Below are 55,898 nucleotides of genomic sequence, written 5' to 3'. Positions count from 1 at the left end.
GATCAAGGTTGCTGCTGAGCAGGAAGCTCCTTTAGAGGTTGAGCGCGAAGAAATGGTTGAGGCTGAGGCCAGTTCCTCTGAAGATGAGCTGCTTGAGCGACTGATTGAGCTGGAAGAGCTGATGGAAGCAGATCTGGCACGGCGCCCAAACAGGCAGTCGCCTCACCTTCAGGTGAAATGGAAAGATGAAATTGCGCAGATCCACGAACAGCTTGAACTCAACGGTTAGCCTGGTTTTTTCTCTAAATCTGCGAGAGCTGCACGAAGCTGAGCCGAGTGTGTCTCTCGCAGTACGTCGAATGCCTCAGCGCCATACATCCCTTTGAGCGTGACTTGTGAGATCGCGAAGTGCTGGATTGAGCCAATGAGCTGATAGATCCAGCAGAACAGCTCGGCGTCAGAGGCTTGTGACCACCGTTTCGTCTTATGCGCCAAAGCTCCCAATGCATCGAGAAATGGCTTTAGAGGCCAGTTTTCGCTGGAGGCTTGCGCGTCCAATAGTGCGCGAAGGACCAGTTGAGTATCTGCGGGCTTTTCGAGAGATCCGGTAGAGAGTTGCAGAAAGAAGTTGTGTAGCTGTTCTTCTGGTGATGTCCCCTCCACGTTTTGAATGGAAGACAGCAAACGGTCTGAAAGAGCTTTCAGCACCTCTTCATAAAGCGCTGCCTTTGAGCCAAAGAAATGCAGTAGTGCTTGCTTAGTGACGCCAAGCTTGTGGGCAATGCCCGCAAGGCTCGCTGCGTTGTATCCCTTTTCCGCAAAAACACTGCTGGCTGTTGAGATGTAACGTGTTTTCGGGCTGTCGGTATGCTGATCCAAATCACTCTCCCTATCCACTTCATATAGCCTGAACTTGACAACTTACCAAGTGGTAAGTTTATACTTACCAACTGGTAAGTGAGGAGAGTGCCATGACGCGGGATGAGGAAATTGGCCTGATTGCAGAGCTGCTTGGGCTGGATGCTGAAAACAGCAAGTTTCTGGATGAGGATGTTACGCGATCACCAATAGAGCGTTACAGTTGCCCGGATCGGTTTGCGGATGAGATGAAAGGTTTGTTCCGCAGCAAACCAGTTGCGGCTGCACAATCCTTCGAACTTGCTGAAAATAATGCATTCCTGAGCCGAACTGTGTCGGGCCTGCCGGTTCTCTTAACGCGGGATGCTAATGGTCAAGCGTACGCGTTCCTCAATGTATGTCGTCACAGGGGTGCCAAGCTGGTGCGAGATGAAGCTGGCTGCAAGAAGCGTTTCTCCTGCCCCTATCATGCGTGGACATGGTCAAATCAGGGAGAGCTGATCGCCGTTCCTCAAGAAAGCCAAGGCTTCCCGGATCTTGATCGATCCCAACATGCTCTGAAAGAGCTGCCTGTTTATGAAGCCTATGGTTTTGTGTGGGTGATCGCCGATAGTTCTTGCTCAGACACTGGAGAAATCAAAAAATCACTCGCTCCTCTCAGTGAGGATCTGAACTGGCTTGGTTTGGCGGATTATAGGATCGCTGTTGAAGAAACCTTTGAGATTGCAGCCAATTGGAAGACGCTCATTGAAGGTGGGATCGAGGCTTATCACTTCAGGGTTGCCCACCGCAAAACCATCGGCCCCTATTTTCCGGATAACCTCTCCAGCTATCAGATGCTGGGAGACAACATGCGGTCCGTTCTGCCGCGCATCACTCTGTTTGAGCTGCGCGATCAACCGCGAGAGACATGGAATATCCGCGAGCATGCCAACATCATTTACTCAATCTTCCCGGGAACTCAATTACTTGTCCAGCAGGATCATGTGGTCTGGGTTCATTTGGAACCGCTTGCGGTGGACCGCACCCGTGTTCGGTTAGCCACGTTAGTTCCAAACTCTGCTCCACAAACAGAAGAAATGCAGAAACACTGGGTGCGCAATCAGGCGATCACGACGACAACCTTGAAGGAAGACTTTGAGTTAGGTGAAGAAATTCAGCAAGGTTTTGCCAGTGGCGCCAACGAGTATCTGACTTTTGGCCGTTTTGAAGGCGCGCTACACCGCTTCAATCAGGTGCTGGAAAATGCGATGAAAGTATGCGAAGGGACATAGAGCACAAAATATAGTGCAAGTATTGCGTGCGCGATATTTTATAGCAATCTATAGCTTTATGGCGGAAGTCAAATTCTGACATCGTAAGTTAGGTTGGTTTTAATGGTGCAACTCTCAAGTCTTAAGTCACTCTATCGTAACATGAAACGTGAACGAATAACCCGGTATAAATTTCGGTATGAACTGAATCACTTGATTTTTGAGTGTATTTTCATCATTGACGTCAAGCCATTCGAACTTGCAATGGGATGTTTAGGTCACAATTTTGTTCTCATTTTTCAAGTTGAAAATGGCTTTAAAGTCGAGCCGTTTATTAAACCTGAAAAGACCTTTTGGGCATTAATTAATGCGTTAAAAACGCACGAAAGTAGCGAGCATAAGTTTCGTGTTATTGAGTTCTTGAATGAATTGAACTCGAACATTCCAGCGCAAGTAAGAGAGAATGGACGAGTTACTGAAAGAGATATTGTGAGGCTTTATCCAGATATTGAGGAACCAGAGAGAATCTATTTTTGTGGCTGGCGAAACAACAATCTATGTGGGAGTAATGTTACTCTGAAAAATTTAGAGAAGACACGGCGCTTATTAGGTCAAGAGGCTTTTGAATTTTCGAAAGAAATGAATGAGAGTACCCGTTGGACAGATAAGCGGGAACGAGCAATCAATAACCTACAATTCTAGTAGAGGTATGTTTTGCTACAAAAAGCCCGCTGAGGTGACAGCGGGCTTCTCAAAATCAGATCTATCGAAGGATTAACCGACGAATGCGCGCTCAACCACAAAAGTAGAAGGAGACGCGTTGGAACCTTCTTCAAGGCCATGCTTTTCGAGGATCGCCTTGGTGTCGTTGATCATTTCCATGGAACCACAGATCATGCCGCGGTCAACTGCTGGATCAAGACGTGGAACGCCCAGGTCTTCAAAGAGCTTACCATTCTCGATGAGAGTGGTGATGCGCTCCTGACATGGATAAGGCTCACGGGTTGCTGCTGTGTGCAGGCGCAGTTTGCCAGCAGCAAGTTCACCAACGAGCGGGTCGTTAATCACTTCTTCAACCAGTTCCTTCGCGTAGGTGAGTTCGTTCACTTCGCGGCAGGTCTGGGTCAGGATAACTTCTTCAAACTTCTCATAGGTTTCCGGGTCACGGATCAGAGAAGCGAAAGGTGCAACGCCGGTGCCGGTTGAGAACATGTAAAGACGCTTACCTGGGATCAGGGCATCATTCACAAGAGTGCCGGTTGGCTTTTTGCGCATAAGAACAGTGTCGCCCGGCTGAATCTTCTGCAGGTGCTCAGTCAGTGGACCGTTTGGCACTTTAATGGAGAAGAACTCCAGCTCTTCGTCCCAGGAAGGACTTGCCACGGAGTAAGCGCGGAAAACCGGCTTTTCAGCGTTTGGCAGGCCGATCATGACGAACTCGCCAGAACGGAAACGGAAAGAAGCTGGGCGCGTAATGCGGAATTTGAACAGGCGGTCAGTGTAGTGCTGTACGGACACTACTTTCTCAGCAAAAACGTTTGCTGGAATAGGAAATTCGGTCTTGGCTTCCTGATCAAGCACAGGAGCTGGGGCCAACGCTGCGTCGGTCATGTGCAATCCTTAGATTGTTTTGATTAGGCCAGAGCCCGATACTTGGCCAATTGTTGCCTTCGCTTTATCCGAGCCAAGGTCCCAAAAGCAACCGTTTTATAAGTAAAATTTCAGAAATCTGCTCGTGAAAGTGACTAAGTCACCGTCCAGGCTCAAAGAACTGTCAGTTTTAAGAAGAAAGCGTGTAAGGTGAGCGGCAGGCCAATTGCAGCAATAGGTGGAAATACTCAAGTTGTCTCGCGGGATATCGATCACGTGGTTTTGCGGGCGAGTCGGAGTTACATGCATGTTTCGGGGATAAAATAGCAAGATATGTTCAGTCCCTCTGTGATGTAAGGGAGTTAACGGCGACTGACGGGGGACGTTGAGAGTGAAACCGGAGCAGAACAAAGCGGCTTATGAAAAGCGGATGCTGCGCGTTCTTGAGTACATTTACAACAATCTGGATGGGGATCTGAGTCTGGATGCTCTGGCAGATGTTGCCTGCATGTCGCGGTTTCACTGGCACCGGGTGTTTCAAAGCATGCGGGGAGAAACGCTGGCGACCTCTATTCGCCGGATCAGGCTGAACCGTGCTGCGTTGGATCTTATTCAATCAAAACAACCGATTACAGAGATTGCCGAGCAATACGGCTACCCCAGTGCGCAGAGTTTTTCCCGTGCATTTAAAGGCGAGTATGGCATGGCGCCGGGGCAGTTTCGTGAAAGCAAGTATGCCGCGCCAACGCTGGAAACGGAGAAGGAAAGCATCTTTTCCATGCATCCCGTTGAAATCAAAGAGGTTCCGGAGCGAAGCCTGCAGGCACTGTTCCACCGTGGGTCTTACTTTGAGATGGGCGTGGTGTTCAGCAAGCTTGCGGCGATGTTGTCGTCGCGGGGTGTTATCCGCAAGTGTGGGCCTATTGTCGGGATCTATTATGATGATCCCTCCCTTGTGCCGCTAGATGAGTTACGCTCCCATGTAGGGGCCGTGGTTCCGCAGAATTTTGCGAATACGGAAGGGCTTGAGCCGCTGGTTATCCCCGGTGGTCGCTGTGCGGTGTTAAAGCACAAAGGCCCATATGCTGGGCTGAGAGGCGCGTTTCATTATCTTTACGGTGTTTGGTTGCCAACCTCTGGGGAAGAGGCTGCTGACCAACCGTGCTATGAGGTTTTTCTGAACAGCCCGACGAATACAGCACCGGAAGACCTCCTTGTCGAGATCTTCCTTCCTTTGCAATAACAATGCGTTAGTTCTGCAGGATGTTGTTTTCTTCTTCCGTTTCCTGCTTCTCGTTGATGTTGCCATCCTTATTGATTTCCTTGATGCAGGCTTCCTGATCAGCGGCAGACATGTCGCCAAAACCGAAATTGGGCGGATATCCGAGCGGATCAGCACCAGCGCCGCCGGATTGGTATTTCTCAGCAATGCCAGGGCAATCGGAGACGGGGCTGATGATGTCGGGATATTCTGACTTCAGCGGGTTGGCATCCGCGTTGGCGGTTGGGTCCTCGGCGAAGTTATTAATCTGCGTAAATCCGGCGCTGGATGAAATCACAAGGAAACTCAGTGCAATAAGAGAGACTGTTGTTTTTGATTGCATGACAAATACTCCCACCAATCGGAGAAAATGAAGGCTACAACCATTAAACAGGAGACCGGCAAAGACTATGTGAGTTCTTATGTTTTAATTGCGTTTAATTGGGTAATACATCGCTTTTTTGTTGCAGCTTCCTCGCTTTACAAGTCTTTAACCCATGCGTAAGCTTTGGGCTCGCTCTGGAGGGTTTAACCTCTCACCGCGATCTTGGGGGGACATCATGTTAAAGAAGATTGGCTGGGGTGTTCTGGCTGTTGTCGTGCTGCTTGCTGCTGGCGCATTTTACTTCCGACAGGACATTGCAGAGATCCGTGCCGTGATGGCCTATGCGGATGCATTTAAACCTGAGAACATCGATCAGAAGTTCCGATCTCTCTACGTTGAGTATCCGAGCATCTCCGTTGAAGCGCCGGAGGAGACCTATCAGCTGCCGCGGCAGTATCAGGCGTCTCCGATGCCGGCGACCTTTATGTACAAAGGCGAAGCGGCTTCGACAGCGGACTACATTCTGGATTCCCATACCACCGGCCTTGCTATCATGCACAATGGTAAGCTGATCCATGAGTACTATGATCGCGGCAACTCAGCTGAAACTCATGCGATCCAGATGTCTGTTTCCAAATCCATGGCCTCGATCCTTGTGGGTGTGGCGATGGATGAAGGCTATATCGACAGCGTTGAGGATCAGGTGGTCAAGTATGTGCCGGAGCTGAAGGGTACTGCATATGATGGCGTGCGCCTGAAAGATGTGCTGGAGATGTCCTCCGGTGTGCGTTGGAATGAGAACTACGCTGATCTGAATTCCGATATCGTGCAGTCCGTCGTCGCGATCCTGCTTGGCTCGCAGGATGAGTTCACCAAGGATGTTCCGCGAGAGCTGGAGCCGGGAACGTACAACCGCTATTCTTCCATCGATACCCATGTGGTCGGCTGGGTGCTGCGCGGGGCGACAGGTAAGCCCTATCAGAAGTGGTTCAACGAAAAGCTCTGGTCGAAAATTGGAGCCGAGTCCTCCGCTGAACTCATGGTGGATCAGGCAGGCCAACCGGTGGTCTTTGGCGGGGTGAACATTCGGCTGCGTGATATGCTGCGGGTTGGCATGGTGCTGGCAAGAGGCGGTACCAACCACAAGGGTGAGCGCATTGTTTCAGAAGAGTGGATCAAGACCTCAGTAACACCGGATGAGCCGCGTCTGATGCCGGGCTATGATAATCCGCAGAGTCCTTCCCCGCTCGGCTACAAATACCAGTGGTGGCTGCCGCTCGAATCTGATCATGGTGACTTCACCGCCATCGGCATTCACGGCCAGTTTCTCTACATCAACCCTGCACGTAACGTGGTGATCGCCAAAACCTCCACCTATCCGTCCTACCAGCGGGATAAGGAGATGGTGAAGATGAAATCAATCGCCCTGTTTCAATCCATCGCACGTCATCTGACCAAGCAGGAAACAGTTGAGTTAGAGAACCAGTAAGCGCGACACTCACGACAATACGTTCTTGATACTGTCAAACAGCCAGGAAACGGCGGGGCCCATGCGGGCGTGTTTGAGCTTGATACATTCTACTGGGGGGCTCCAGAGCTTGTGCTCAAACCGCAGGTTCAGCCGGGCCAACTGGCCGGAAGCGATGGCTGTGCTCACCAGATGTTCTGGCAGATACGCCCAACCAACCCCCTGCATCACCAGTTCGCGCAGAGCGTGGAAGCTGGTTGCGTGCCAGACTTGAGTTGAGAGCTCCGGAAACTGAGCAAGCACGCTGCCTTGCGGACTACGCAGCAGAAGCTGGCGGTGAGACAGCAGTTCATTGGCACCAATCTCGGTCAACTTGGTGAGCGGATGATTGGGCACACAAACAGAAACAAAAGGCAGGTTACCGATGAAAACCTGCTCCACCCCTTTTTGCACGCTACCGCCAGAGAACATCAGCCCGATATCTGCCTGATCTTGCGCCACAATGCTGGGGATGTCCGGGCTGACTCCAGAGAGCAGATCGATCCGTGTTGCCGGAAATTTTTCGCCGAACTCAATCAGAACCTGACTGAGAGAGGGCAGCATCAATGCATCATCCAGCATGAGCCGCACGCTGGTTTCTTCGCCGGAATAGATGCTGTCGGCTGCGGTGGTCATGTTATCGACCTGCATCAGCACCGCGCGGGCGTAGGTCAGCATGCGTTCACCGTTTTCGGTGAGCTGGGGCTTGCGGGTGGTGCGATCGAAGAGTTCGAACCCCAGATCCACCTCCAGATTCACGATTCCCGTGCTTACGGCTGACTGGCCTTTGCCCAGTGTTCTCCCAGCGGCAGAGAAACTGCCGGATTCAGCGGCAGCGATGAACATTTTCAACTGCTCGATGCTTGGCAAGCTGCATCCAATCTATTGATAAAATCGGTAGTAACTAACTTTGTATCATCTGCAAATGAAATTAATCAATGGGTATGCCTCCATGAAGGGATGGAGCGCTCCTGATTTTTTGAAAGAGACTAAGCACATGAAAACTCTGTTGCAGATCAACACAAGTATGCTGGAAACAGACTCTCAATCCTCGCAGCTTTCCGACAAAATGGCAGAAAACTTACTCTCCCGTTTTGCCGGCATGCGGCACATCAAACGCGAGCTGAGCAAAGATCCGATCCCGCATCTGGAACACAGCCTTTTTCAATGCTTCTATGACCCAAACGCTGCTGTTACGCCCGCACAACAAGCGGCACTGGCGCTGTCTGATACGTTGGTTTCTGAGCTGAAAGAGGCAGACTTCATTGTGCTTGGCGCGCCAATGTACAATCTGATGATCCCGTCTACGCTCAAGTCATGGATCGACTACGTGACCCGTGCAGGGCAGACCTTTCAGTTTACGGAAACCGGGCCGGTTGGCCTGCTGGAAGGCAAAAAGTGTTATGTGGCGATAACGCAAGGAGGAAGCTTCCTTGGCACTGCCCATGATCTGGCAACGGCTTACCTCAAATCCGCTCTGGGTCTGATGGGCATCACAGATATTGAGTTCATCTATGCGCAGGGGCTGGCCATGGGGCCGCAAGCTGCTGAAGCGGGCCTGAGCAAAGCCAATCAGAAGATCGCTGAACTGGCCTAATAAGCACCGTTATCGCAAAAAAAAAGCCGGCTCTGGAGGATGAGCCGGCTTATTGTTTAATCTGTCTAACTCAGCCTTATGCAGGCTGACCAGTTGCTGCGAGCAGAACTTCACGGATGTTGACGTTCTGTGGCTGCTGGTAAACGAACAGCACAGTGTCTGCCACGTTCTGTGGGTCCAGCACGCCGCCCATTTCTTTCTTCCACTGCTCGTAACCATCAATGATTTCCTGAGAAGTGGTGTGGGACAGCAGTTCAGTCTGTACAGCACCTGGAGCGATGGTCATGACACGCACGTTGTCAGCAGCCACTTCTTCACGCAGGTTTTCGCTGATGGCGTGCACCGCGAACTTGGTGCCGCAGTATGCTGCGTGTGCTGGGAAGGTTTTGCGGCCAGCGATGGAGCTGACGTTGATGATGGAACCGCCCTTACGTGCTTTCATACCTGGTAGAACAGCGTGGATGCCGTTCAGAACGCCCTTCACGTTCAGGTCGATCATACGATCCCATTCAGAAGGATCCTGAACAGACAGATCACCCAGCAACATGCAGCCAGCGTTGTTGACGATAGCGTCTGCCGGACCAAACTTGTCTTCAGCTTCTTTAACAGCAGCGATCAGCTGATCACGATCAGTGACGTCAACGCCGCGGCACAGTGTGTTTGGAAGACCCAGAGCTTCCATCTGCTCAACGCGACGTGCCAGCAGAAGAAGAGGATGGCCAGCTGCGCTGAAAGACTTCGCAATCGCTGCACCAATGCCGGAACTTGCGCCAGTGATAATGATAAGTGGCTTTGTCATTTTGTTTTCCTGCCTAGTTAGCTTTTTCTTGAGCAAGATGGACTTGCGTTGTGTTGCGGCGATTGTACAAAAATGATCACGCTGATAAATGAGGGTAATTCAAAATGATTGTTAGGCTGAAATGAACAATATCTATTGGAATGGTCTGCGCTCGTTTCTGGCCGTGGCGGAACATGGCAGTTTTACCTTAGCTTCTGATGAAACAGGTCTTTCAAAAGCGAGTTTAAGTCAGCAGGTCAGCCAGTTGGAAGAGCACCTGGACGTTCAGCTGCTTTACCGCACCACCCGCAAACTGCGCCTGACAGAGATCGGCGAGCGCTACTACGAAATGTGCCGCGCGGGCGTGAAGCAGATTGAGGATGCTTCTGATCTGGCGTCGCAGGCGACGGACAGTCTGACTGGGCCAATCCGCATGAATGCCGTGGGCGGGTTGATTGGTGAGGAGCTCATCGCGCCGCTGGTGATTGAGTATCAGCAGGCCAATCCGGGGATTGAGGTGAAGCTGGATTTCTCCAGCATCCGCGAGGATTTGCTGGAGACGGATTTCGACCTTGTGCTGCGCATGGGAGATCTGGAGGATAGCACGCTGATCGCCCGCAAACTGCACACCATCACCACCCGCTATGTGGCCTCCCCTTCTTTCGTGGCGGCTCACTCAAAAATCCGGCATCCCTCTGATCTGAAAGGTCTGCCATTTATCTCTGGCAGTGTGCAGGAGTGGATTTTCACGCGAGGTCAGGAACGCATTGTGGTGCAGGCGGAAAAAGGCTTTCAGATCTCCAATGGTCGCGTCATGTGTCAGGCTGCTGTGGCAGGCCTTGGTATTGCGCGGCTTGCGGATGTTTACACCGATGCGCCAATCAAACGCGGAGAGCTGACGGAAATGCTCTCTGGTTGGAAGCAAACCACTCCGCTGTGGCTGGTGAGCCCGCCAACACGACACCAGCTCCACCGGGTGCGGGAGCTGATGAACTATCTCAGCTCCAACTTCAAAGCCCGGTATGAGGCGGTGTTGGGTTAACGGCGATAGGTGCCGACGAAGCCATCCGGCACGATGGCACCGGCCGGGCTGGAGTTGGGATCATTCACACCCACCGGAATGAACACGCGCTGGATGATGATCTTGTCACCATCTGGCGGCGGTGGGCCGGGCAACACAGCACCGCGCGTCGTCTTGAAGCCTTTCAGCTCGCAGATGAGGTTTTTGTTTTCAAACCCGGCAGGCACAACCATTGGGCCGGGCGTGTGCTTCACGAAAATGGATGACCGATAGCCCTGCAAATAGCAGAAGGCACCATCTGGTGTGGTGTTGACGGTGATCAGCGTGGCCCCTTGTGGTATCTCCACGGTTGGAGAGTATGCCTGCGGGATGCGCTCTTCATCAGAAACGCAAGCAGCCAGAACGGGAAGCGTGAAGGCGAGAACGCACAGGGAGAGCTTGCTTGGCAAATCAGTGTCCTCATCAGATCGGTGTGATGACCCTAACGATCCACCTTTAACGAAGACATCCATCAGATTTGCTGAGGCTATTTTGCTGATAGCCTCAGGATTGGTGAGGCGTGATGGAGAGGGGCCGAGTTATCCCAAACGCGATCCACTGAAGATTTTGCAGGCAGACCTGCGGTTTCTCCCAAATATGCCTGATAGAATGAGGCTGCTTGAGAGGGCCTATGTGAGGCCGATGCTCTTGAGATGTGTTCAGCTTAAACCTCGCAAACAGTAGGGGCTGAGCACCGTTTACACGGAAGGATTTAGGCTTTCTCAGAGAACGCCCGGCGTTCGAAATATCCGTTAGAGTGTTCAAAATGCACACGAACTTTATGAGCTGACTGAGCAAATTCTGTATTTTATATCAGTTCTCAGTACTGTATTACGGCCCGCACCTGCTTGTTGTTCGAGCCTATGTGCCTTCCCATCTGAAGAATAGTCAGAACTTTTACGGCGAAATCAGCAGTTTAGGCCTGAGTGTTCCGCTGCCTGGATTAAGTATATATTTTTTGATTATTGAAGGGTGTTCAGGAATACATATTGCTGATGTGTTGATCGTCAGGCAGTGAATTTCTTCATTTTCTCCGTTTAATTTTATTCTCGAATTGATCTTGGTTCACGCATTAATGATAGGAGTTGCGCATAAAACACTAAGGAAAATTCGACAGGTTTTGTACTCTTGCATCCATGAAATTACAAAGTATCTATGTCAGAGAGTAAGCCCTGCGGTTTGCTAAGATATTTTGAGCCCATATAACCGTTTTGCGCAGATTAACGGAACGAGAATGACAAAATTAGGTGAAGCCACGCTGAAGCTGTTGGAAAATAGCGCTGTTCGCAAAGGTCTTGCTGAACTCCGCGTGGGGATCGAAAAAGAAGCTCTGCGTGTTGGCAGAGATGGCTTTATGTCATTGCGTGACCACCCGGACGCTCTGGGCAAGACGCTAACGCACAAATTCATCACGACAGATTTCTCTGAAGCTCAGCTGGAGTTCATCACCCCTGCTGCGCACTCAGTTAAGGAAAGCCTCGAGTTCCTGAAAGAACTGCAGGCCTTTGCTGCGCGCAAGACGGAAGCAGGTGAGTACCTGTGGAACGCCTCCATGCCGCCGGAAATTACCAGCGACGAGACCATTCGCATCGCTGAGTACGGCAGCTCCAACGCCGCGCAGATCAAAACGCTTTACCGCAAGGGATTGGCGCATCGCTATGGCAAGCGGATGCAGACGATCTCCGGTATTCACTACAACTTCTCCATTTCCGATGGTTTGTGGCATGCGTTCCACGAGCAGTGTACCTCCGGCAGCAGCCTTCAGGACTTCCGCAGTGCAGGATATCTGGGTCTGATCCGTAACCTGCAGCGCCATGGCTGGCTGATGCTGTATCTGTTTGGCGCCTCCCCTGCAGTTGACAAGAGCTACCTGCCATCCGCTCACCCAACCCTTTCCATGCTGAGTGACGACACTTACTTCGGTGAATACGCCACTTCTCTGCGCATGAGCGATCTGGGTTACACCAGCGTGGTGCAGAGTGAGCTGGACATTCACTACAACTCCCTTTGCGATTACATCGAAGGCCTGCGCGGCGCATTGGCAACATCCGTGCGCCAGTACGAGCAGATCGGTGTTGCTGAAGAGGGTGACTACAAGCAGATTAACACGCACCAGCTGCAGCTTGAAAACGAGCTTTACGGCTCTGCGCGTCCGAAGCGTAACACGGAAGAAGGCGAACGCCCGATTGCTGCGCTCTGTCGCCGTGGTGTTGAGTACATCGAACTGCGGTCTCTCGACATTAACCCGTTGAACCCAATTGGTATTTGCGAGCAGCAAGCACATTTCCTCAACGCGTTCCTCACCCACATGACGCTGGCACCGTCCGCCTGTATCACCTCTGCTGAACAGCAAGCGCTGAACGATCAGCAGCGCATGGTGGCTTGGCAGGGTCGTCTGCCAAATCTGGTGCTGCCGGCTTATGGCGACGGTGGTTTGGAACTGCGCGCTGCGGGTCACAAGGTGCTCGACGAAATGCGCGTGACCGCTGAGATCATGGACGACGTTTACGGCTGCACCGGTCACACCGACGCGGTCAATGCACAGGCTGAGAAGCTGGACAATCCGGACCTGACGCCATCTGCACAGATCCTGAAAGGTGTGAAGCAGAAAGGCTCTTACACCGGCTTTATCGCCGAGCTGTCTCAGAACCAGACCGATCATCTGAAAGCCATGCCGCTGTCATCAGAGCGCATGAAGTTCCAGGAAGCCATGGTGTCCCAGTCACGTGCTGCTTATGAGCAGGTTGAGGGCCAGCCGGGCGATCACAGCTTTGATCATTTCCTGGATTCTCAGAATAAAACCGACGTTCTGCCGCCTGAGTGCCTCGACGGTCAATAAACGGGTGCCTGTGCTGCAGATTTCGCCCTACACCGCTGAAGAACACAATGAGCTTGCCGCGCTATACGCAGACGTGGCAAGCCGCACCTTTGCCTACGACCACACACGCTTCATCCATGCAGATCAGTTTCAGAGCCTGATTGAGGGCGAAGATGTCTGGGTTTTAAGGTATGACGGTGAGATCGTCGGCTTCATAGGCTATTACACGCCGGAGCACTTCCTGCATTCCCTTTATATCCGCTACACCCACCACAAACGCGGCTTTGGTCGTCAGGCCCTGCAGTTTCTGCTTGAACACTACTGCTGCGTTCATGAGCTGAAAGTGGACCGGATCAACCAGTCCGCTTTGAAGTTTTATGAAGCGATGGGATATGTGGATGTGACAGCGGAGGCGAATACACACCAGACCTGGCTGCGTTTGCGCTCACCTGCAAAGATCGCGCTGAAAGCCGCTGGAGCTATTGCGGTGGGAGACTAAGCCTCTCACCGGCAATAAATTTTGTAAATCAATGTGTTAAGATGGCATGCACAATGCTGGCAGGCGATCAATATGTGCTTTGATCGTCTGTTCAGCCAGAGCGCCATCTCCTGTCCGCACAGCAGTGATCAGCTGAGTGTGATCGTCCTGTACGCCTTCAGAGATGAAACCGGCACGGCGCATGGCTGCGCGGTAGCGGGTGCACTGGTCATGAAGCATGTGAAGGAAACGGCTTGCCCAACTGGAGCCGGCACCTTCCACCAGCGTCATATGAAACACGCGGTTGGCTTCTTCCCACTCATTCCAGAAGTCCCGCCGTGATGCCTGCCACGTACGTTCAATCTCCTGCAATGCATGGTAAGCGTCCAGCACGCGGTCACGCCATTGTGCGTCGCCCTTTTCAACGGCTGTTCTCACCGTCGCGCTTTCCAAAAGGCGGCGCTGCTCAACAATATCCTGAAACTCTTTTTGAGAAAGTTCTGGAATATAAAATCCCTTGTGCGATTGAGTGGCAACAAGTCCCTGAGAAACCAGACGGGAAAGCGCTTCTCGTACAGGTGTTGGTCCAACATCAAAAGTGCTGCACATCTCGCGAATGCGCAGCTTGCTGCCCGGCTCCAATTGGCCAGACAGGATTGCCGCCCGCAGGTGCGCGTAGGCCCTGTCTATTAGAGAGGCGGATGACGGGACGTTTTGTGCAGTGACCGATGTTACGGCTCTTTCTAAGGTATCCTCTATTTTCAAAGTTATCTGCCTTACAATTATTATCTATGCAATTTGGCGTTTCTCTTCTTAGCTATGGAAACTAGGTCTTCAGCTTTGTTATCCGGCCAAGTTAAATTGCAATATGATCTGGCCAGTTTGTTCCCTCAATTGTAAAACAATATCTGAACTATAAAAGCAATGAAATTGCGTAGGTCTGACATAACTTTCCAATAAAACGAGCTCGTTTGATGGAAAAAGATGCTAGATTATCGATTATTTTTGCAAAATTTTTTATGTGCTTTCTTATTCATGCAGCATATGAATCGGACTTACTTAGAGTTCGTTGCGTTGAAGTAGAGTTTATCCGCTATTTTAATAAAATATTCTCAACTATACTCTGCTGGTTTTCTTCCCGCCATATAAACGGGAGAAACTATTAGCCGCAACTCCGCTCAAATCTCACAATTGCTTGCTCAATCTGCCTTGTAAAAGGTGATAGATTGCTCGGTTTACCACTCCAGCTGCACTAACTTATCCCCCCTGCTGTGAGCGGTGTTATATCTCGTGTTCAGATTAAGAGAATCAACGGGAGGCAGACCGAGTCGGAGTGATCTGAGGGGCGAATATGTTTCTTCAGAAATAGAATGGTTGTTTCGTCGATTTTATGCACGCATCGTTTTGACGTCTCTGCATAAGTCCATCCTATTGAAATTGCTAATGAAATTACCGGTAATCCGGTGGATGGTCACAGGAGTTAACGGGAGTTAACCAAAAAGGGATTGAACTGAACTACAGGTCAGTTACCCTTTCGACGCAAACACGGGCCATATGGGCGCACTTTCCGTTTGTAGATGACTAGAACCGTTTGAGGGCTAAACGAAGTGGAATACGGCAACAACACTCTTTTGCGCGAGGAAACTCCGTCTGAGAAGATCTCCCGTTATTCTCAGCTCCTTTCTGGCCAGCTGCACCGCTTAAGGCAAGAACTTTATCCGCCTGAAGCACACAAAGCTCTGCGCGCCTTTTCTTCCGTCGACGTTGCACGTCTCATCGGGGTTTCTGAAAGCACAATCCGCCAGTTGGATCTGGATGGAGAAGGCCCTACTCCAACCCGCCTTGCCAATGGCCGTCGCAGTTATACGCTGGAGCAGATTAACGCGATCCGCGAAGTGCTGGCTGCGCGCAAAAAAGGCGATGAAGCGGTCAATATCCTGCCGCACCGCCGTGAAGGCGAGAAGCTGCAGGTGATTTCCTGCGCCAACTTTAAAGGCGGCTCAGCAAAAACCACCACCAGCACCCACTTGGCGCATTATCTGGCCCTGCGCGGCTATCGCGTTCTCGCGATTGACCTTGATCCGCAGGCCTCTCTTTCTGCCATGTTTGGTGTGCAGCCAGAGTTTGACGTTGAGCCGAACTGCACATTGTTTGGTGCCCTTCGTTATGATGAAGGCCGCCGTTCTTTGAACGAAGTGGTGCGTCCAACCTATTTTGATAATCTGGATCTGATCCCGGCCAACCTTGAGCTGGCTGAGTTTGAGCACATCGTGCCAACTGCGATCGCATCCGGCGCCTCTACAGGCGAGAACATCTTTTTCCGCCGTATTCGCAATGTCCTAGCTGAAGTTGATGATCGCTATGATGTTGTTGTAATCGACTGTCCGCCACAGCTTGGCTTCCTCACACTGGGTGCTTTGTTTGCGTCGACTGGACTGCTCATCACGCTGCACCCGCAGATGCTGGATCTTGCGAGCTGTAACCAGTTCCTCGGCATGAGCTCAGACCTGATGGCAGTGATTGAGAACAATGGCGGCGAAATGAACCTGGATTGGATGCGGTTCCTCGTGACCCGCCACAATCCAAACGACAGCCCGCAAACCCGCGTTGTTGGCTTGCTCCGCGCCTTGTTTGGTGAGGATGTGCTGACCGCGCCGGCGTTGGAATCCACTGCGGTTGCCAATGCGGGCCTTGAAAAGAAATCGCTTTATGAGCTGGAGCCGGGAGCCATTGGCCGCGAAACGCTGAAGCGTGCGCTTGAATCTATGGATTCCGTGAACCGGGAAATTGAAGATCTCCTCCGTGGCTCTTGGGGACGACCACTATGAACAAAGCTAAGGACCGGAAAAACGCACTCGATACGCTGTTTTCAGGCGGCGGCATGGCAGGCATGGTTGCAGACGCAACAGCCCCGCGCCCGCGCTTGTCTTCCGGAGCTATTGGCGCTGCCGAGATCAATCTGATCAAGGACGAACGCGACAGGCTGCGTGAAGAGCTGAAAACACTGAATACACAAATGGCGTCTTCTGTGAACGTTGTTGAGCTGGATCCGGAACAGGTTCAGCCTTCTTTCGTGGCAGACCGCATGGAAGTCGCGTTTGACCCTGCTTTTGAAGCGCTTAAAGAATCCATTGCAGAAACCGGGCAGCAGGTGCCTATTCTGGTGCGCCCTGCCCCGGGTGAAAGCGGTGTCTATCAGATCGCTTACGGCCACCGTCGTTGGAAGGCCTGTCGCGCGTTGGGCAAACCTGTTCGCGGTGTGATCAAAGAGCTTTCCGATGAAGAGCTGCTGGTAGCTCAGGGTCAGGAAAACCATGAACGTAAAGACCTGAGTTTCATTGAAACCTGTCTCTTCGTTTATCGTCTGGCTCAGGATTACCCGCAGACGCTGATTGTCAAAGCGATCGGCAAAGACAAATCACTCGTTTCCAAACTTCGCAAGCTGGCGGCAACCATGCCTGAGGAGTTTTTACGTGTGATCGGTCCTGCACCGAAGATCGGCCGCCCTAGGTGGGAGGAAATGGCCAGCTTCTTTGAAGATGGAAGACTGGCATCAAACCACGAGAAGGCCGTGACCTCATTGTTTGCTCTGGATTCCTTCACCGAGCTGCACAGTGATGAACGCTTCAGCGAAGTGTTGCAGTTGCTGCAGGAAACACCTGCTGAGACAGAAGCAAGTTCTGCTCAGACTGCCGGTGAGATTCCAGTGGCAGCACATACGCGCAAAGCAAACAGTTCTGAATGGCTTGGAAACAAGCATGTGCTGGTCAAGCACACAGGCAAAGCAACCGTGTTTTCCGTTGATAGCAAAACGCAGAGCGATTTCAGCGCGTTTTTGCTGAAGGAACTGCCTGGGTTGATTGCCAGGTATGAAGAGACGAAGGGGGAGGATGCCTGATGGTGTAGCCCCTGAATGACGAAAGGCCCTGCTGACGGCAATCAGCAAGGCCCCAAAATCGTCGCCCAAGAGAGTAATAATACTCGTCGTGGACCATCTTTAGCACGATCATCCTACGACGAACGCACCCTGCGAATCAAGTAAGCAATGCTTTCTTGAAACCCTTTGTGGCGCATTTTTGCTTTTTCGGGCGCTCAATCCCCAATCTTACTTGGATAACACCTTGGGTCTCCCCTCGGTGAATGGGTTTGCTATGCAAAGCACCGGTGTTGCGTCCTTCCGCAAAATGACACCCGGCATGTTGGAAAGCCAGCGACTGGCAATGGCGAATGACATCGTCAAAACAACAAAGGCCGAGGTGGCAATCACTCTCAAAAAGGCAGCCCCAGCCATGGGGATTGACGGAACTGCCTATCATATTCTGGATATTCTGATTGGTCTGACGCGGGCTGATGACTGGAAACAGGACCGGCGTCCGCTGGTGGCAATCTCCAACGAAAAGCTGGCAGAGTATGTGTGCCGTTCGACCCGTACCGTGATCCGCGCTCTCAAGCGGTTGGTTGAAGCGGGGATCCTTGCTTATCGTGACAGTTCCACGGGCCGACGCTTCATCTACCGCAATGATGCAAGTGGTGAGATCGACCGTGGGTATGGTTTTGATTTTTCACCGGCACGCCAGCGCGTTGCGGAAATCAAGCAGATTGGAGACGCCTTCCAGGCAAGACTGCGTGCTGAGCAAGAAGCGAAGCGGACCGTGAACCGGTTGTCCCGTGCAATTGTTGATGCTTGCCGTACTGGTCAGAGCGATGGAGTTGATTGCGAGGTTTATCTTCAGGAACTGACAGCGCTCATGGATACGCCAATGATGGTTGTGGAGCGTGCTGAAAAGATTTCTGAGCTCTATGAAGTTGTGATTGCCGATCTGGCAGCAGCACAAGAAGGGGAGACTCAAGCAGCTGATAATTCAGATAAAACTACTCAAATGTCAGGCGACCATGACATTGATGTCACCCTTTATAATATTACAACCCCTCTAACTCCTATAAATAGTAAGCAACGGCAGCCATCTCACGATGGCTACTCAAACACTAACTTCGCTTCTAACGAAGCTCAGAAGATTGCTCTTGAAAAAGATCAATCAGGCAAATTCTCTGCCAAATCCAGCGGTACAGCTCAACTGCAATCTCAGCAAGAAACCCAGATGGATAACGGTTTAAGTGAGCATTTATCGGCTATTTCCATTGGTTTGATCGACAGTGCAACCGCACAAACCCAGGAAATTCTGGGTATGCCCTTCTCCAGTTGGTTCGACTTGCTGCAAAGCGCCGAACAGTTGCGATTGGCCATCGGTTTGTCGGAGGATGGCTGGAAACAGGCTATCCTGACACTGGGTGAGAAAATGGCTGCTGCTGTTTTGGTGGTTACCGTTGAAAAAACCCTGCGCGATCCGGAAGGTATTTCTCGACCGGCTGGTTACTTCCGCGCCTGTGTGGACAGGGCAAAAGACGGCAAACTCGCCCTGCACAAATCACTTTACGGGTTGGCTCTTGGGTAAAGGTCAGGAGCTTCTGTTTCCTGCGGCGTCGGCAGATTGATCCGCAGGTGAGGCGTTGGGGTTCGGTTGATGAATTCGTCTTCTATCAGATCCAACATCTGGCGTTGGCCCGGAAAACTAACAATCGCTTTTGTATCAGCAAACGAGAACCACTGATAGGCATCGTGTTCTTTGTTGAGCATGACCGGAGTATAACGCGAGACATGCGAGACAAAGACCGGGAGAATGGAGAACCTGTTCTGTTCAGGAACGTAAAAACGGACATCTGCATCAGCAGACCAGAGGTCCTTGAGAGTTATGCCGGTCTCTTCTTGTACTTCGCGGATCATGGCTTGCCAGGCTGTTTCATCTCCTTCAATGCCTCCAGAAATCTGGCTTCAGGTATGAATAGGTGGTTTGGTGCGGCGCTACAAAAGACAGGTACTTTGGACATATTGGCTCTTCGAAATTACTCAAAAGGTCTGAGTAGCTTTGGAGCCTGCTAAAGCCATGAGTGCGCAAACCACGCTTTGCTCAGCTTGTTGTTTCTTCAATGTCAGTAGCTGCAATGTCCCGTCGTCCAGATAAATCGATCCGAAGATGTGGGCTTGCTTTTCGTGCTACGAACTCTGAGTGGAGATACTCAAGAACACGGCGCTGGCCGGGGAAGCTGAACAGCTCCATGGCGTCGTCGAATGAAAACCACTGATAGGCATCGTGCTCTTCGTTGATAGTGATTGGCGTTTCGCTGGAAATGAAGGAAACGAATACGGGAAGTTTTTGGATGATGTTCTTTTCAGGAACATAGAACTCTTCGCAAAGATCCGCTGACCAGAGCTCGTCGAGGATCACACCGGTTTCCTCTTTCACTTCCCGCAGTGCAGCTTCCCAACCCCTTTCATCCGCCTCAACTTGACCTGCAACCTGACACCAGGCTCCAAGAAGAGTATCAGCCCGGCGCATGAGAAGAACCTGCGGGACTTCGGCGTTCAGATCGAGAAGAAAAACGGAAACACCGTTGCTGAGGATGGGAATATTGTTGGGGTGCATAAGTAGCTCATAAAATAACTGATCCAATTGACCATGAGCATACTCAGAGAAAAGTCAGAATCCAAGAGAGGCAAAAGGCAGGAGAGCACTCCCCTGCCCTTAGGCTTATGTTTTTGAATGAACCGTTGAAGCAGAGACTTGATCATCACTGGCAAACTGACCGCGGGTCCGATTTGCATAAGAAACCAATGCCAACATCACTGGCACTTCAACCAGCACACCGACGATGGTTGCCAAAGCTGCGCCGGAGGTGACGCCGAACAAGCTGATTGCAACAGCAACGGCGAGCTCGAAGAAGTTGGATGCGCCGATCATTGCACCCGGTGCAGCAACATTATGCGGCTGACGCCATTTCCTCATCCAGAAGTAAGTCACGTAGAAAATAAGCACAGTCTGGATCAACAGTGGGATCGCGATCAACACGATGTCTGCTGGTGATGCGATGATGTTGTTGGCCTGCAGACCAAACAGAATAAACACAGTTCCGACCAGACCAGCGATGGAGAATGGTTTCATGCCAGCGCTGAAGGATGAAAGGTGCTCTTTGTCTTTGAGCGCAATGCGGGTCAACCACCCTGCCCCCAATGGCAGCGCAACAAACAATGCGGTTGAAACCAGCAGAACATCCCAGGGTACGATAATGTTAGACACATCCAGCAAGAATGCTGCGATCGGCGCAAACGCGAAGATCATGATCAAGTCATTGGTTGCGACCTGCGCAACGGTATAACTCGCGTTGCCCTTTGTGAGGTAAGACCAGACAAATACCATCGCGGTACAAGGCGCAACGCCGAGCAAGATCATGCCGGCGATGTACTGATCGGCAAGATCAGCCGGAATGAAGGGCGCAAACAGATGGCGCATGAACAGCACGGCCAGTGCCGCCATGGTGAACGGCTTGACCAACCAGTTCATGGCAAGCGTTACGATCAGGCCTTTAGGTTTCACAAAGCAGTTGCGCACTTCAGTGAATTCGACCTGTACCATCATTGGGTAGATCATCAACCAGATGAGAACTGCGATGATCAGGTTGATGCCACCAACTTGCAGATCCCCGATGAACTGAAACAGACCTGGTTGAAGGAGCCCTGCCCCTACCCCAAGTGCCATCGCGAGACCTACCCAGACTGAGAGGTAGCGTTCGAAAGTACCCATGATTTCTCCTGTCTATCGTCGATAGACGATATGTTCTGGCAAATTTTTAGAGCTTGAAACTGCTTTCAAAGAGGAAATTGAAGCTTTTCAGTTCAGCTCGATTGACTGAGTAGCAAACACGCGGACGCTGGACCTCTGCCAGTATGAAGCCTGCATCCTTGAGAATTCGAAGATGTTCGGACACGGTCGATTGTGCGAGTCCGATAGAGTTGACGAGATCACCACCAACGCAGCCCGGTTGAGCTGCCATGATCTTGAGAAGGCGAACCCGCGCAGGATGCGCCAGTGCTTTCGCTTGCAAGGCCAGCTTTTCCTCCTCCTCTTCATTGAGAGAAGTAGGTGCAAATTCGGTTACACAGGTGGTATCTGTCATCACTGATTCCGTATATCGTCGATAAACGATATACTCTTGCATTGGATGCTTGGCAAGAGGTTTGTGTGTTGACAGCTGTCAACTTTTTCTGCGCCAAGTTGACAGCTGTAGAGCCCCTCCCCTACTCGCCTTATCGCGCTGTAGAGTGATATTCGGGATTTGGTTGCATACCCGTTGCAGAGGCCATGCGATTGGACATGGAGAAGAACGCTGCTACCTCACAAATGTCCCAGATGTCTTCCTCGGTGAACCCAGTATCGCGAAGGTGCTGGCGATCCCCCTCTCCTATCTCCGAGGAGGCTTTTGCCACCTTGGTTGCGAAGTCGAGCATGATCCGTTGCTTGTCGGTCAGCTCCGCATAGCGATAGTTCATCACCATCGCTTCTCCCAGTTCAGGCTTGTTGGAGTACTCACGAACAGCAGCACCATGGGCAACCTGACAATACCAACAGGAGTTGATGGAGGACACGGTTACCGCAATCATCTCCCTCTCCAATTTGGAGACGCCGGACTCACCAAGCATCAGCTCATTGTACATCTGAGAAAAGGCGCGCAGTTTGTCAGGCCGGTGTGCAAACGCGATCAAAACGTTTGGAATTAAACCGAGCTTGCTTTGGCATTTCCCGAAAAGTTCTTGAATGTCATCGGGTAGTGGGTCTGGCAATGAAAGGTTGAGCGCAGTTGGATGCTTAAGGCTTGCGCTCTCAATCTTTGGAAAATCAGTTTCTGTCATAAATGGTCCCTCCTCCATTGCGTTAGATTACCTCTGAAAGGAGAGGCTGTCCTCACTACAAAAGGAGAGCAAAGAAAACCCACCTTCTGAGGCAGGAAGGTGGGTGAGTTTGGTGCTTGCTTGGGATTAAGCGTGGGCGGTGAGTTTTCTCTCTTTTCGCTTATTGGTGACGTGCACGTATCTGTAAGCCTGAAGCAGGATGAGTGGCGTGAAGTGAACCAGGGCCGGACCGATTTTGAAGTCCAACAGGATCCAGTGGGCCAGCACCAACGCGGCGGCTGGGTAAGCAAGTTTTTGAAGGCTCTTCCAGCTTCTGCCGAGTTTTGAGATGGACCAGTCATTGCTGGTGATCGTCAACGGAATGAAAATCAGTGACGCAAGCCAACCCGTCCAGATGCCGATTTTGACAAGATCTTCAAGGATGGGGCCAAGCGAACCTTTGTCGAGAAGATAGATGGCGAGGTGAAGCGCAGCATAACAACCTGCAGCCACACCAATGTAACGGCGCCGTGTCAGCAGCCAACGTACCCAACGCTGCCCATTTGTTAGGAACATCAGTGGGGTGATCATCAAGCTGACTATGAGAAAACGGGCTGCAAATTCTCCAGAAGGATGGAGCAGGTGCTCCAGTTTTTCGCCTTCACGAAGTAGCCCGCCAATGATGGGAAGTCCTGGCAGAGCAAGAATAAACCAGAATGTATACGGCGAGTTCCAAAATGCGCGAAGGTAAGACATGATAGCCCGAGTGGTTTTGCAGTAAGTGGTGGTGCACACTGCTGATTTCGCGGTGTTGGGGTTACGTGGGAGATCAGCAGTGTGCGGTCGATTGCGACTGCGGTGTCCGCTTTCAACCTTGTTCAAACACTGGCCCAGTCCAACATTTTCAGCAAGAAATCAGATGTAACGAAATGTCGTCGAGCCCGGTAAGTGATATTAAACTGCGACTGTGGTAATCATAGAGTGACAGTTCAAGTCTCTGAAACAACATAAGTTTTCGATGCCTCTATAGATGGAGGCACAACTCCGTCCGGTATTGGTTCCATTTTGGAAGCTCCGAGTGATTACACTTTAACAAGAGTTGTGTCGATCTTGACGCAAACATTGTTGCAAACGCCTCGATCTGGTGTGTGTGCTCTGCTGTCTTGGGAAAGGTGATAGTGTGGAACTGGCAGATAAGAAGCTTCTGAGTGATAAAGGGATCGGAAGTTTGAAGATAGAATGAGACCAAGAAAGGCCTCATCTGTTGCAGCCAACATTGGTTCTTATAGAGGATGTTCTATATGTCAGAGCCACTCTGATAGTGTACCGGACCATGAGTTGTCAGCTGACAACATGATGCAAAACGGAGAGAACGGCGCTCTGATATTGCAGCTCCGAGCGCCGATGAACCATCAATCTACAGGTTCAGACGAAGCACCTGAGATCGTTTTTGATACTCCTCTTCATCAATTTCACCTTTCGCGAAACGTCTGCTTAGGATGTCTAATGCTTCGGAATTTGACGATCTTGGTTGCTCAGGTTCGGTCGTTTTTTCTGGGCTTGAACCGCCAAAGTAACCATAGGAACGTGCGATCAGAAAGCCGATTATGAGCAATAGTATGAGTACGATTGGGAATGGGAAGAATTGGAATCCGTGCATTCCAGCCTGATGAAACATAGTGATCTCCTTGGAGTATATTAGACATCACTACAATGGAGAGTGCAGCTTTTGGTTTCAAATTTCAAATGTAATCAACTGTCTCAGATCTGATTTTCGAAGTGAAACCGTTACACTTTTATAAAAGTGGACAGCTGTCAACTTTTCAGTTGGCAGGTGATTTCCAAATTATCTCGAAACTACAAGGCCTCTGAAACAGGATAGAAGGTGGAGATCAAGTACTATTCTGACCAACGAAAGAGGTGCCAGAATGATCAAAAAACTTCCTGAAAGTTCTGAGAATGTGCTCGGGTTTGAGGTCGATGGAAAGGTCGATATCACCGAAGAATTAAACCTGATTTCACAGGTTGAAGAGGTGCTGGACAAGCATGCCAAGGTCAGCGTTCTGGTGATTTTGAATGAGAAAGCACACTGGGGTATTGAGGCTGGATACGAAGATTTGAAGTGGGCGATGACCCATGCAAAGAGCTTTCACCGGATTGCTATTGTCTCTGATCGGAAGATTTGGGAGTGGCTTGTAGCGATGGATAGTCCCTTCGCAGCGATGCTTGGTATAGGCGAAAAGCACTTCGATATGGCAAATCTGGACAAGGCCTGGGAGTGGGTGAAGGAGTGAATTAGTCGCTCCGGCACCACTGAAAAATACCATGATTGAGACCTATCGAGGCGTCGTCTATCCCTATCAGTTGGACCACATGGGGCACATGAATGTGCAGTGGTACACGGAGAAATTTGACGAAGCCAACTGGCATCTGTTCTCTCTTGTCGGGCTAACTTCAGCATACTTCAGAGAGCATAATCGGGGCATGGCAGCGGTGCAGCAGACCACGAAATACCATGCCGAAGCCTTAGCTGGAGATCTCCTTTTTTGCAGGTCCGGGCTGACGGATATTCATGAGAAGACGCTCTATATCCTGCATGAAATGTATAACGCGGAAACGCAAAAACTGCTTGCAACGACGGAGCTGATTTGTGCTCATCTGGACCGGGTGGCTCGTCATGCCTGCCCATTTCCTCCTGCCATTAAAGAGGCTGCTGTGCTTCTGCTCATCAAGGAATGAGTAGGTCCTTGATGGTGTTTCAGGACGTGTTTTAGGTCCTATTTCAAGATCTAGGTCGCGACCTATCTTTGGAACTTCCATGGTTTTTGCAGGAAATCAAGGAGTTTGTAGATGGCAACCAGCAACGGCACGAGGATACTTATAGCGATCGCAGTGATAGCAGTAGCAGCATATGCGACGGTCTCAACGGGAAGTGAAAGCACCCAGACGCTCTCGTCTCAGCAGGTGGAAAAGGTCAGAATTACGGGCAGCAATTTGGGCCTTCGGATCGTCGGAGCAAACAGTTCAGAGAGCCCGATCCAACTCGAAACCAGCGATGCTCGTGGATGTAGCTTGACGGCTGAAGCGACCCATCATGAGGATGGCAGTCTGGACATTCACTTCAAACGAAGAGGCTCCTGGCTCCTCGGTTGGTGTGACCCTTCAGCAGTTTTGAGACTGCCGAGACCTATGGATGTCAGCGTTGAAATGGATAAGTTGGCGGGTGACTTTGTTGGGCAATTTGGAGAGTTTTCAGTCTCTGCCAATAAGTCTGTAATCTACTTCAAGGGAGATGTTTCCAGCTTCGAACTGGATGGTGAGATGGCAGCTGTGTATCTCAAATTCCCGGCGGATGTTCCTAAAGAGAACATCCGCATCAATGTCGAAAAGCTGATCTCCAACGTGGGCGTCATGCGTGGTTGGAGGCACGCCACAGATATCTTGCGAGAGATCTTTTAGGCTGGCTCTGTGACACCGGAAGTCCTGCTCTCTTTCCGCCAGGCACTAGGGCTCTTTCCCGTCACACGTTGGAACTCGCGATTGAAGTTGGACTTGGTGGTGAAGCCAACCTCATAGATGATCGCGGTGATCGGAGTGTCTGTTGTCTCCAGAAGATGACAGGCCTCCGCCACACGAAACCCGTTGGTGTATTGAGGCAGGTTGATCTCGCGCACTGTGTTGACAGCTGTCGAAATCTGCCTGGTCGGGACACGCAGTTTCCGAGCCAGCTTGTCGAGAGACAGGTTCTCATCACGATAGAGATTTTCACTCCGCATCAGTTGGTCCAGTGCGTCCACCAGTTCAATTTGCTCCGGTGTGGCCGAGATCTTCTCCGCTTCAACCTGCGTTGAGGGTTGCTGCGCGACTGATGGCTTCCGGTTCATCAGAACCACGAGTGTGATCAGAGCAACCAGCATGACAAGGTTCGCGGTGCCCACAATGGTTGCAGCATGGCTACCTCTGTTCAGGGCGAAGTCAGAGGCGACAGCCAGATCGACAAGAGCTGAGGTTGAGAACACTGCACCGGCGATGAGTTGGGCTTGGCGTGTCGGGAACATCTGGTCGAGCGGCAGATGGCTGGTCCACTCCCATTGCTTCACGGTTGCCGACCGGAAGAAGAGCGCGCCGTATCCGAGATAGACCGCAACACTGGTTAAGTCGATCAAGCTGGGAATGTTGAAGTTAGGTGCGACTACAAGAACGCTAAATGAAGCCGCTGTTGCACCTGCTGTCCAGCCAATGGCCTTTCTAGAAAACCGGTTGGTGAGTTGCAGAAAGGAAAGCCAGGTTGCTGGGGGAAGCAGAAGTGCCAATCCAGCAGTTGACCATGATGGCAATCCACCCATGCCCCACTTAACGCCAAGCAGAACGGATTGCAGAGCATAGAGGCAGATTGTCACCAGAAGCATTGGTGGCAGTTTGCGTCCATACCCGGCAACAAGGCGTAGCAGGATGAAGCACAGAAACAGTGCGGTAAAAAAGGGAAGGGGTAAGCTCGGCACGCGCCAACTCCGGTTGCAGACAATGCTCTATATCTAATCTGTCTGTTGGAGGAGCGAAAGAGCAGCCCTCACATCTTTTAGCGGCTGAGCTTTCTGGCAACGTTGAGAACGAACATCCAGAGGATTGCCTGAGCCCAGACAATGCCGATCAACTCCCAACTGATTGCTGGAACGAGGAAGCCAGATCGACAGATGACAACTGCGAGCAACTGCGTGGTGATAATTGCCATGAGCAATTTGGCGGAGGGTCGAGGTGCCTGCCAGAACCAGTGATCATGCCTACAGACGAACAGGAGCAAGTGTCCCGCCACTACCAGCTGCAGGAACATGACGCTCTGCAGTTCTGCGGCTGGAACATCCAGCCAATGCCGTGCGGCCATCATGAGGATGAAGTTCTCGACAACGGATATGAGCCCAAGCACGGTTGCCGTGCGCAGCATGTTTCCGAGTTGCCACTCCATCGGTGCTGGTGCGGCCTCGGTATTGTCGTAGGCAATGGTGATGATTGGGATGTCATCAAGGAGTGCCAGCATGACAATCATGATGGCTGTCAAAGGCACCTCTTCCAGCAGAAGCACGCTGGCGGAAACGAACACCATCAGGTTGATGGTCATCGCCACGCGATAGTCCACGTAGCTGATCATGCGGGCGAAGATCTTTCGCGCTTCGATTACAGCATCTGTAATGACCGAAAGACCCGGCAGCGTGAGGATCAGATCAGCCGCGGAACGGGCAGCATCTGTTGCGCCTGAAACAGCAATGCCCACATCGGCCTGCTTCAAAGCGGGAGCATCGTTTACGCCGTCTCCTGTCATGGCGACATAATCGCCGGATTGCTGGAGCGCTTTTACGATGCCGTATTTGTGTTCCGGAAAGACACGCGCAAAGCCGTCTGCGTTGACGATCTCCTCGCGGATATTGGCGGGCAGATTGTCCATGTCCTTGTTTTCCGAAAAGACCTGGCTTGCGCTTTCCAGTGACGTGCCCAGACCCAGCTGTCCAGCGATCTCCCTGCCGATGGCAACATCGTCACCTGTCACCATCTTAACGGTGATGCCCGCATTCTGAGTTTCTTCAATGACCGCTTTGGAGTCATCGCGTGGTGGGTCGTAGAGTGAGAGAATGCCCAGCAGTCGTAGCTCGTGTTGCTCGTTGGTTTTGGCGATACCCAGCGCGCGTAACCCTTTTGCTGCAAACTTATGCACAGCCTTGCTGGCTGCGGCCTTTTCTTCAGCTGCATTGGCGCAGAGATCGATCACCACCTGCGGAGCGCCCTTGATCACTTTGAATGCCCCGCGTGGGCCGGATATGCCCGCTTCGGTTCGCTTGCTGACTGGGTCAAACGGTGTGAAGGTGTTCTGCTTGTAAAGTTCCAGAATGCCCCGCTCGGCTTTGCTGACAATGAGATGATCTATGACGTCCTTCTCGATTGTGCTGGAAGCAAGAGCGGCCATCACCACCAGCTCTTTTTCGCTCGCTGCGTCAAACAGAACTGGTTCGCCCAAAGTGAGTTCGTTTTTGGTGAGTGTCCCCGTTTTGTCTGAGCACAGCACATTCACGCCTGCCAATTCTTCAATGGCCTGCAGATGAGAGACGATGGCTTTCTTTTTGGAAAGAGTGAGTGCGCCAAGGGCCATGGTGACAGAGAGCACGGCTGGCATGGCGACAGGAATTGAGGCGATGACCAGTACGAGCACCAACTCGATGATGTCGAGAATGCTTTGTTGAAGATAGAGTTGTTTGACGATGATGAGAGCAGCGAGCAAAGCCGTACCCAGAATAAGGAACTTGCCGATGCCCAGAACACTTTTCTGGAAGTGTGAAATGTTGCCGGCGGATTGAACAAGCTTGGCCGTGTTGCCGAAGAACGTGTTGCCTCCGGTCGCAGTTACCAGCGCCTGCATTGTGCCTTGTTTGATGATGGATCCAGAGTAAGCCACATCTCCCACTTGCTTATCGACCGGAAGAGACTCACCCGTCAGCGCGGCCTGATCGACAGCAAGATAAGGCCCGCTCTCCAAAATGCAGTCAGCGGGAATGATGTCTCCGTTTTCCAGATTGATGATGTCGCCGGGCACAATGTCAGTTGCGGGAATGTCAGCCCACTTCCCATCTCGCTTCACGCGGGCTTTCAGCGCCATGGATGATTTCAGCGCTGCCAGTGCATCAGCAGCTTTGCTGCTTTGAACGAACTCGATGCCGGAGTTCAGAACCAGCATGAACAGAATGATGGTGAAATCAGCCCAGTGCTCAATGATTGCGGAAAGGATTGCTGCGATTTCGATGAGCCACGGGATAGGCCCCCAGAACGTCAGCAGCAGTTGGACCAGCTTGCTGGTTTTCTTCTCTTCCAGCGCATTGGGGCCGTATTGCTTCAGCCTGTTGGATGCGGTGGAACCTGTCAGCCCTTCAGGTGAGCTTTCCAGGCGTTTGAACTCATCAGCAAGATTGGGCTTATCCTGTTCAGCCATCAGGTCTTTCCATGCTCTGCACGTGCTTAACTGACCTATTCTCGCCAGAGCGTGTAAACGGATGATGAGAGAGCAGGAGGCTTCTGCAAACCGTGGTTTCCTGATTACGAAACTGCTTGCTCAAATTTGGTGCGTCTTGAGAACAGGGGAGGGGAGTTACACCTAGCGTTGTGGTTGCGCTCACTGCGTTTCCATAACATACTCATGAGTATGTTTTGATTTGGGAGGGAAATCATGCGTGCTGTTGTCTGTTCAGAATACGGCCCACCGGAAGCGTTGCGAGTTGAAGATGTTGAACGCAAAGAGCCAAAGAAAGGACAAGTGCGGATCGCAGTGGAAGCTGCTGGCGTCAACTTTCCGGATACGCTGGTGATTGCAGGTAAGTATCAGATCAAGCCACCAATGCCATTCGTGCCAGGTGGAGAGGTCGCTGGTAGAGTTGAAGCCGTTGGCGAAGGTGTTACCGACTTCGCGCCTGGTGATCCCGTTGTAGCGCTTCTACTGCAGCAAGGCGGATATGCCGAAGAGGTCGTGGTGGATGCATCCGCCGTGATGAAGCGGCCAGAAATCATGTCAGCGCAAGTCGCTGCTGGTTTTACGATGACATACGGCACGTCCATGCACGCTCTGAAGCAACGGGCACAGTTGCAGCCGGGAGAGACACTGCTTGTACTCGGTGCAGGTGGTGGTGTTGGGCTGACGGCGGTTGAGATTGGCAAGATTATGGGCGCCAAAGTGATCGCGGCCGCCAGTTCTGCTGAAAAGCTGGAAGCGGCGCGCAAAGCTGGGGCGGATGAGCTGATCAACTACTCCACTCAGGATCTGAGGGAGCGCCTGAAAGAGATTGTCGGCAAGGCAGGCGTTGATGTGGTTTACGATCCGGTCGGTGGTGATCTCTTTGAGCAGGCACTGAGATCAACAGCGTGGAACGGTCGCGCATTGGTTGTAGGCTTTGCTGCTGGCGATATCCCCTCCATCCCAACCAATTTGCCTTTGCTCAAAGGATGTTCGGTCATGGGGGTGTTCTGGGGTGCGTTCCGTATGAGAGAGCCAAGGAACGACCAGAATAACTTCTCAGAGCTGTTTAAATGGCTGCAGGAGGGCAAACTCAAGCCAACTGTTAGTAGGAGCTATTCGCTTGAAGAAGCGCCTCAGGCGCTTCGAGACTTGATGGAAAGGCGTGTGGTTGGCAAAGTGGTTCTGGAAACGGGGAGGACTTGACGATGCAACCCAGATTTGCAGGAGAAACAGCGCTGATCACAGGGGCAGGCAGTGGCATCGGGCGTGCAACCGCCATTCGGTTAGCCGAGGAAGGTGCTGCTGTTGCATTAGTGGACCGAAACGAGGAAGGGCTGGATGAAACCGCCTCGCTGCTTCCTGAAGGCTGCCGGGCGCGCATTTACGTCGTGGATGTAGCCGATGAAGAGGCCGTTGAAACCTGCGTGGAGGCCGTTGAGAACACCTTTGGCGGCATCAGCATTCTTTGCAACAATGCTGGCGTAATCTGTGAAGGTTCGTGGGGCGGCAGTCATGAAGACTTCGGCGACTGGCTCAAGGTTTACGAGGTGAATGTACTGGGCGCGATGCTATTCACCAAGTACACCCGCGAACAGCTCAAAGCTTCTGGTCGTGGTTCTATTGTGAATACTGCTTCGGTTGCGGGGATTCGGGCTGGAGCGGGCGGAAATGCCTATAGCGCATCCAAAGCGGCGCTCATCAATTTCACGATGACATCGGCCTGTGATTTCGGTGAGCATGGAGTTCGTGTGAATGCTGTTTGTCCCGGCCTGATTGAAACCGGGATGACAAAACCGGTGTTTGATCACGCCCGCAGTGTGGGCAAAGAGGACAAGCTCGGCTCTCGCGCAGAGCTGCGCCGACACGGTGATCCTGCTGAAGTTGCAGCTACAATTGCATTTCTTGCCAGTAAGGATGCCAGCTTCATTACGGGGCAGGCGTTGGCCGTGGATGGGGGCAACACATCCTCTCTCAACATGCCGGGAATGAAGATCTGAAGAGTTGATTTGGTTAGCCAAAAAAGAGAGAGCCAGTCTGCAACACCGGGCAATGCTGTTGCGGACTGGCTCTCGCTGATCCAAAGGGGTGGACCAGATAACTGCGATTATGAAGTTACTTTAGAAATAATCACAAGTAGAAATACGGATTATTCAGTTAAAGACCCCGTCTTTTTAGCAGAAAGTCTATATGGTGAGCGCTGTCACCGAGCATCTCTGTTAACACTCGGTCGCGTTTCATAAACAATCCGACATCAACTTCATCGGTCATACCGATTCCACCATGCATCTGCACCGCTTCTTCTGTCGCCAGTCGTGAAACCTTAGCAACCTTGGCTTTTGCTGCTCGAGTGAGCTCCTCTGCACTATCTGAGGTTGTATCTATCGACCTCAGCGCGGCAGAGATGAGAGATGCTGTTTCTTCGATCTGGCAGTAAAGGTCGGCCATTCTGTGCTGAAGTGCCTGAAACATGCCAATTGGAACACCAAATTGCTTGCGCTCATTCAGATAAGCTGTTGTGCGCTCTGCAACCTCTCTGGCAACTCCAAGTTGTTCTGAGGCAGAGATTGCGCGTCCAGACCGGAGTATGGTTTCCAGAACCTCGGCACCTTTGTCGAGTGGGCAAAGCAGATCTTTGCCGTCCAGATGCAGATTGGTGATCTGGATGTTTGCCGCATTGCGGCTGTCCAGCATGGCATTGCGTTCAACTTTTACTTCAGCAGCGCTTGGATCGACGAGGAAGAGGCCGGTCTCATCTCCGCTTTTTGCAACCACGATCAGGCGATCTGCGTTGTATCCGTCAAATACTGCGCGTTTTCTGGCATTGAGGATGAAACCGTTCCCATCTGGTTCAGCAGTTGCCTTGATGCGGGAAGGATTGTGTTTTGCGCCTTCATCAATTGCCAGAGCCATGACAGCTTCGCCAGCTGCGATCTTCGGCCCCCATTCGCTCAGATGCTCGCCTCCTGCCTGACGCAGTGCAATTGCGCTCAAAACAGCGGTTGAGAGGAACGGAGAGGCTGTCAGGTTGCGGCCCATTTCTTCCGCCACAAGGCCAGCTGCACGGTGACCGAAATCATAGCCACCAGCGTCTTCCGGCAGAAGCATGCCGAACCATCCCATCTCGGCCAGAGTTTTATGGAGCTCCTGATTGAAGCCGAGGGCTTCTTTCTGGTCACGCAGATCACGCAGCGCCTGTACTGGAGCGTTTTCTGACATGAAGCCAGCGGCGGAGTCCTTCAATAGGGTTTCTTCAGAGCTGAAAAGTTCCATGTTTTCTCTCCTTAACCCAGTGATGGCAGACGCAGAACTGCCTTTGAAATGATGGAAAGCATGATCTCGGAGGTACCGCCCTCAATGCTGTTGCCCTTGGAGCGTAGCCAAGAAGCTGACTGATTGCCGATGCCGTTGTTCTCTTCGGGCCCAGACAGCGCTTCCAGCCCTCCAGCCTGTACAACGAGGCTCTGGCGGCGTTTGTTCAGTTCGGTGCCAAGATACTTCAGCTCCGCAGAACGAGCGCCCAGCTGGTTGCCAGCGCGGTGAAAGTCCTTTGCAGCAGCCAGATGTGCAGTCAGAGCCATCTCATCGACGAGGAAGTCGCCAATATCTGCACGAAGCAGCGGATCATCCAATCGGCCTGTTTCATCCAGACCAATCGATTCCACGGCGGTTTCATACAGCCCCGCAGAACCGCCAAAGATCGCATCCAGATTGCTGACCATCTCACGTTCGTGTGTCAGCAAGTACTTGGCGATTGTCCAGCCGTTGCCACGCTCGTCGACCACGTTCTCCATGGGCACCTTCACTTCATCGAAGAAGGTTTCGCAGAACGGAGAACTGCCAGAGATGAGACGGATCGGCTTGGTTGAGACGCCCTCGCTGGTCATATCAAACAGCAGGAACGAGATGCCCTTGTGCTTCTTCGCATCTGGTTCTGTACGCACCAACGCAAAAATCCAATCAGCTTTGTCAGCGTAGGACGTCCAGATCTTCTGGCCCGAGACGAGGAAGTGATCGCCCATGTCCACGCCCTTGGTTTGGACGGAGGCAAGATCGGAGCCTGAACCCGGTTCGGAATAGCCCTGACACCAACGGATTTCACCACGGGCGATCTTGGGCAAGTGCTCCAGTTTCTGCTCGTGGGAGCCGTATTTCAGCAATGCTGGGCCAAGCATCCAGATGCCGAAGCTTTCCAGCGGAGACATGGCGTCGATACGCTTCATCTCTTCCTTGAGGATCTTGACTTCATCTCCGCTCAGACCGCCTCCGCCGTATTCTTTCGGCCAGCTTGGCACGGTCCAGCCACGTTCAGCCATGCGCTCCAGCCATTGCTGTTGTGCTTCGGACTTGAACGTCCAGTTGCGGCCACCCCAACAGATGTCTTCTTCGGTGGTGACAGCTTTTCGCATGTCCTGAGGGCAGTTCTCTTCCAGCCAAGCCCTTGTTTCCATGCGGAATTCATTAAGTGATGTCATTGCGTTCTCCCTGTTTTGGAGTGCAGATGCAAAGAAAAGGAGAGCCGTGGCTCTCCTGCCTTATCAGATCTTTTCCTGAGTGTGTTTGCGCAGCTCGGAGCGGCCAATGAAGTTGCGGTGCACGGCGTCCGGCCCATCCGCAAAGCGCAGGGTGCGCAGGTTCATCCAGTTGGTCGCCAAAGGCGTGTCTTGAGAGATGCCCTGACCGCCAAACATCTGCATAGCTTCGTCGGTCACCTTCAGAGACATACGCGGCGCGACCACCTTAATCTGGCTGATCCAGAATGCAGCTTCACGGGCAGAGGCATTGTCCATCATCCATGCGGCTTTCAGGCAGAGGAGGCGGGCCTGCTCGATCTCCATGCGGCATTCAGCGATGATGTCAAAGTTGGCACCCAGCTTGTAGAGCTGCTTGCCGAAAGCTTCGCGGTTGATGGAGCGCTTGCACATCAGCTCAAGTGCTTGTTCTGCCTGTCCAATTGCACGCATACAGTGGTGGATGCGGCCCGGCCCAAGGCGGCCTTGTGCAACTTCAAACCCGCGTCCTTCTTCCAGAAGCAGGTTCTCAACCGGGACACGCACATCCTCAAACCGCAAATGCAGGTGACCGTGTGGGGCATGGTCATGCCCAAAGACTTGCATTGGACGCAGCTTGGTGATGCCCGGCGTGTTGGCGTCCACCACGATCATGGAATGCTGCTGGTGCTTGTTTCCGTCTGTTGGGGTGAAAACCATGGTGATGTAAACAGCACAGCGTGGATCACCCGCACCGGAAGACCACCACTTTTCACCGTTCAGCACGTAATGATCACCATCACGCACGCAGGACATGCGGATATTGGTGGCGTCGGAGGAGCCGTGGTCCGGCTCTGTCATCAGATAAGCAGAGCGGATTTCGCCGTTGAGCATGCGTTTCAGCCATGTTTCCTTCATGGCGTCAGAGCCATAGCGCTCAAATACTTCCATATTGCCAGTGTCTGGAGCGTTGCAGTTGAACACCTCTGGCGCGAGGGGGGACTTGCCCATCTCCTCTGCCAGATAAGCGTATTCAACGGTGCTGAGTCCATAGCCACGCTCAGAGTCCGTCAGCCAGAAATTCCAGAGACCTTTAGCGCGTGCACTTGCCTTCAGGCTCTCCAGAATCTCTGTCTGCCGCGGAGTATGCTGCCAGCGGTCGCCCACGGGAATCTCATCATGAAACTCATCTTCAAGGGGCATGATTTCATCGCGAACCATGGCGCGTACTTGCTCAATCAGCGGTGCCACACGTGTGCTCACCCCAAGGTCCATAGCTGGACGTTCGGCTAATAAAGTGTCGCTCATCAATGACCCTCCCAAGACATTTGAGCTCTTTTATCCTTTCGCCACTGCGGGGAAAATCCGCTTAATATCAATAGGATGTATGATCATGAGCTCCCACGCACAATCAGGATCCAAGGCTGGAGAGACAAAAGATATCTGCTAAAAATTTTGCTTTACAACTCTTGATATACGGAAACATACTAGTGAGTATGTTGTCAACTGCACGCGGCGAGGAGCAAGCTTGACCATTGGTTTAAGGTTGCATCCCCCTAAATAATGGGTACCGGTTTTCGGTTGAGGATGCGCTACAGTCAGGTCACAGGAGATGCGGTGGCAGCTCGAAGAACACTATGGGAGGTAGGGTGTCTTCATGGGATATCTTGAGGAACTGTTTGGTGTTGCTGGCAAAACGGCGCTGGTGACAGGCGGTGGCACCGGCATTGGTCGCATGGTTGCAACGGCTCTGGCAGAAGGCGGAGCACGCGTCTTCATCTGCTCTCGCAAGCTGGATGTGGTTGAGAAAACCGCTGAAGAAATCAATGCCAACCTGAAAGCCAACAATCCGGAAGCTGCCGGATCTGTTGAGGCGTTTCAGGGAGATGTGGGCTCTGAGGAAGGTGTGCTTGCACTGGCTGAGGCCGTGCGTGAGCGGAGCCCAAAGCTGGACATTCTGGTCAACAACGCTGGCATCACCTGGGGCGAGCCTCTGGGCTCCTTCCCTTACTTCGCGTGGAAACGGGTGATGGATGTGAACGTGGCAGGTCTGTTCCATTTGACCCAGACCTTGCTTCCAGAACTGAAAGCCAGCGGACGTCCGGAAGATCCGGCTCGTGTGATCAATCTCGGCTCCGTAATGGGTTCCACCCCAATCGGAGACGGCGCTTATTCATATTCCGCGTCAAAAGCTGCCGTGCACCAGCTAACGCGTATTCTTGCCAAAGAGTTGGCGCATGAGCACATCACGTTCAACGGCTTCGCACCGGGGCCGTTCCAATCCAACATGACAGCGTTTGCGACAGATACGGACGAGAAAGCGGCTCGTGTCGGCAAAGGCGTTCCTCTTGGGCGGATCGGTCATCCGGATGACATTGCAGGCGCAACGCTGTTCCTGTGTGGTAAGGGCGGATCTTACGTGACGGGTGAGGTGATCCCACTGGATGGCGGCATTCATGTTGCCACTGGTACAAATCTGTTTGGATAGGGAGAAGCCCTGTGGAACTGACAGTAGAAGAACTAGAGGCCCGTGTTGGCCAGCAGATTGGCTTGTCTGACTGGGTGGAAGTGGATCAGGAGATGATCTCCACCTTCGGCAAACTGACGTTTGATGAGCAGTTCATCCATATGGATCCCGAGCGTGCAGCTGCGGAAACGCCTTTTGGTGGCACCATTGCCCATGGGTTCCTTACGCTTTCACTCGCCAGCAAGTTCGCTATTGAATCCCTGCCGGATGTGAAAGGGCGGACCATGGGTATCAACTATGGTTTCAATAAAATCCGCTTTTTGCATCCCGTCGCCACTGGTAAACGCATTCGGGGACGTTTCACTCTGGATGGTCTGACCCGCAAGGGAGATGGGCAGATCCTCCAGGAGTTTGGTCTTTCAATAGAGATTGAGGGTGTCGAAAGCCCTGCGTTGGTCGCACAATGGCTGACTATGACGTTTTTTGAGGAGGTAGCTGCATGACGCAGGACACGATGAATTTTGCCGGTCAGGTAGCGATTATCACAGGTGCAGGTGGTGGGCTTGGCCGTCTTTATGCGCTGGAGCTAGCCGCGCGCGGTGCTGCTGTGGTGGTGAATGATCTGGGTGGCTCGGTTGACGGCTCCGGCTCTTCTGCTACAGCGGCGGAGACAGTTGTTGAGGAGATCAAGGCAGCGGGTGGCAGAGCAATTGCGAATGCTGCAGATGTGACGGATGAAGCCGCGGTCAATGCGATGGCCGCAGAGGCCGTTGAAGCCTTTGGACGCGTTGACATTCTCATCAACAACGCTGGCATTCTGCGCGATAAGTCCTTTGCCAAAATGGAAATGGCCAATTGGAACAAGGTGGTAGATGTGCACCTCAACGGTGCGGCACTCTGCACCAAGGCTGTCTGGAACGTGATGAAAGAGCAAGGCTATGGCCGTATCATCATGACCACCTCTCCCTCTGGCATCTATGGCAACTTCGGTCAGGCGAACTACGGCGCGGCAAAAGCAGGTCTGTGGGGCATGATGAACACGCTCGGCCTTGAAGGTGCCAAGAGCAACATTCACGTAAACTGCATCGCACCTTCTGCGGGCACGCGTATGACCGAAACCATCATGGATGCTGGTACGCTGAAGATGCTGGGGCCGGAAAACATCACACCGGCTGTTGTGTTCCTGTGCTCTCAGGCTGCGCCAACCCGCAAAGTGCTTGTGGCCGCTGCTGGTACCTACACACTGGCTGAAATGTTGGAAACGCAAGGCATTCATCTGGCGGAGGGGGATCGCACGCCAGAGGCAATCGCTGCCAACTGGGGCCGGATTTCTGATCGCACGGATGCTGAACCAGTCAACAGCGCCATGGAAGGTGTCGCCAAGCTTGTCAAGGCAATGGCCAACGCCTGATTTCAGAGCAAAGTGAGAGCCTGACTGTTCACGGGACGGAGGAACTGTCAGGCGAATGGATGTTTCATGGAGGAGGGGAGCCCATGACGAACGCCTTGCATACATTGGAAAAACCAGCGCTTCAGGCTTACCTGCAGCAACACGTGCCGGAGTTTGGTGAGCTTCTGGAAATTGAAAAGTTTCCGGGCGGACAATCCAATCCGACCTACAAGCTGGTGACCTCCGACAAGACTTACGTCATGCGCGCCAAGCCTCCGGGAAACCTGCTGAAGTCCGCACACATGGTGGACCGTGAGTATCAGGTGATGGCCGCGCTGGCAGACAGTGATGTACCGGTGCCCAGAGTCTACCACCTGTCGGAGGACGATTCTCCCATCGGTACCATGTTCTTCGTCATGGAGTACGTTGAGGGGCGTATCTTCTGGGATCCGGCATTGCCAGAGTGTTCAAATGAAGAGCGTATGGCGATCTTTGCGGAAATGAACCGCGTGCTTGCGGCGTTGCATGATGTTTCTCCCAATGCGGTTGGCTTGATGGATTACGGCAAGCCGGGCAACTACTTCGCGCGGCAAACTGGGCGCTGGATTAAGCAGTACAAAGCTTCAGAAACCCTCAGCATTCCAGCCATGAACCGCCTGATGGAGTGGCTGGAAGCGAATATGGTGGAAGATGACGGTTCTTCTTCTCTGGTTCACGGGGATTACCGGCTCGACAATCTGATCTTCCATCCCACAGAACCACGCATTGTCGCGGTGCTGGATTGGGAGCTCTCCACTCTTGGCCATCCTCTGGCAGATCTTGCCTATCAATGCATGCAGTGGCGTTTGCCGTCCTTCAAAGGCCTGCGCGGCCTTGCTGGACTGGACCGCGTTGCGCTCGGCATTCCGCTTGAAGAGGAGTACGTGCGCCAGTACTGTATGCGTCGAGGGCTCAACGAAATTGAGAACTGGGAGTTCTATCTGGCGTTCTCCATGTTCCGATTAGCGGCTATTATTCAAGGGGTTGTGGCGCGTGCAGAAGCGGGCAATGCCTCGAATCCCGAAGCTGCTGATATGATGCGCAAAGCCGTTCCTCTCATCGCCACCATGGCCTGTGAGGTGATTGGCGAACTGGTGGAGTAAGCAATGAAACGATCCGGGCGTTGTATGTGTGGGGCGGTATCTTACAAGATTGATGGCGACCCGGTGGTCACCGCGCAGTGCCACTGTGAAGAGTGCCGCAGAACCAGCGGAACCGGCCATTCAGTCGGCGCTATGTTCCGTGTGGATCAGGTAAACATCTCCGGCGACCTGGGAGAATATGTCTACACCTCCGCCAACGGTTCGCAGGTCACCAAAGCGTTCTGCCCAAACTGCGGAAGCCCAATCTATGGCCGCAACACCAACGCGCCAGATCACATGACGTTGCCACTCGGATCCATGGACAACGCTGAAGATCTGGAAGTGCAAGTCGTCATCTTCAACCGCGACAAGCAGCATTGGGACACTCTGCCAGAAACCACGGCGATTTTTGAAACTCAACCGGACTGGAAGCCTGAAAAGGCGTGAGGGCGTCTCTCAAAACAACAATGCCCGCCTAATTCGGGTTAGGCGGGCATGTTACGCAGAGCTCAGTTGAGGTGCTTACTTCTCAAAGTAGAGCTGCTGCGGGTATGCGAGGCCAACGCCGCGTAGCGCGTCGTCATGGACAAACCCCGCAGGGAAGTTCTTCAGATTGTTCTTGCGCACGTAGATTGCTGGTGTTTCGCCCACCAGTCCAATGTGCCAAACGTTCTTAGTGTGAACGTCAACCATCTGTTTTGCATAGGCATTTGCTTCTTCCAGACTTGTTGCAGTCTGTGCTGAATCCCAAGCTGCCCAAACATCGCGGATTGCGTGATCCTTCGGTGGCTCTTCACCGGACTTGCCGTTGGAGTACCACCAGTTGAAGTAGTTCTGCGCAAAGCCGCCGCGGCCCAGGAAACGAACCGGATCAGCGGTGATGACGGAAGAGCGATCGAACGTGTCGAGGATCATGTCGAAGTCTGCGGTTTCAACATGCTGCTGGAACAAAGTCCGGTCGATAATGCGGACCAGAACCTCGATGCCCATGTCCTGCCAGTAAGTTCGCACCACTTCCAGTAGCTCGCCCTGAATGTCCCAGCGGGTTTCCAGCACGAAGCTGAGGCGGCGGCCATCAGGCATCAGACGGAATCCATCGGAATCGCGTTCTGTCAGGCCGATCTCATCAAGCAGAGCAGCAGCCCGCTCTGGATCATACTCTGTCCAGCGGTTTTCAGCGGATTCATCATAGAACGGTGAGCCAGAGATTGGGGAGGCCTGACGGGCTTCACCAAGGCCTGAGAATGCCAGCTCGTTGATGGTTTCACGATCCACGGAAACGTTAAGCGCTTCGCGGAAGCGAATGTCTTCAAACAAAGCCTGTTTGGTTGCATCAGCTGAGTTCAGGTTCGGCATAATGGTCCAAGTCAGTGCTTTGGTCCATTTCTCAATGGTGTAATCACCCTTGGCTTCGTTCTCTTTCAGGAGTGTGAAGTCGGCCACGTTGATGTGGCGGTTCTGCAGGTCGATTTCGCCCTGAATGGCCATGAAGTTGATGGCTTCCGGGTCCTGGAACAAGCGGTGTTCGATCTGGTCGATGTAAGGAAGCTGATTTCCTTCTGCATCCACGCCGTAATAGTAAGGGTTGCGCTCCATGACCACGGTGTCAGATGGTGGCGGTGTTTTCACGCGCCATGCAGTCAGGACTGGCATATCCGGGTTGAACCACCATGCCTGGATCTGGCCTTTAGAATCCCAGAGATCAGTCCACTTCTTGGCGCCATGCTTGGCAATGGCCGCGTCCAGCTTGGCTGGGTCAGCATAAGTTGGATGGTAATCCTTGAGGTAGTGGAACGGCTCAATGAAGCCCGGACGATCAAGGCCCGGACGACCAGTGCTTTCCTTGGCCAGAACGGTCAGGAACAGCGGATATGGCTTTTCAAAGGAGACTGTGAAGGTGTAGTCATCGGCAAAAGACAGCTTCATTGGTACACCGTTGGAGGTGTAAAGCGCCTTGATGGATGGCATCAGGTCTTCGTTAAGGAACACATCTTCATACCAGAAGCGCACGTCACGGGTGGTGACCGGCGCGCCGTCGGACCAGCGCAGACCTTCGCGGATTGTGAAGGTGAACTCGCGGGCATCTTCACTCACGGAGTATTCGCCGATCCAGCCCGGAACCAGAGACAGGTTCTTCTCGCCATCCATGTAGGTTTCCACCACACGCTCTTCCATGAGCTTGGTTGGTCCCCAGCGGTCGCTTGGGCCTTTGAAGGCACGCTTCAGGACACCACCATAGGTGCCGATGCTGTCGTAGACCGGGATGACGCGTGGATTTTTCGGCAGGCGCTCTTCAACCGGTGGCAATTGACCGGCTTCGACCAGCTGCTTGAGCATTGGCGCCTCATTATAGGCCCAGCCATTGGCCGTCAGAAACGGCAGCGTCAAAGCAGCAATCGACGTGAGTGTAACGCTCTTCATCAAATTCTCCCCCCATCTCACAGCGGCTCACTCCTCAATGATCCAGCCATGAAATATTTATTGCGTGAGATCGGGAATCTCGACGCATTGCAATGTTTACGGATTGAGAATAAGTAGTTCCTCAGTGGTATATCAAAGTATTACTATGAAAATATTTTAATAAATATCCTGTTTTTTACGTGGAATTACGATTCCTTGCTTGGTGAACCTGATTTTGGACTGTTCTTCTTTAAGGAAAGAAGCAAGATCAAATTTTTGTGTTGCCCAAGCGTAAGTTTTACCTGCTGCCAAATGAATGCTTGTGTTACGCAATTCTTCGGGAAGAAACTTAGACTGCAAAGTAAACTCACCCGTCCTTTTTGCTTTTACAGAGAGGAACGCAAGCACACCGTCACGCAGCACAGCACTGACCAGATACCCGCCGTGAGCAGGCAGGTTGAAGAATGAGGCAACTTTCCAGCCTTGCGGGATTGCTGGGAACACGCGGATCTTTCCGCCCCAGCTTTGCAGCAGCATGTCTATGGCCGCCGTTGCTCCTGTGAGAGGAACTTCCACCGTGGTGGCGTCAACTCCGGCGTGTTCATAATATTGCGTGTTGGTCAGATGCATGCGTCCGCCTGCACCCGTATCCAGATACGCTCGCAAATACTCATGGGCAAGGTCGCCTTCGCCAATGGCGGCGTAGAGTGAAGCTGCGCCGGTAAAGGAGTAGCCAACTAGTTTCTCGTGTGGTTCATGAGGTGATTTTGAGAAACTCTGCCAATGATCGACAGACTTGCGAATACGTTCCTTCTCGCCCTCTTGATCCGCATTGCGCAGGTAAAACGGATAGGCCATCAGCAAGTGGCTGTAATGCCGGTGCGCGTCGGTTAGGCTAACATCCTGACCAATCAGATAACCAGTCTCCTCTGAGTAGGGATAGTCCACCAATCGCCCCAGAATCTCAGCGTATTCCAGCCTTTCTTCCGTGTCAGGCTCAAGGGCCAGATAGGTGGAGATCGCCCACTTCAGCACAGCAAGGTCATAGTTGCAATTAGGGGCGGATTTGTATTCTGGCGAGAACGTTTCTGGCAGATGGATTGAACCATCGGATGCATAGATGAAATGATGCCGGTAAAACTGAATTCCCTTTTTCAAGAAGTGCTTAACGACCGTGTGAAGCGCATCTTGATCATCTTCGTAAGAAGCTGAGAGCCAGAGATTATGGACGAGCCAGAGGAAGTTCCCAAGCGTGGCATCCTGCACGTTTTGTGTGTGGTAGGCCGTACCATCCGCAATGCCAGCACCTTCGGTGAAGGGTGCGATTGGCGTCGGTTTTGGTCCTGGTTGGCAGAAGTCCGCGTTGGTGACGGTGTAAAGATTATAACCACCTGCCTCTCCACCCATTTTTGCCAGCTGGTGCTCATGTTCCTGTAACTGGCGAATGAGTGGTTTCATCAGATCAGAGCGATTACCATATGCGCAGATCCAATAGGTAAGCTGGGAGTTGAGATTGTGCCAGACGCCGGGCCACGGGGTTGTCGGATCAAACCAAACGCCTTGCAGATCAATCAGCGCACCATCCGGCCGAGTGAGGCAGCGGAGCTTGTAGAACTGAAAATCAACATAGGACTCAAGCTCCTCATCCGGCAGGGAGATTAGCGTTCGGCTGGCATACTCCGCCCATTCGTCCTCATGGGATTGCCTTTGTGTTTCATAGGGTTCGTTTAGTGCTGCCTGAAGGTTGGCGCGTGCGGTCTCCGCAAGTTGCCCGTTGTTATAGCGATCGTACTCTATACGGCAGAAATGCCGGAGGCTTTGGTGATGGCGCTGAGTTGAGGTGGCAACGATCACCTCTCCAGCCTTCATGCCACGCTCATGGTAGGTCGTGGTTGTATACGTGCCAATGTCATCTGCGTAGGACCGAACTTCGGCTAGCTCAAACGGCCCGTTGTCGTGCGGATGTGAGTTTCGGGTGCGGGAGGACTGCGGATTCTCGACTGGATGATAGGTGAGCGTGGAGCTTGTCACAGCCTGCTTCACATCAAGTATGATACTGTCGCTTAAAGCATGGCAAAAGCAGGTGAAGGTGACGTCTTCGTCTTCCAGCTCCAACGTGCCTGAAAGGATGCCCGCGGCAAGATCAAGCCGTAACTGGACGCCTTTGATTTTGCTGGAGAAGGTGAGTTCACAGTACCCGAGTGGTTTGCGGTGGGCCGTCACTTCGGGGTTCACGTTGTAGACGTCCGCTCGTCCCAAAGCCAGCTGCAGCGTGGTATCGCTCGTCTGGAACAGCATCACACCAACAAGCCCGGACCCAAGCAGAATGCTCTCCTGCTGACGTTGTGGGAGAGCGTTGTAGAGCACCTTGTTCCTTCTGAGTTTGCCAAGCTGGGCGTCTCGGCTGATTTGTTCAATGTCACTCTGTTCCAGAAGGGGCATGCTCAATCCAAAATACAAACTGGCGAAATAGGTTTCGCCAGAGACTAACGGAGTGTTTTGTTGCAGGGCAGCACAGTTTATTGAAAAATTTCAATGCCTAGGCCGCTGGGGCTGAATACCTCGAGATCTCGACAAACCGACGCGAAAGTGGATGCTCAGGTGCAGCGAAAAACTCCTCTGTTGCTTTGTGTTCCACGATTCTGCCGCCATCCATGACTGCGATATCATCTGCCAGCTTTGCCAGAGTTTGCAGGTCGTGGGAGATGATGAGGATGCCCATGTTCATCTCTGCGCGCACCTTGCGCAGGAGAGATGTGATCTGCTCCTGAGTGACCAGATCCAGTGCGGAAAGCGGTTCATCCAACACCAGAAACTTAGGCTTCACGGCTAAAGCGCGTGCCAGTGCAATACGTTGGCATTGTCCGCCGGAAAGTTGGTGGGGGCGTTTAGCGGCGCAGGCATCTTCCAGCCCAACCATTTCGAGCAGCTCCCGTGCCTGCTTGTACCGTGCAACTTTGGGCAGCTTGTGGATGGCTTTCAATGGCTCACAGATCAGGTCCAGCGCACTCAGGAAAGGGCTGAGAGCGGCCAGCGGGTCCTGCCACATGTAGTGGATGATATCTCCGGTTTTGCTGAGGTCTGGGAAGAAGATCTGGTTGTTGTGAAACAGGGCATCTTGCGGTGCCGGGATGATGCCTGTCATAGCTTTGGCCAGCGTTGACTTTCCGCAGCCAGAGCGGCCGACCAGGCCTGTGGTGCGCGAGGGATGCAGGGTCAGGCTGACTTCGGAAAGCACCTGATTGTTGCCATAGGCGATGGAGAGATGCCTTGCTTCCATGGTCATAATTGAAGTCTTTCCATAGCTCTGGTGATTTCGGCGGTGGCGCGGTGGCAATCTGGCGCGACAGGTTGGTTGAGATCGCAAGCGTCGACGATCCTGCCAGCATCCATCACCAGCACCGAAGTGCAGGTTTGGCGGACGATGCGCAGATCGTGGCTGACGAAGAGCAGAGCGGAGCCGGTTTCCTGTTGGACTACATCGAGTGCTTGCAAGGTTTCATGCTCGGTGATCACATCTAGGCCTGTGGTTGGCTCATCGGCAATCAGGATGGTTGGCTTTAAAATCAAGGCCATAGCCATCATTACCCGCTGCTTCATGCCGCCGCTCAGCGCATTGGGGTATTGCTTCAGGCAATGCTTCGGGAGAGAAACCGCCTCGAGTGCCTGACAGATTGCATTGTGGGCGTCTTGCCCGAGCAGCGAGACATTGCCAGCGGTTTCCAGCAGTTGTCTCTCAACCGTTAGGCTGGGGTGCAAAGCACTGCCGGGGCTTTGGAAAATGCAGAAGATGCCTGTGCCTCTGATCCGCTGTTTCTCAGCATGCTGCATCTGCAACAGGTCTTTGCCCTGAAATCGGATTGAGCCCTTTGTTGCTTCCAGTGGAGCACGCAAAGCCCCTGTAATTGCGTGGCAGGTCAGTGACTTACCGCAACCGGATTTGCCGATGAGGCCTAGGCGTTGCCCTGCGGCCAGCTCAAAACTCACGCCTTCAACCAGTGACTCGTTATTCTGGGCGGCATTGGCGATGGTGAGGTTATGGACCTGAAGAAGCGGTGTTTTTACCATCGATAAGGTTTCCTCTTGTCTAGCTGAAAACGGATGCCCTCACCCACCAGATTGAAGCTGAGAACGGCGAGGATGATGACGATGCCGGGTGCCAGAACGACGCTTGGGCGCTCGGCGAAGAAAGGCCGTGCCTCGTTGAGCATCGCACCCCATTCTGCGGCTGGTGGTTGTGCACCGAGGCCGAGGAAGCTGAGGGAGGAAAGCACTAACAGGAGGCCAGCCATCTCCAGCGAGAGGACCACAAGCAGAGGTGGCAAGATCTGCGGGAGGATGTGTTTTGCTATGATACTCAAAGGCTTCTGCCCGCATTGCCGGGAGGCAAGCACATATTCTTTGGAAGCCGCATCCAGCGTGAGGGTTCGCACCAAACGCGCCAGACTAGGCCACCATGCCAGTGCAACGCCGATGACGGCGGAGGTCAGGGATGCACCCAGATAGCCGATGATTGCGAGGGCAAACACCAGCATGGGAAACGCCAGAAAAATATCCGCAATCCGCATCAAAAACGCATCAACCCAGCCTTTGCAGAGGGCGGAGAGCAGTCCGACAGGGAGCGCAATAGCGAGGATAAGCCCGGCTGTTGTGAGCGCCGTGCCTAGAGAAAGTGCCGTACCAGCCATCAGGCGGGAGAGGATACAGCGGCCCAGATGGTCTGTGCCGAGCGGATAGGTCAGGTTAGGTGCACTGAGGCGGTGAAGCAGATCAATCTGGTTGGGTGGGTGTGGGGCAAAAGCTTCTCCACCCAGAGCGAGTGTGATGAAGACGCATAGGAAGAGGCCGCCCAGTAGAAACGTGGTTTTGCCTCTGAAGAGGTCTGTAACCCGCGAAAGAGGGAGGGATCTAGCACTCTCAACGTAAGCCATGCTCATCCTCCTTGAGTTGAGGCATGAGCCAGTGGTTCGTTAGGTCTGCCAGAAAGTTTGCCAGAAAGAATACCAGCCCCATAAACAGCAGATAGGCCTGCAAAATTGCGAAGTCTCGCTCTGCGATGGCCTGCAGAGCCAGTTGGCCAAGCCCCGGCAGGTTGAAGATGTTTTCGATAATCACCGAGCCACCAAGCAGTGAACCAAATGAGATTGCCCAGTTAGTGACGAGGGGCGGCAGAATGGATTTCAACACGTGGCGGCCTAAAATAGCGCGGCGGGACAGACCCTTAGTGATGGCCAGACGAATGTAATCCTCGCTCATCACTGCAATGATCCGCTCTCTCACCAATCGGCTCATCACAGCAGCATTGCCAAGCGCCAGCGTGATCACGGGCAAGATCAGATCCTGCGCATTGCCGAACTGCAGCAGCTTGAACCACCCGAGACCCAACGCAAATACCGCCAGCAGAAACAGCGCCAGCCAGAATGATGGCACAGAGACCAGAAACATTGTCAGTACATAAAGGCTGGTGGAGAGCGAAGTGCGCTGCGAAACAGCCGTGACGGTGCCAAGCACCAGTGACAGAGCCAGCGAGCTGACAAAGGCCAGAACGGACAGCGTTGCTGTGATGGGCAGGTGCTCTTTGAACAGCTCCAGCACAGGCCGACCCGAGGCGATGGATGTGCCCAAATCTAGTTGGAAGAGATCCAGCAGCCAGATAAAATAGCGTTGTATCAGTGGTTTATCGAGCCCGTACTCCACCCGCAATGCCTCCACCTGTTCAGCGGTGAACGACACGCCCAGGCGGCGTAGTTCCATCTCAATCGGATCACCGGGCGTAAGGCCGATGATCAGAAAACCAATCAGGGTCATGCCAAACAGAGTTGGTATTCCCGAAAGCGTGCGCTTGAAAACAAACTGCTTCATTTGCTTATCTTTCGTGAAAAGGCAGCACAGAACACCGCAGTTCGATAGCCTGTGCTGCGTATCTCTTATTTGGTCTGAGTAACCTGACCGTAGTCGATCCAGTCAGCGTGTTCGAACATAGGAACCTTCAGACCCGGACGGGACAGGTTGAAGTTCGGCACCATCAGGATTGGAATAGCAGCCAGTTTGGTCTGCACGATTTCGCGGTGTGCTTCACGAACAAGCTCAATGACTTCTTCGCGGCTCTGCGCCTGGCGGGCATTGTCGAGGATGGTGTCTAACTTGCCACCCGGTGCGGTGTACTGGTAGCCCCATGGGGTCTTGGAGTGGAACAGGTTGTACAGCAGGTAGGTTGGGTCTGCGTTGTTGTTGGAGGCAAACTCCATGTACAGGTCCGCTTCGCCGGTTGCCAGATAGGTGTCGTCGTAAACGCCTGAATCATCTACCTGAACCAGCTCGATGTCGATGCCGATAGTGCGGAACATCTGCTCCAGCAGTTCTGGCATTGGGCGCACACTGGAAACGTTCGGGTAAGCAGCAACAAGGCGCAGCTTCATCGCTTTGCCGTCTTTGCTGCGCATGCCATCGCTGCCTTTGGTCCAGCCAGCTTCATCCAGCAGCGCTTCTGCTTTCTGGATGTTGTAGTCAAAACCGTCGACGTGATCGTCACCAAGTCCAAACATCCAGTTCGGCAAAATGCCTTTTGCAACAACGCCTTTACCGTTGAACAGCACCTGAGCGAGCTGCTCGCGGTTGATGGCATAGGCCAGCGCCTCGCGGACGCGTTTGTCTTTCAGCGTGTCGTAAGGTGCCTTGCCATGCAGGTTGGTCAGCAGAGCCACGTAACGGATTGGGCGGGACTCGTGCACCACAACAGAACCGTCCTTTGGCAGGCTCAGCAGCATCTGAGGAGTAACCTCAGCTACGATGTCGACTTCCTTGTTCTGTAGAGCCAGCAAACGCACCTGATCATCAGCGATGAAGTGATAGGTGATGTTCTCAACCTTTGGCTTCTCACCCCAATAATCGTCGTTGCGTTTCATGCTGATGGACTGTTTAGGCTTATAGTTGTCCAGCAGGTAAGGGCCTGTTCCGATTGGATTTTCTGCGCGGTCACCATGAATGGAGAACAGGGAGGCTCCGCGGTGGGTCATGTTTTCGATGACGAGGGAAGAGTTGATCTCGGACTTGAAGGTGAAGGTGTAAGGCCCGGTCTGGTCAAAGCTCTCCTGATCGATCTGCAGGAAGTCAGAGCGGCCCTGATCGTACAGCTTCAGCGCGTCGATTGCGGCTTTTGCATCAAAGGTTTGTCCATCATGGAACGTGATGCCTTCGCGCAGCTTGATGCTGTAGATGCCGTCTTTGTAGTCCCAGGTTTCAAACAGAACGCCCTGCGGAATGAAGTTTTCGTCTGGCTTTACAGCGGTTTCCACGATCTGCCCGGCTGGACGGCGGGTGGTGAAGTTGAACTTCTTCGGGTCCACGCTGTAGCGGTCTTTTTTCACCGCAATCCGCAGCTGCTGGATGTCTTCCGCGTGCACTGTGGAGACGCCAGAAACCAGAGCAGGAAGCGACGCTGCCAGAATTCCGCTGACGCTAAGTAGTTGTTTGAACTTGTTCATTTCAATTCCAATCTTTGTCTGTAATCTTGCGAAAATCAGAGAAAGACTGGAGGCGCTCGCGGAGCATGGCTTCGCCGTGGAATTGTATAATGCCCCACCTCGTTGGGGGCGAAGACATGCTTCGGCTTTGCAGGTTCAAGGATGAAAATGCTCTGAGAAGCAGTATCAGGTGACTTCAGCGAAGCGAAAGAGAACATACAGAACATATTGTTCTGCTTGTCTTTTTTCTCTTCGTCTTCATTAGAAGTCTCGATGAAAATCTGCTGTAGGCCTTGCGATGTGCAGATCGTGATTTCAAAACCATCCGTACCGGCGCGCGGCATCATGCCGGGCGGCGCGATAAGCTGCAGGATCACAAACCATGTTGCGAGCCAGCAGGCCAATACGGTTGTTGGTTTCAAAGCCAAGTGAGTGCACCTTGCGCTTGATGAGCCATCAGAGCCAACCTCAGTCATTGCTGAGATTGAGGGGATAAGCGAGTGGCAGGAGCAGAGCCCTGCAGGTCCGATGCATGCAATTGTGGCACTGGCTTTTCTGCAAGCAGCCTGCAGAAAACCTTTGGTTGCCATGGGTTTGCATGACGGAGCCAGAATGTCCGTTGAGAAAATAGCCCTTTTATGTCAGCATATTAGCCAAACTAAGAAAGGCCGGGACAAACCAAATTATGCTTGGGCGGGAGGTGCTCTGGGCGCAGCGATGCGCACGGTCGTTTCCGTAAGTGCAATACTTGTTGGAAGCGTAACTACATCAATAGGAAGGGGAGAAGCGTCGAACTCTGTGTGAGGGGAAGCGCTGAGTGCCTTGGCAACAACATTGCCGAATGCGCAATTGTCGTAGGCTTCCTGCTCTTCAGCCTGCTGGATTTCGTTGCCATGCTCGTCAAGGAGTACAGTTTGCATACCTTGCGCGGTGCAGATGACAATCTCAAAGCCGTCCTCTCCTCCGGAAACCATCATTCCGGGAGGTGCAACAAGCTGCATCAACACAAACAGTGCAGCTAATACAGTCGCTTTGGCTTTTGTCAGTTTCACAGCAAACTCTAGTGACGCTAAGTGCATTTCCGCCTTAGGCTAGTACAAAATACGTGTCAATGACTTTTACTTATCTCTCTTGTGACTCTATGAAAAAATTTTAGTGGGCAGTGATGCACTTTTGCTTGGCAGGCATAGGTAAGCGCCCAAGAAAATATCATGTTTTCATGGAGTTATTGCGCGCAAGAGGTGTAAAGACTACGGGAATAAACTGAGTACTGCTCAGATAGCGCTAAACCGCCGCAGCTTGATAAGCTTGTGTTGCGTTGAGGAGCAGGGCGGATGGGTCGGAGGCGGTTTCAGGGTATTCCTGAACCTGCAGCAGAGACTGTAAGCCACTGACTTCGCTGGCTTCCTGCTCTTCGCCACCGCCAAGGTTCTTCTCACGAAGCTCGGTGTAGGCTTGTGCCAGGTTGGTTTGGGCCTGAGCTGCAACGGCCTGATCCTGTCCGGATGGCTGTGCAGGGGCGAGGGCTGCTGCGATGACGGTGGTCAGTTTTGCGATGCTGGCTTCCGGGTCTTCGGAGATGGGAGCAGAGTCAATTGAGACTTCACCGCCAATGGCATAGCTGTGGCCGTCGGGGCCGCGGGTTTCGGTGTAGCTTGGCGCGCCAGCGAATGCGCCGCCGGCTGCTGCATGGGCCTGTTCGTGAGCGCGAACTTCCGCGTCGCGGGTCTTAAGCTCTTGAACTTGCTCCTGTTCTCCTTCGGAAAGCTGTCCATTTTCATTCTTGGACTTTTCAGAGGAGGACGAGGCTGTAACCGGGTTGGCGGAAAGGTCGCTGGTGATCGTGACCGAATCCTTCGGAACCGCATGCTCAATGGAAAAAGGCGTTGTTTCCTGCTGGTTTACGCGTGCAGGCTGGGCCGCGTTGTAAGACGCGGGGCGAGCAAGTCCAGCAAATGAGGAGCCAATTCCATCTATCATAGGTTGAACTTATACAAGTTACCGGTGCTTTTGGTAAAGGGTTTTCTGGTACACAATTTTGTTAGGTGTGCTACGGTTTTGCTTTGGGCGTATGCTGTAAACCTGTGTATCTAAAGGAAAGATTGCGTGGGGCTTGAGGGAATTCGGGAATGATTGAAGATTTGAGCCGGTCTCAGCAGGAGATATTGGATGCTGCTGCCGAGTGCTTCATGAAGATGGGGCCGGATGTGGCTTCCATTGATGATATCGCCGGTCTTCTGGGGTCCACGAAAGGCCGCGTCTACCACCATTTCCGCTCCAAGGGCGAACTGCTTTATGCGGTGCGTCTGCGCTCAGTTTCCCTGCTGATGGAACGGGTTAGCCCGATCGCCGCGCAGGATATTCCCCCGTTGGAAAAGCTGCGCGCCATGTCGTTTGCCCATGTGCTGCGCATCCTCAAATTCCTGAGTTATCACCGCGTTGTCAGCGAAGACACACGCATGTTCTTCCGTGGGTCGGCCAAACCGCATGAGAAGGAGATGATTGAGCAGATCATCGAAATGCGCCGCTCCTATGAGAACCTGTATCGCGCCGTGCTGACAGAGGGGATAGAAGCTGGCGTGTTCGCCAATCAGTCTGTCTCCATCACCCTGCATTCCATCATTATTTTGATGAACGGCCCGTGCTTCTGGTACTCCCCGCGTCCCGAGCAAACCGAAAGGGATGTTGAGGAAATCGCCCGCAGCGTGTCTGATCTGGTGCTGCGTGCCGTGGTGGCTGACCTGGCATTGCTGGAGACAGCTTAACGCCCAGTCCCAACGGGAATATCTCGTTTGCGTTGAAATGTGCGTTGGTTTGCGCGCTTTTGCGTTTTTCTGCGTTGCTGTGTTTTGGCGAGCCTCGCCAGCCCGTCGCGTCAGTCCGCGTGCAGACTTTCCAGCAGCGGGCACTGCACATTGCCGCTTTCGCAATTTCCCATCAGCTCCTCCAGCGCCTTTTCCAGTTGGCGAAGGCTCTCGATTTTTTCACGCACCGATTCCAAATGTGCCTTGCTCATATCATGAGCGATTTTACAGTTTTCATCCTGCTGCTCGCCGAGGCTGAGCAGTGCCTGTGCATCTTTGATGGTGAACCCCAGATCCCGGCAGCGTTTGATAAAGCGCAGGTGCCCGATTTCCGTCTCAGTGTAGGCGCGGCGTCCGTTATCCCCGCGGGCTGGTTTGGCAACGATGCCTTCACGCTCGTAGTAGCGGATCGTTTCAATGGCAACGCCGCTGCGCTTTGAGGCTTCTCCAATCGCGAACATGTGAACTCTCCCGCCTTGATCCTGTAGCTACTACAGCATCTATAAGCCCGAGGCAGAACCTTCTCAACCGAACAAACGGATCTGCCAATGAAGACCTTTCTCAAAATGAGCTATGCGGGCTCGTTCACCTCGCTGGGTGTTGCCACTTGCTGTGTGCTGCCCATCGCTCTGATGCTGGCCGGGCTTGGCGGCAGTTGGCTGGCGGTGTTCGGCAAGATTGCCGCTGCAAGCTACTTCGTGCTGGTGGCGTCTTCCGTGCTGTTGGTGCTGGCGTGGGGTGTTGCTGTGCGCCGGGGCTCTGTGGTCCGCCTGAAGACACATTTGCTGCTGAGCACCATCGTGACGGCACTGGCCTGGGCTATCGTGCTCAATGAAACCGCCATTAACGACCACCTGATCAGCCTGATGTGATGCCATGACCAAAACAGTTATGCTTGAAAGCACAGTGACTTGCCCGGAATGCGGCCACCGCGAAACCGAAGTGATGCCCACTGATGCCTGCCAATGGTTTTATGAGTGCAAAGGCTGCGGCACCCTGCTGAAACCTCTGCCCGGCGACTGCTGCGTCTACTGCTCTTACGGCACCGTCCCTTGCCCACCAATCCAGCTGGATGAAACGTGCTGCGGCTAACCCTGACCGCAAAGCTTTTTCATCTGCTCCAGCAAGGCACTAGCTTCTGAGAGCTTCTCGCGGGCGGTTTCGGCGTCGTCGCCGTTGAGGTGGTATTCGGCGGATGTGACGGCGGAAGAGGCGGTTTCGAACAGGGTGTTGAGTTCGCTTTGATCGACAGAGCCTTGTTTCTCGCCGTCTTCCAGATAGGTTTGCAGCTGGTTCTTCAGCTCGGAGCCCTGAGAGATGAGGCCGTAATACTCGTCATCCGGGATTTGCGAGGTAAACCCAGCTTCCTCGCTGTCATAGCTTTGTGAGGAACTGAGGCTCGCTTCTTCCACGTCGCTGCTGACATCTGCCAGCAAATCGCGGAGTTCGTCCATCAGGCCGTCGATCTGCGCCAGCAGACTGCGGAGTTTGAAGACATCGCCGCCGTTGGAGACCGGCAGCAGTTTGTTGATGAGCTCTTTGGCGCGCTCTGATTTCTCCAGAAACTGATAGTAGGCCGTATCTTCCAGCTGGTTTGCCTTGTTGGAGAGCTTGGAGACCTCCTCCAGTTTCTCCTCGTAATAAGCGAGGATGCGGTGTTTCTTGTATCGCGCCTGTGCCTCCAAATCCTCAAGGGCTTTGCAGCCGTTTTTGTAGGCCTGATCAATCTGCTGCGATAGCGCCTGAGCCTCTGCCGAGGTGGGGCCAGATTGCAGGGCGCGCAGAGCATCGATCTGCTGATCGATGAACGCGCAGGCACTGTCGATCTCACTAAGGTCCAAGTCCCACTTTCCGTAGGTGACCCGATTGCAATAGAGGGAGGTGACAGCACGCTCGTAATAGTCCACCAGCTCGTCCATAGTGGTGAGAGAGGCCTTCGCCTGTTCCGTGATCTGCTGCATATCGGCAAGCACACGGGCGGCATCCTCAAGGGCTGTCTGTGTGGCTGGCAGGTCGTTCTCAACATTGCTTTTGCTGAAGCGTGCTGTGATTTCCTTTGTTTTATCAAAGAGGTCGTTCAGTTTCGTCTCAAACTCACCCTCAAGCGCTCTGCTCCAGTTGGCGTAGAACTGCTCCACTTCCGCCTTCAGTTTCTGGAACTGTTTTGTCAGCTCATTTGCTGCTGCTGTGTCTTTTTCTGTTTCCGCTGAGGCATCACCTTCCAAGGCGTGAGCACCGCCTGCTTCCAGCTGCGCAACAAGTGCCTCCAGCTTCTGGAGAGAAGCGTCCAGAACCGGTGTCATTTCGCTGACGCGCCATCCTTCCTCACCCCACACCAATCGCGACAGAGCACTTAGCGTGTTCTCTGTCATCCGGAACTCTTGCATGTCGTCTGGGTCGAGTTCTTCAACAGCTGCCAGTTGCTGAAGCTTTGCGATGAGGGATTCAAACAGCGTGGTTTGTACGGTGATGATCTGTTGCAGCGTGTTGCGTTGCGCGCCGATATCCCGCTCCAGATTGTCTTGTTCGGCCTGAAGTGCATCCACTGCATCTTCCAGCTGTTTTTGCGCTTTGGTTGCCTCTTCGATCTCATAGGCATCAGCTGCTTTTTCCAGCGCGGCCACCTTTTCCTGTGCCGTTTGATAGGCCTGATCGAACTTTCTCAGCGAAACACCCCAGACCTCGAAGGTGGATCGTTGGTTGCCTTTGTCAATCAGCGTTGCCTGTTGCTTGGTTACGAGCGCTTTGAACGCATCCACCTGTTGTGAGAGGGGCTGATACCCCTGACGGAAGACACCCTGCAGGCCGGTGAAGTGCTTGCGCGTGGTGGCCATGTGCTGCGCCACGCTTTTGGCGTCACTCTGTGTCAGGGCCTGGTATGCCTTTTCCAATGCACTGCATGTCAGTTCGTTTTGCTTGTCCAGCTCGTTCGCGAGTTCATCCTTGCAGAAATCCTGCGCCCGTACATAGGTTCGGGTGATTTCCTCTTCCAGATCCGCCAGTTGTTCGGCTTCTCTCTGCAGGCCCGCCTGCTCAATCTGCTGCATGATGCGTGGCAGCTGCTTCTCATCCCCAACCTGTCCTTTCAGCAGTTTGGCGTCAGCCTGCCTGTAAAGCCTGTAGTTCTTTTCCAGCTCATCCAGCTGCGCTTTTGCTGCGTCATACTTGGTTTGGGCTTCAGAGAACCGGTCAATGCTCAGGTCAACATTGGCTCTGGAGTTGAGCTGCTTTGCCTTTGTCATGCCCACATGAAAGACCTCACGATGCTCCCCCTCCCACATCAACTGTGCCTTGGTGTAGAACGCACGCAGCAGGTCCTCCATCTGGTCGATATACCGTTGAAGCTTTAGGTTGGCCTTGTGTTCCAGCGTGTTGTGGTGCGGCGGTGTTTCCGGAATGTCTGTGGGATCCGTATCAGGCACCTCGCCAAAGGCTCCGGCTATTTCCGTGTCATCCAGCTGGCTGGACTCTTCTGCGTCCGCACTGCCGTCTTCCGACAGTCCCAAAGCCCCATGCACCTGCACAATCCAGGCTTCCACCTGCGGAGGAGATGCACTTTCCGAGCCCTTACCAACATTCCCTGCCATCAGATCTCTTAGGCTCCTGCCAAACAACACCTGAGGCGACATCCTAAAAGAAACCCGAAAACCCAAAGAAAACGCGGATTTCACATTCTTATTAGTTTTTGAAGAAAGTGACTCTCCTCTCACAACGGTGAGAGGAGGCCTGTGGTTTTAAGGGCTCTCTGACAACTTGATGAGGGAGCAAAATCCTATGAAGAGAACTGCTGTGAATCCGTGGGCGTGGTCGTTGAAGCTGGGGTACAGTCAAGCGGAAGTGATTGAGGGCACCAAACGGCAGGTGGTCTGCGCAGGCCAGACCTCCGTGGATGGCGAGGGCAACCCGCAGCATCCCGGCGATATGCGCAGCCAGATTGCGCTCGCTCTGGATAATCTGGAGGCTGTTCTCAGCGCTGCGGATATGGGCCTTGCTAACATCACCCAACTGCGGATTTATGCCACCGACGTGGATGAGGCCATGAAGCATTTCGATTTGCTTGGTGCCCGCTTTGGTCCGGTGCAGGCAGCGCCTCCTATGACGCTGCTTGGCGTCACGCGGCTCGCTATTCCCCCGCTGATGTTTGAGATTGAAGCCACCGCTGCGGATTGATCAACACCATCAGCTGCGCCTCGAAAATCCATAGTTTCGAGGCGCTTAAGCTGTGCTATGCTCTGCACGACGGAGGCAGAGTAGCCTGCGCTGGTATTTGGGCGTGAGTGAGAGTTATGCGGCGGGCAGAAAGACTTTTCCGGTTGGTGAACGAGATGCGCACCCGTGGTGTCAGCCGCGCTAATGAGCTGGCCGAGCATCTGGAAGTCAGCGTCAGCACCATCTACCGCGATATCGCCCATTTACAGGCTTCCGGCATGCCCATTGAGGGGGAGGCCGGTGTTGGCTATCTGCTGAGGCCGGGGTTTGACCTGCCCAACACCACGTTTACCCATGACCAGATCGACGCGCTGGCCGTTGGCCTTGCCTTTGTTGAAAGCACAGGCGATCCGGCGCTGGTGAGCGCGGCGCGGGAGGT

The 55,898-nt window shown here is 53.0% G+C and carries 58 protein-coding genes (2 of these 58 cut by a window edge); 27 read left to right on the top strand and 31 right to left on the bottom strand.

The window, feature by feature from the left end; all coding sequences use genetic code 11:
- A protein-coding gene (locus tag AC3CB2_RS19570) for an ABC-F family ATP-binding cassette domain-containing protein (protein ID WP_425328965.1) crosses the window boundary here: on the top strand, nt 1–229 show its 3' end. Its footprint begins 1,511 nt before the window's first position; the window shows 229 of its 1,740 coding nt (coding positions 1,512–1,740); its start codon lies beyond the left edge, outside the window; its stop codon occupies nt 227–229.
- Here the strand turns inward: AC3CB2_RS19570 and AC3CB2_RS19565 are convergent.
- On the bottom strand, nt 226–819 hold the full coding sequence (locus tag AC3CB2_RS19565) for a TetR/AcrR family transcriptional regulator (RefSeq protein ID WP_352935479.1): 594 nt from the start codon (nt 817–819) through the stop codon (nt 226–228). The genes AC3CB2_RS19570 and AC3CB2_RS19565 overlap by 4 nt on opposite strands.
- A gap of 92 nt (nt 820–911) precedes the next feature.
- On the opposite strand from AC3CB2_RS19565, the gene AC3CB2_RS19560 reads away from it, so the two are divergent.
- Nucleotides 912–2,072, top strand: a complete 1,161-nt coding sequence (locus tag AC3CB2_RS19560) for an aromatic ring-hydroxylating oxygenase subunit alpha (protein WP_352935481.1) — start codon at nt 912–914, stop codon at nt 2,070–2,072.
- A 102-nt stretch (nt 2,073–2,174) separates the two neighbouring features.
- Nucleotides 2,175–2,753 (top strand): DUF6037 family protein, encoded by a 579-nt coding sequence (locus AC3CB2_RS19555; protein WP_352935484.1) that lies wholly within the window; start codon nt 2,175–2,177, stop codon nt 2,751–2,753.
- Nucleotides 2,754–2,825: 72 nt separating this feature from the next.
- Here the strand turns inward: AC3CB2_RS19555 and AC3CB2_RS19550 are convergent, their stop codons facing one another.
- Nucleotides 2,826–3,662, bottom strand: coding sequence for a ferredoxin--NADP reductase (locus tag AC3CB2_RS19550; RefSeq protein WP_008549111.1), 837 nt, complete (start codon nt 3,660–3,662; stop codon nt 2,826–2,828).
- Between the two features lie 370 nt (nt 3,663–4,032).
- On the opposite strand from AC3CB2_RS19550, the gene AC3CB2_RS19545 reads away from it, so the two are divergent.
- The gene (locus AC3CB2_RS19545; RefSeq protein ID WP_008549315.1) at nt 4,033–4,884 is read left to right on the top strand and encodes an AraC family transcriptional regulator; all 852 of its coding nucleotides are present in this window, start codon (nt 4,033–4,035) and stop codon (nt 4,882–4,884) included.
- 7 nt (nt 4,885–4,891) lie between these two features.
- Here AC3CB2_RS19545 and AC3CB2_RS19540 read toward each other — a convergent pair whose 3' ends face one another.
- Nucleotides 4,892–5,245 (bottom strand): hypothetical protein, encoded by a 354-nt coding sequence (locus AC3CB2_RS19540; protein ID WP_054783685.1) that lies wholly within the window; start codon nt 5,243–5,245, stop codon nt 4,892–4,894.
- A gap of 217 nt (nt 5,246–5,462) precedes the next feature.
- Here AC3CB2_RS19540 and AC3CB2_RS19535 point away from each other — a divergent pair, with 217 nt between their 5' ends.
- Nucleotides 5,463–6,716, top strand: coding sequence for a serine hydrolase domain-containing protein (locus AC3CB2_RS19535; RefSeq protein ID WP_352935487.1), 1,254 nt, complete (start codon nt 5,463–5,465; stop codon nt 6,714–6,716).
- Between the two features lie 9 nt (nt 6,717–6,725).
- On the opposite strand, the gene AC3CB2_RS19530 is transcribed toward AC3CB2_RS19535, so the two are convergent.
- Nucleotides 6,726–7,604, bottom strand: coding sequence for a LysR family transcriptional regulator (locus tag AC3CB2_RS19530; RefSeq protein WP_352935490.1), 879 nt, complete (start codon nt 7,602–7,604; stop codon nt 6,726–6,728).
- A gap of 127 nt (nt 7,605–7,731) precedes the next feature.
- Here AC3CB2_RS19530 and AC3CB2_RS19525 point away from each other — a divergent pair, with 127 nt between their 5' ends.
- The gene (locus AC3CB2_RS19525) at nt 7,732–8,331 is read left to right on the top strand and encodes an FMN-dependent NADH-azoreductase (RefSeq protein WP_352935493.1); all 600 of its coding nucleotides are present in this window, start codon (nt 7,732–7,734) and stop codon (nt 8,329–8,331) included.
- A 76-nt stretch (nt 8,332–8,407) separates the two neighbouring features.
- Here AC3CB2_RS19525 and AC3CB2_RS19520 read toward each other — a convergent pair whose 3' ends face one another.
- Complete coding sequence (locus tag AC3CB2_RS19520) at nt 8,408–9,130, bottom strand: SDR family oxidoreductase (protein ID WP_041768257.1); 723 nt, start codon at nt 9,128–9,130, stop codon at nt 8,408–8,410.
- A 121-nt stretch (nt 9,131–9,251) separates the two neighbouring features.
- Here AC3CB2_RS19520 and AC3CB2_RS19515 point away from each other — a divergent pair, with 121 nt between their 5' ends.
- Complete coding sequence (locus tag AC3CB2_RS19515; RefSeq protein WP_014284690.1) at nt 9,252–10,151, top strand: LysR family transcriptional regulator; 900 nt, start codon at nt 9,252–9,254, stop codon at nt 10,149–10,151.
- On the opposite strand, the gene AC3CB2_RS19510 is transcribed toward AC3CB2_RS19515, so the two are convergent.
- Nucleotides 10,148–10,642 (bottom strand): hypothetical protein, encoded by a 495-nt coding sequence (locus AC3CB2_RS19510; protein ID WP_352935498.1) that lies wholly within the window; start codon nt 10,640–10,642, stop codon nt 10,148–10,150. The two genes, AC3CB2_RS19515 and AC3CB2_RS19510, sit on opposite strands and share 4 nt — an antisense overlap.
- Nucleotides 10,643–11,403: 761 nt before the next feature.
- Here AC3CB2_RS19510 and gshA point away from each other — a divergent pair.
- Nucleotides 11,404–13,008 (top strand): glutamate--cysteine ligase, encoded by a 1,605-nt coding sequence (gene gshA / locus AC3CB2_RS19505; protein ID WP_352935501.1) that lies wholly within the window; start codon nt 11,404–11,406, stop codon nt 13,006–13,008.
- Nucleotides 13,009–13,018: 10 nt separating this feature from the next.
- Nucleotides 13,019–13,486: a GNAT family N-acetyltransferase gene (locus AC3CB2_RS19500; protein WP_352935503.1), complete on the top strand. Its 468-nt coding sequence runs from the start codon at nt 13,019–13,021 to the stop codon at nt 13,484–13,486.
- Between the two features lie 36 nt (nt 13,487–13,522).
- Here the strand turns inward: AC3CB2_RS19500 and AC3CB2_RS19495 are convergent, their stop codons facing one another.
- Nucleotides 13,523–14,230: a GntR family transcriptional regulator gene (locus AC3CB2_RS19495; RefSeq protein ID WP_208609185.1), complete on the bottom strand. Its 708-nt coding sequence runs from the start codon at nt 14,228–14,230 to the stop codon at nt 13,523–13,525.
- Nucleotides 14,231–15,072: 842 nt separating this feature from the next.
- Here AC3CB2_RS19495 and repA point away from each other — a divergent pair.
- The 3 genes from repA to repC all read left to right on the top strand — a co-directional run bounded on the left by repA (nt 15,073) and on the right by repC (nt 18,918).
- Entirely contained in the window at nt 15,073–16,293 is a 1,221-nt protein-coding gene (gene repA, locus AC3CB2_RS19490) for a plasmid partitioning protein RepA (protein WP_014284695.1), read from the top strand.
- On the top strand, nt 16,290–17,363 hold the full coding sequence (gene repB / locus AC3CB2_RS19485; protein ID WP_352935507.1) for a plasmid partitioning protein RepB: 1,074 nt from the start codon (nt 16,290–16,292) through the stop codon (nt 17,361–17,363). Before repA ends, repB begins: the two co-directional genes overlap by 4 nt.
- Before the next feature lie 253 nt (nt 17,364–17,616).
- The gene (repC, locus tag AC3CB2_RS19480; protein ID WP_352935510.1) at nt 17,617–18,918 is read left to right on the top strand and encodes a plasmid replication protein RepC; all 1,302 of its coding nucleotides are present in this window, start codon (nt 17,617–17,619) and stop codon (nt 18,916–18,918) included.
- Here repC and AC3CB2_RS19475 read toward each other — a convergent pair.
- The 7 genes from AC3CB2_RS19475 to AC3CB2_RS19445 form a co-directional block, all read right to left on the bottom strand.
- The gene (locus AC3CB2_RS19475; protein WP_488389904.1) at nt 18,897–19,277 is read right to left on the bottom strand and encodes an NUDIX domain-containing protein; all 381 of its coding nucleotides are present in this window, start codon (nt 19,275–19,277) and stop codon (nt 18,897–18,899) included. The two genes, repC and AC3CB2_RS19475, sit on opposite strands and share 22 nt — an antisense overlap.
- Nucleotides 19,278–19,431: 154 nt before the next feature.
- On the bottom strand, nt 19,432–19,947 hold the full coding sequence (locus AC3CB2_RS19470) for an NUDIX hydrolase (RefSeq protein WP_352935513.1): 516 nt from the start codon (nt 19,945–19,947) through the stop codon (nt 19,432–19,434).
- Between the two features lie 105 nt (nt 19,948–20,052).
- A complete protein-coding gene (gene arsB, locus AC3CB2_RS19465) occupies nt 20,053–21,102 on the bottom strand; it encodes an ACR3 family arsenite efflux transporter (RefSeq protein WP_352935516.1) in 1,050 nt (349 codons plus the stop codon).
- A gap of 46 nt (nt 21,103–21,148) precedes the next feature.
- The gene (locus AC3CB2_RS19460; RefSeq protein ID WP_037036751.1) at nt 21,149–21,475 is read right to left on the bottom strand and encodes an ArsR/SmtB family transcription factor; all 327 of its coding nucleotides are present in this window, start codon (nt 21,473–21,475) and stop codon (nt 21,149–21,151) included.
- A 130-nt stretch (nt 21,476–21,605) separates the two neighbouring features.
- Complete coding sequence (locus tag AC3CB2_RS19455; protein ID WP_352935518.1) at nt 21,606–22,208, bottom strand: peroxidase-related enzyme; 603 nt, start codon at nt 22,206–22,208, stop codon at nt 21,606–21,608.
- 126 nt (nt 22,209–22,334) lie between these two features.
- Nucleotides 22,335–22,943 carry a protein-methionine-sulfoxide reductase heme-binding subunit MsrQ gene (locus tag AC3CB2_RS19450; RefSeq protein WP_352935521.1) on the bottom strand — a complete coding sequence of 203 codons (609 nt, stop codon included), beginning with the start codon at nt 22,941–22,943 and terminating at the stop codon, nt 22,335–22,337.
- A gap of 661 nt (nt 22,944–23,604) precedes the next feature.
- On the bottom strand, nt 23,605–23,865 hold the full coding sequence (locus AC3CB2_RS19445; RefSeq protein WP_352935524.1) for an SHOCT domain-containing protein: 261 nt from the start codon (nt 23,863–23,865) through the stop codon (nt 23,605–23,607).
- Between the two features lie 250 nt (nt 23,866–24,115).
- On the opposite strand from AC3CB2_RS19445, the gene AC3CB2_RS19440 reads away from it, so the two are divergent.
- The 3 genes from AC3CB2_RS19440 (at nt 24,116) to AC3CB2_RS19430 (ending at nt 25,646) form a co-directional block, all read left to right on the top strand.
- A complete protein-coding gene (locus AC3CB2_RS19440; protein ID WP_008548874.1) occupies nt 24,116–24,481 on the top strand; it encodes a SpoIIAA family protein in 366 nt (121 codons plus the stop codon).
- Nucleotides 24,482–24,512: 31 nt separating this feature from the next.
- The gene (locus AC3CB2_RS19435; RefSeq protein ID WP_352935526.1) at nt 24,513–24,926 is read left to right on the top strand and encodes an acyl-CoA thioesterase; all 414 of its coding nucleotides are present in this window, start codon (nt 24,513–24,515) and stop codon (nt 24,924–24,926) included.
- Nucleotides 24,927–25,037: 111 nt separating this feature from the next.
- Nucleotides 25,038–25,646 carry a hypothetical protein gene (locus tag AC3CB2_RS19430; protein ID WP_352935528.1) on the top strand — a complete coding sequence of 203 codons (609 nt, stop codon included), beginning with the start codon at nt 25,038–25,040 and terminating at the stop codon, nt 25,644–25,646.
- Here the strand turns inward: AC3CB2_RS19430 and AC3CB2_RS19425 are convergent.
- Together AC3CB2_RS19425 and AC3CB2_RS19420 are read right to left on the bottom strand one after the other, a co-directional pair.
- On the bottom strand, nt 25,643–26,689 hold the full coding sequence (locus AC3CB2_RS19425) for a helix-turn-helix domain-containing protein (RefSeq protein ID WP_352935531.1): 1,047 nt from the start codon (nt 26,687–26,689) through the stop codon (nt 25,643–25,645). The genes AC3CB2_RS19430 and AC3CB2_RS19425 overlap by 4 nt on opposite strands.
- Nucleotides 26,690–26,766: 77 nt before the next feature.
- Entirely contained in the window at nt 26,767–29,160 is a 2,394-nt protein-coding gene (locus AC3CB2_RS19420) for a plasma-membrane proton-efflux P-type ATPase (protein WP_352935532.1), read from the bottom strand.
- 234 nt (nt 29,161–29,394) lie between these two features.
- Between AC3CB2_RS19420 and AC3CB2_RS19415 the strand changes: the two genes are divergently transcribed.
- Nucleotides 29,395–30,381 (top strand): NADPH:quinone oxidoreductase family protein, encoded by a 987-nt coding sequence (locus tag AC3CB2_RS19415; RefSeq protein WP_352935535.1) that lies wholly within the window; start codon nt 29,395–29,397, stop codon nt 30,379–30,381.
- A gap of 2 nt (nt 30,382–30,383) precedes the next feature.
- Nucleotides 30,384–31,175 (top strand): SDR family NAD(P)-dependent oxidoreductase, encoded by a 792-nt coding sequence (locus tag AC3CB2_RS19410; protein ID WP_054783703.1) that lies wholly within the window; start codon nt 30,384–30,386, stop codon nt 31,173–31,175.
- 157 nt (nt 31,176–31,332) lie between these two features.
- Here the strand turns inward: AC3CB2_RS19410 and AC3CB2_RS19405 are convergent, their stop codons facing one another.
- The 3 genes from AC3CB2_RS19405 to AC3CB2_RS19395 form a co-directional block, all read right to left on the bottom strand.
- Nucleotides 31,333–32,448, bottom strand: coding sequence for an acyl-CoA dehydrogenase family protein (locus AC3CB2_RS19405; RefSeq protein ID WP_352935537.1), 1,116 nt, complete (start codon nt 32,446–32,448; stop codon nt 31,333–31,335).
- An 11-nt stretch (nt 32,449–32,459) separates the two neighbouring features.
- Nucleotides 32,460–33,650, bottom strand: a complete 1,191-nt coding sequence (locus tag AC3CB2_RS19400; protein WP_352935539.1) for an acyl-CoA dehydrogenase family protein — start codon at nt 33,648–33,650, stop codon at nt 32,460–32,462.
- 63 nt (nt 33,651–33,713) lie between these two features.
- A complete protein-coding gene (locus tag AC3CB2_RS19395; RefSeq protein ID WP_352935541.1) occupies nt 33,714–34,973 on the bottom strand; it encodes an acyl-CoA dehydrogenase family protein in 1,260 nt (419 codons plus the stop codon).
- A 349-nt stretch (nt 34,974–35,322) separates the two neighbouring features.
- Here AC3CB2_RS19395 and AC3CB2_RS19390 point away from each other — a divergent pair, with 349 nt between their 5' ends.
- From AC3CB2_RS19390 to AC3CB2_RS19370, 5 genes are all read left to right on the top strand, one after another.
- Nucleotides 35,323–36,153 (top strand): SDR family oxidoreductase, encoded by an 831-nt coding sequence (locus tag AC3CB2_RS19390; RefSeq protein ID WP_352935544.1) that lies wholly within the window; start codon nt 35,323–35,325, stop codon nt 36,151–36,153.
- An 11-nt stretch (nt 36,154–36,164) separates the two neighbouring features.
- Complete coding sequence (locus tag AC3CB2_RS19385) at nt 36,165–36,635, top strand: MaoC family dehydratase (RefSeq protein ID WP_008549171.1); 471 nt, start codon at nt 36,165–36,167, stop codon at nt 36,633–36,635.
- Nucleotides 36,632–37,543 (top strand): SDR family NAD(P)-dependent oxidoreductase, encoded by a 912-nt coding sequence (locus tag AC3CB2_RS19380; protein ID WP_352935547.1) that lies wholly within the window; start codon nt 36,632–36,634, stop codon nt 37,541–37,543. The genes AC3CB2_RS19385 and AC3CB2_RS19380 overlap by 4 nt, the downstream gene beginning before the upstream one ends.
- 83 nt (nt 37,544–37,626) lie before the next feature.
- A complete protein-coding gene (locus tag AC3CB2_RS19375; protein ID WP_352935549.1) occupies nt 37,627–38,664 on the top strand; it encodes a phosphotransferase in 1,038 nt (345 codons plus the stop codon).
- A 3-nt stretch (nt 38,665–38,667) separates the two neighbouring features.
- Entirely contained in the window at nt 38,668–39,090 is a 423-nt protein-coding gene (locus tag AC3CB2_RS19370) for a GFA family protein (protein ID WP_208998133.1), read from the top strand.
- 75 nt (nt 39,091–39,165) lie between these two features.
- Here AC3CB2_RS19370 and AC3CB2_RS19365 read toward each other — a convergent pair whose 3' ends face one another.
- The 10 genes from AC3CB2_RS19365 to AC3CB2_RS19320 form a co-directional block, all read right to left on the bottom strand.
- Nucleotides 39,166–41,064: an ABC transporter substrate-binding protein gene (locus tag AC3CB2_RS19365; RefSeq protein WP_352935552.1), complete on the bottom strand. Its 1,899-nt coding sequence runs from the start codon at nt 41,062–41,064 to the stop codon at nt 39,166–39,168.
- Between the two features lie 156 nt (nt 41,065–41,220).
- Nucleotides 41,221–43,485: a glycosyl hydrolase family 95 catalytic domain-containing protein gene (locus AC3CB2_RS19360; RefSeq protein ID WP_352935555.1), complete on the bottom strand. Its 2,265-nt coding sequence runs from the start codon at nt 43,483–43,485 to the stop codon at nt 41,221–41,223.
- 97 nt (nt 43,486–43,582) lie between these two features.
- The gene (locus AC3CB2_RS19355) at nt 43,583–44,329 is read right to left on the bottom strand and encodes an ABC transporter ATP-binding protein (RefSeq protein ID WP_352935557.1); all 747 of its coding nucleotides are present in this window, start codon (nt 44,327–44,329) and stop codon (nt 43,583–43,585) included.
- Entirely contained in the window at nt 44,326–45,111 is a 786-nt protein-coding gene (locus AC3CB2_RS19350; RefSeq protein WP_352935559.1) for an ABC transporter ATP-binding protein, read from the bottom strand. The genes AC3CB2_RS19355 and AC3CB2_RS19350 overlap by 4 nt, the downstream gene beginning before the upstream one ends.
- On the bottom strand, nt 45,105–45,974 hold the full coding sequence (locus tag AC3CB2_RS19345) for an ABC transporter permease (RefSeq protein WP_352935560.1): 870 nt from the start codon (nt 45,972–45,974) through the stop codon (nt 45,105–45,107). Before AC3CB2_RS19345 ends, AC3CB2_RS19350 begins: the two co-directional genes overlap by 7 nt.
- The gene (locus AC3CB2_RS19340) at nt 45,961–46,905 is read right to left on the bottom strand and encodes an ABC transporter permease (protein ID WP_352935562.1); all 945 of its coding nucleotides are present in this window, start codon (nt 46,903–46,905) and stop codon (nt 45,961–45,963) included. The genes AC3CB2_RS19345 and AC3CB2_RS19340 overlap by 14 nt, the downstream gene beginning before the upstream one ends.
- Before the next feature lie 65 nt (nt 46,906–46,970).
- Entirely contained in the window at nt 46,971–48,527 is a 1,557-nt protein-coding gene (locus AC3CB2_RS19335) for an ABC transporter substrate-binding protein (RefSeq protein WP_352935565.1), read from the bottom strand.
- Nucleotides 48,528–48,562: 35 nt separating this feature from the next.
- A complete protein-coding gene (locus AC3CB2_RS19330; RefSeq protein WP_352935568.1) occupies nt 48,563–48,934 on the bottom strand; it encodes a DUF2946 family protein in 372 nt (123 codons plus the stop codon).
- A gap of 255 nt (nt 48,935–49,189) precedes the next feature.
- Entirely contained in the window at nt 49,190–49,558 is a 369-nt protein-coding gene (locus tag AC3CB2_RS19325; RefSeq protein WP_008549257.1) for a DUF2946 family protein, read from the bottom strand.
- Nucleotides 49,559–49,790: 232 nt separating this feature from the next.
- A complete protein-coding gene (locus AC3CB2_RS19320) occupies nt 49,791–50,486 on the bottom strand; it encodes a putative metalloprotease CJM1_0395 family protein (protein ID WP_352935571.1) in 696 nt (231 codons plus the stop codon).
- Between the two features lie 149 nt (nt 50,487–50,635).
- On the opposite strand from AC3CB2_RS19320, the gene AC3CB2_RS19315 reads away from it, so the two are divergent.
- On the top strand, nt 50,636–51,271 hold the full coding sequence (locus AC3CB2_RS19315; protein WP_352935574.1) for a TetR-type transcription factor C-terminal domain-containing protein: 636 nt from the start codon (nt 50,636–50,638) through the stop codon (nt 51,269–51,271).
- Between the two features lie 110 nt (nt 51,272–51,381).
- Here AC3CB2_RS19315 and AC3CB2_RS19310 read toward each other — a convergent pair whose 3' ends face one another.
- Nucleotides 51,382–51,771 (bottom strand): MerR family transcriptional regulator, encoded by a 390-nt coding sequence (locus tag AC3CB2_RS19310; RefSeq protein WP_352935577.1) that lies wholly within the window; start codon nt 51,769–51,771, stop codon nt 51,382–51,384.
- Nucleotides 51,772–51,858: 87 nt separating this feature from the next.
- Here AC3CB2_RS19310 and AC3CB2_RS19305 point away from each other — a divergent pair, with 87 nt between their 5' ends.
- Together AC3CB2_RS19305 and AC3CB2_RS19300 are read left to right on the top strand one after the other, a co-directional pair.
- The gene (locus tag AC3CB2_RS19305; RefSeq protein WP_352935580.1) at nt 51,859–52,182 is read left to right on the top strand and encodes a hypothetical protein; all 324 of its coding nucleotides are present in this window, start codon (nt 51,859–51,861) and stop codon (nt 52,180–52,182) included.
- Nucleotides 52,183–52,186: 4 nt separating this feature from the next.
- Nucleotides 52,187–52,402 (top strand): GDCCVxC domain-containing (seleno)protein, encoded by a 216-nt coding sequence (locus AC3CB2_RS19300; protein ID WP_352935583.1) that lies wholly within the window; start codon nt 52,187–52,189, stop codon nt 52,400–52,402.
- Here AC3CB2_RS19300 and AC3CB2_RS19295 read toward each other — a convergent pair.
- Nucleotides 52,399–54,897, bottom strand: a complete 2,499-nt coding sequence (locus AC3CB2_RS19295; protein WP_352935586.1) for a coiled-coil domain-containing protein — start codon at nt 54,895–54,897, stop codon at nt 52,399–52,401. The two genes, AC3CB2_RS19300 and AC3CB2_RS19295, sit on opposite strands and share 4 nt — an antisense overlap.
- A 187-nt stretch (nt 54,898–55,084) precedes the next feature.
- On the opposite strand from AC3CB2_RS19295, the gene AC3CB2_RS19290 reads away from it, so the two are divergent.
- Nucleotides 55,085–55,480, top strand: a complete 396-nt coding sequence (locus AC3CB2_RS19290) for a RidA family protein (RefSeq protein WP_352935589.1) — start codon at nt 55,085–55,087, stop codon at nt 55,478–55,480.
- A 116-nt stretch (nt 55,481–55,596) separates the two neighbouring features.
- Nucleotides 55,597–55,898 carry the 5' portion of a helix-turn-helix transcriptional regulator gene (locus AC3CB2_RS19285; protein WP_352936041.1) on the top strand. The gene runs 382 nt beyond the window's last position, so 302 of the gene's 684 nt are visible here — the first part of the coding sequence; its start codon is at nt 55,597–55,599; its stop codon lies off the right edge, out of view.

It is taken from the genome of Pseudovibrio sp. SCP20, from assembly GCF_057774105.1.
This window is presented reverse-complemented; position numbering and strand designations above follow the sequence as displayed.

Bases quoted from the DNA above. Each gene is read 5' to 3' on its own strand.
- AC3CB2_RS19560 (WP_352935481.1), top strand. From the start codon at position 912: ATGACGCGGGATGAGGAAATTGGCCTGATTGCAGAGCTGCTTGGGCTG.
- AC3CB2_RS19555 (WP_352935484.1), top strand. From the start codon at position 2,175: ATGGTGCAACTCTCAAGTCTTAAGTCACTCTATCGTAACATGAAACGT.
- AC3CB2_RS19550 (WP_008549111.1), bottom strand. From the start codon at position 3,662: ATGACCGACGCAGCGTTGGCCCCAGCTCCTGTGCTTGATCAGGAAGCC.
- AC3CB2_RS19540 (WP_054783685.1), bottom strand. From the start codon at position 5,245: ATGCAATCAAAAACAACAGTCTCTCTTATTGCACTGAGTTTCCTTGTG.
- AC3CB2_RS19535 (WP_352935487.1), top strand. From the start codon at position 5,463: ATGTTAAAGAAGATTGGCTGGGGTGTTCTGGCTGTTGTCGTGCTGCTT.
- AC3CB2_RS19525 (WP_352935493.1), top strand. From the start codon at position 7,732: ATGAAAACTCTGTTGCAGATCAACACAAGTATGCTGGAAACAGACTCT.
- AC3CB2_RS19520 (WP_041768257.1), bottom strand. From the start codon at position 9,130: ATGACAAAGCCACTTATCATTATCACTGGCGCAAGTTCCGGCATTGGT.
- AC3CB2_RS19515 (WP_014284690.1), top strand. From the start codon at position 9,252: ATGAACAATATCTATTGGAATGGTCTGCGCTCGTTTCTGGCCGTGGCG.
- AC3CB2_RS19510 (WP_352935498.1), bottom strand. From the start codon at position 10,642: ATGGATGTCTTCGTTAAAGGTGGATCGTTAGGGTCATCACACCGATCT.
- gshA (WP_352935501.1), top strand. From the start codon at position 11,404: ATGACAAAATTAGGTGAAGCCACGCTGAAGCTGTTGGAAAATAGCGCT.
- repB (WP_352935507.1), top strand. From the start codon at position 16,290: ATGAACAAAGCTAAGGACCGGAAAAACGCACTCGATACGCTGTTTTCA.
- repC (WP_352935510.1), top strand. From the start codon at position 17,617: ATGCAAAGCACCGGTGTTGCGTCCTTCCGCAAAATGACACCCGGCATG.
- AC3CB2_RS19470 (WP_352935513.1), bottom strand. From the start codon at position 19,947: ATGCACCCCAACAATATTCCCATCCTCAGCAACGGTGTTTCCGTTTTT.
- arsB (WP_352935516.1), bottom strand. From the start codon at position 21,102: ATGGGTACTTTCGAACGCTACCTCTCAGTCTGGGTAGGTCTCGCGATG.
- AC3CB2_RS19460 (WP_037036751.1), bottom strand. From the start codon at position 21,475: ATGACAGATACCACCTGTGTAACCGAATTTGCACCTACTTCTCTCAAT.
- AC3CB2_RS19455 (WP_352935518.1), bottom strand. From the start codon at position 22,208: ATGACAGAAACTGATTTTCCAAAGATTGAGAGCGCAAGCCTTAAGCAT.
- AC3CB2_RS19450 (WP_352935521.1), bottom strand. From the start codon at position 22,943: ATGTCTTACCTTCGCGCATTTTGGAACTCGCCGTATACATTCTGGTTT.
- AC3CB2_RS19445 (WP_352935524.1), bottom strand. From the start codon at position 23,865: ATGTTTCATCAGGCTGGAATGCACGGATTCCAATTCTTCCCATTCCCA.
- AC3CB2_RS19440 (WP_008548874.1), top strand. From the start codon at position 24,116: ATGATCAAAAAACTTCCTGAAAGTTCTGAGAATGTGCTCGGGTTTGAG.
- AC3CB2_RS19435 (WP_352935526.1), top strand. From the start codon at position 24,513: ATGATTGAGACCTATCGAGGCGTCGTCTATCCCTATCAGTTGGACCAC.
- AC3CB2_RS19430 (WP_352935528.1), top strand. From the start codon at position 25,038: ATGGCAACCAGCAACGGCACGAGGATACTTATAGCGATCGCAGTGATA.
- AC3CB2_RS19420 (WP_352935532.1), bottom strand. From the start codon at position 29,160: ATGGCTGAACAGGATAAGCCCAATCTTGCTGATGAGTTCAAACGCCTG.
- AC3CB2_RS19415 (WP_352935535.1), top strand. From the start codon at position 29,395: ATGCGTGCTGTTGTCTGTTCAGAATACGGCCCACCGGAAGCGTTGCGA.
- AC3CB2_RS19410 (WP_054783703.1), top strand. From the start codon at position 30,384: ATGCAACCCAGATTTGCAGGAGAAACAGCGCTGATCACAGGGGCAGGC.
- AC3CB2_RS19405 (WP_352935537.1), bottom strand. From the start codon at position 32,448: ATGGAACTTTTCAGCTCTGAAGAAACCCTATTGAAGGACTCCGCCGCT.
- AC3CB2_RS19400 (WP_352935539.1), bottom strand. From the start codon at position 33,650: ATGACATCACTTAATGAATTCCGCATGGAAACAAGGGCTTGGCTGGAA.
- AC3CB2_RS19395 (WP_352935541.1), bottom strand. From the start codon at position 34,973: ATGAGCGACACTTTATTAGCCGAACGTCCAGCTATGGACCTTGGGGTG.
- AC3CB2_RS19390 (WP_352935544.1), top strand. From the start codon at position 35,323: ATGGGATATCTTGAGGAACTGTTTGGTGTTGCTGGCAAAACGGCGCTG.
- AC3CB2_RS19380 (WP_352935547.1), top strand. From the start codon at position 36,632: ATGACGCAGGACACGATGAATTTTGCCGGTCAGGTAGCGATTATCACA.
- AC3CB2_RS19375 (WP_352935549.1), top strand. From the start codon at position 37,627: ATGACGAACGCCTTGCATACATTGGAAAAACCAGCGCTTCAGGCTTAC.
- AC3CB2_RS19370 (WP_208998133.1), top strand. From the start codon at position 38,668: ATGAAACGATCCGGGCGTTGTATGTGTGGGGCGGTATCTTACAAGATT.
- AC3CB2_RS19365 (WP_352935552.1), bottom strand. From the start codon at position 41,064: ATGAAGAGCGTTACACTCACGTCGATTGCTGCTTTGACGCTGCCGTTT.
- AC3CB2_RS19360 (WP_352935555.1), bottom strand. From the start codon at position 43,485: ATGCCCCTTCTGGAACAGAGTGACATTGAACAAATCAGCCGAGACGCC.
- AC3CB2_RS19355 (WP_352935557.1), bottom strand. From the start codon at position 44,329: ATGACCATGGAAGCAAGGCATCTCTCCATCGCCTATGGCAACAATCAG.
- AC3CB2_RS19350 (WP_352935559.1), bottom strand. From the start codon at position 45,111: ATGGTAAAAACACCGCTTCTTCAGGTCCATAACCTCACCATCGCCAAT.
- AC3CB2_RS19345 (WP_352935560.1), bottom strand. From the start codon at position 45,974: ATGGCTTACGTTGAGAGTGCTAGATCCCTCCCTCTTTCGCGGGTTACA.
- AC3CB2_RS19340 (WP_352935562.1), bottom strand. From the start codon at position 46,905: ATGAAGCAGTTTGTTTTCAAGCGCACGCTTTCGGGAATACCAACTCTG.
- AC3CB2_RS19335 (WP_352935565.1), bottom strand. From the start codon at position 48,527: ATGAACAAGTTCAAACAACTACTTAGCGTCAGCGGAATTCTGGCAGCG.
- AC3CB2_RS19320 (WP_352935571.1), bottom strand. From the start codon at position 50,486: ATGATAGATGGAATTGGCTCCTCATTTGCTGGACTTGCTCGCCCCGCG.
- AC3CB2_RS19315 (WP_352935574.1), top strand. From the start codon at position 50,636: ATGATTGAAGATTTGAGCCGGTCTCAGCAGGAGATATTGGATGCTGCT.
- AC3CB2_RS19310 (WP_352935577.1), bottom strand. From the start codon at position 51,771: ATGTTCGCGATTGGAGAAGCCTCAAAGCGCAGCGGCGTTGCCATTGAA.
- AC3CB2_RS19305 (WP_352935580.1), top strand. From the start codon at position 51,859: ATGAAGACCTTTCTCAAAATGAGCTATGCGGGCTCGTTCACCTCGCTG.
- AC3CB2_RS19300 (WP_352935583.1), top strand. From the start codon at position 52,187: ATGACCAAAACAGTTATGCTTGAAAGCACAGTGACTTGCCCGGAATGC.
- AC3CB2_RS19295 (WP_352935586.1), bottom strand. From the start codon at position 54,897: ATGGCAGGGAATGTTGGTAAGGGCTCGGAAAGTGCATCTCCTCCGCAG.
- AC3CB2_RS19290 (WP_352935589.1), top strand. From the start codon at position 55,085: ATGAAGAGAACTGCTGTGAATCCGTGGGCGTGGTCGTTGAAGCTGGGG.